The sequence below is a fragment of the Pseudarthrobacter sp. CC12 genome (assembly GCF_039907755.1).
Classification (GTDB): Bacteria; Actinomycetota; Actinomycetes; order Actinomycetales; family Micrococcaceae; genus Arthrobacter; species Arthrobacter niigatensis.
Map to the genome: position 1 here is coordinate 1 of NZ_JARDJH010000023.1, position 57,671 is coordinate 57,671.

The 57,671-nt window shown below is 67.6% G+C and carries 45 protein-coding genes and 1 tRNA gene (1 of these 46 running past the window's edge); 18 read left to right on the top strand and 28 right to left on the bottom strand.

Going from position 1 to position 57,671, the window contains the following annotated elements; genetic code table 11:
• Positions 1 to 285 precede the first annotated feature (285 nt).
• The 3 genes from PV772_RS15250 to PV772_RS15260 all read left to right on the top strand — a co-directional run bounded on the left by PV772_RS15250 (position 286) and on the right by PV772_RS15260 (position 2,308).
• Complete coding sequence (locus PV772_RS15250) at positions 286 to 1,152, top strand: FAD-dependent oxidoreductase (protein ID WP_347886680.1); 867 nt, start codon at positions 286 to 288, stop codon at positions 1,150 to 1,152.
• 120 nt (positions 1,153 to 1,272) lie between these two features.
• The gene (gene deoC, locus PV772_RS15255; RefSeq protein WP_347886681.1) at positions 1,273 to 1,992 is read left to right on the top strand and encodes a deoxyribose-phosphate aldolase; all 720 of its coding nucleotides are present in this window, start codon (positions 1,273 to 1,275) and stop codon (positions 1,990 to 1,992) included.
• 52 nt (positions 1,993 to 2,044) lie between these two features.
• Positions 2,045 to 2,308 (top strand): hypothetical protein, encoded by a 264-nt coding sequence (locus PV772_RS15260; protein ID WP_141161127.1) that lies wholly within the window; start codon positions 2,045 to 2,047, stop codon positions 2,306 to 2,308.
• 81 nt (positions 2,309 to 2,389) lie between these two features.
• Here PV772_RS15260 and PV772_RS15265 read toward each other — a convergent pair whose 3' ends face one another.
• A complete protein-coding gene (locus PV772_RS15265; RefSeq protein WP_307359761.1) occupies positions 2,390 to 3,202 on the bottom strand; it encodes a metal-dependent hydrolase in 813 nt (270 codons plus the stop codon).
• 6 nt (positions 3,203 to 3,208) lie between these two features.
• Entirely contained in the window at positions 3,209 to 6,901 is a 3,693-nt protein-coding gene (gene mfd / locus PV772_RS15270) for a transcription-repair coupling factor (protein WP_347886682.1), read from the bottom strand.
• Between the two features lie 236 nt (positions 6,902 to 7,137).
• Here mfd and PV772_RS15275 point away from each other — a divergent pair, with 236 nt between their 5' ends.
• The 3 genes from PV772_RS15275 to PV772_RS15285 are packed head-to-tail and all read left to right on the top strand — an operon-like array spanning position 7,138 to position 9,409.
• Complete coding sequence (locus PV772_RS15275) at positions 7,138 to 8,643, top strand: SDR family oxidoreductase (protein WP_347886683.1); 1,506 nt, start codon at positions 7,138 to 7,140, stop codon at positions 8,641 to 8,643.
• Positions 8,644 to 8,686: 43 nt separating this feature from the next.
• Positions 8,687 to 9,184: a DUF2505 domain-containing protein gene (locus tag PV772_RS15280; RefSeq protein ID WP_347886684.1), complete on the top strand. Its 498-nt coding sequence runs from the start codon at positions 8,687 to 8,689 to the stop codon at positions 9,182 to 9,184.
• 3 nt (positions 9,185 to 9,187) lie between these two features.
• Positions 9,188 to 9,409, top strand: coding sequence for a hypothetical protein (locus tag PV772_RS15285; RefSeq protein ID WP_141161132.1), 222 nt, complete (start codon positions 9,188 to 9,190; stop codon positions 9,407 to 9,409).
• Positions 9,410 to 9,490: 81 nt separating this feature from the next.
• Here the strand turns inward: PV772_RS15285 and sufU are convergent, their stop codons facing one another.
• The 9 genes from sufU to PV772_RS15330 form a co-directional block, all read right to left on the bottom strand.
• Positions 9,491 to 9,940, bottom strand: a complete 450-nt coding sequence (gene sufU / locus PV772_RS15290) for a Fe-S cluster assembly sulfur transfer protein SufU (protein ID WP_347886685.1) — start codon at positions 9,938 to 9,940, stop codon at positions 9,491 to 9,493.
• A 23-nt stretch (positions 9,941 to 9,963) separates the two neighbouring features.
• Positions 9,964 to 11,289: a SufS family cysteine desulfurase gene (locus PV772_RS15295; RefSeq protein ID WP_347886686.1), complete on the bottom strand. Its 1,326-nt coding sequence runs from the start codon at positions 11,287 to 11,289 to the stop codon at positions 9,964 to 9,966.
• Positions 11,290 to 11,758: 469 nt separating this feature from the next.
• The gene (locus PV772_RS15300) at positions 11,759 to 14,347 is read right to left on the bottom strand and encodes a LuxR C-terminal-related transcriptional regulator (RefSeq protein WP_347886687.1); all 2,589 of its coding nucleotides are present in this window, start codon (positions 14,345 to 14,347) and stop codon (positions 11,759 to 11,761) included.
• A 52-nt stretch (positions 14,348 to 14,399) separates the two neighbouring features.
• Positions 14,400 to 17,036, bottom strand: a complete 2,637-nt coding sequence (locus tag PV772_RS15305; RefSeq protein WP_347886688.1) for a LuxR C-terminal-related transcriptional regulator — start codon at positions 17,034 to 17,036, stop codon at positions 14,400 to 14,402.
• Positions 17,037 to 17,244: 208 nt separating this feature from the next.
• Positions 17,245 to 17,850, bottom strand: coding sequence for an aminoacyl-tRNA hydrolase (gene pth / locus PV772_RS15310; protein ID WP_141181060.1), 606 nt, complete (start codon positions 17,848 to 17,850; stop codon positions 17,245 to 17,247).
• A gap of 118 nt (positions 17,851 to 17,968) precedes the next feature.
• Positions 17,969 to 18,589, bottom strand: a complete 621-nt coding sequence (locus PV772_RS15315) for a 50S ribosomal protein L25/general stress protein Ctc (protein WP_141161137.1) — start codon at positions 18,587 to 18,589, stop codon at positions 17,969 to 17,971.
• Positions 18,590 to 18,861: 272 nt separating this feature from the next.
• Entirely contained in the window at positions 18,862 to 19,842 is a 981-nt protein-coding gene (locus PV772_RS15320; RefSeq protein ID WP_141181059.1) for a ribose-phosphate diphosphokinase, read from the bottom strand.
• A 2-nt stretch (positions 19,843 to 19,844) separates the two neighbouring features.
• A complete protein-coding gene (glmU, locus tag PV772_RS15325) occupies positions 19,845 to 21,323 on the bottom strand; it encodes a bifunctional UDP-N-acetylglucosamine diphosphorylase/glucosamine-1-phosphate N-acetyltransferase GlmU (protein ID WP_141161139.1) in 1,479 nt (492 codons plus the stop codon).
• Between the two features lie 103 nt (positions 21,324 to 21,426).
• Positions 21,427 to 21,498: transfer RNA gene (locus PV772_RS15330), tRNA-Gln, on the bottom strand.
• 133 nt (positions 21,499 to 21,631) lie between these two features.
• Between PV772_RS15330 and PV772_RS15335 the strand changes: the two genes are divergently transcribed.
• Positions 21,632 to 22,258, top strand: coding sequence for a TetR/AcrR family transcriptional regulator (locus PV772_RS15335; RefSeq protein ID WP_347886689.1), 627 nt, complete (start codon positions 21,632 to 21,634; stop codon positions 22,256 to 22,258).
• 49 nt (positions 22,259 to 22,307) lie between these two features.
• On the opposite strand, the gene PV772_RS15340 is transcribed toward PV772_RS15335, so the two are convergent.
• The 5 genes from PV772_RS15340 to PV772_RS15360 all read right to left on the bottom strand — a co-directional run bounded on the left by PV772_RS15340 (position 22,308) and on the right by PV772_RS15360 (position 28,463).
• Positions 22,308 to 24,134 (bottom strand): ABC-F family ATP-binding cassette domain-containing protein, encoded by a 1,827-nt coding sequence (locus tag PV772_RS15340; protein WP_347886690.1) that lies wholly within the window; start codon positions 24,132 to 24,134, stop codon positions 22,308 to 22,310.
• A gap of 32 nt (positions 24,135 to 24,166) precedes the next feature.
• The gene (locus PV772_RS15345; protein ID WP_347886691.1) at positions 24,167 to 25,126 is read right to left on the bottom strand and encodes a 4-(cytidine 5'-diphospho)-2-C-methyl-D-erythritol kinase; all 960 of its coding nucleotides are present in this window, start codon (positions 25,124 to 25,126) and stop codon (positions 24,167 to 24,169) included.
• On the bottom strand, positions 25,123 to 25,995 hold the full coding sequence (rsmA, locus tag PV772_RS15350; protein WP_347886692.1) for a 16S rRNA (adenine(1518)-N(6)/adenine(1519)-N(6))-dimethyltransferase RsmA: 873 nt from the start codon (positions 25,993 to 25,995) through the stop codon (positions 25,123 to 25,125). The genes PV772_RS15345 and rsmA overlap by 4 nt, the downstream gene beginning before the upstream one ends.
• 110 nt (positions 25,996 to 26,105) lie before the next feature.
• Complete coding sequence (locus PV772_RS15355) at positions 26,106 to 27,302, bottom strand: resuscitation-promoting factor (protein WP_307360482.1); 1,197 nt, start codon at positions 27,300 to 27,302, stop codon at positions 26,106 to 26,108.
• Positions 27,303 to 27,557: 255 nt separating this feature from the next.
• Complete coding sequence (locus tag PV772_RS15360; protein WP_347886693.1) at positions 27,558 to 28,463, bottom strand: TatD family hydrolase; 906 nt, start codon at positions 28,461 to 28,463, stop codon at positions 27,558 to 27,560.
• A gap of 164 nt (positions 28,464 to 28,627) precedes the next feature.
• Between PV772_RS15360 and PV772_RS15365 the strand changes: the two genes are divergently transcribed.
• Genes PV772_RS15365 through PV772_RS15375 form a run of 3 tightly spaced genes read left to right on the top strand, consistent with a single transcriptional unit; the run spans position 28,628 to position 33,666 of the window.
• The gene (locus PV772_RS15365) at positions 28,628 to 29,728 is read left to right on the top strand and encodes a MoxR family ATPase (RefSeq protein WP_307360486.1); all 1,101 of its coding nucleotides are present in this window, start codon (positions 28,628 to 28,630) and stop codon (positions 29,726 to 29,728) included.
• Positions 29,729 to 29,737: 9 nt separating this feature from the next.
• Entirely contained in the window at positions 29,738 to 31,201 is a 1,464-nt protein-coding gene (locus tag PV772_RS15370) for a DUF58 domain-containing protein (protein WP_347886694.1), read from the top strand.
• Positions 31,198 to 33,666, top strand: a complete 2,469-nt coding sequence (locus PV772_RS15375) for a DUF3488 and transglutaminase-like domain-containing protein (RefSeq protein WP_347886695.1) — start codon at positions 31,198 to 31,200, stop codon at positions 33,664 to 33,666. Before PV772_RS15370 ends, PV772_RS15375 begins: the two co-directional genes overlap by 4 nt.
• A gap of 58 nt (positions 33,667 to 33,724) precedes the next feature.
• Here PV772_RS15375 and PV772_RS15380 read toward each other — a convergent pair whose 3' ends face one another.
• Positions 33,725 to 35,224 carry an NAD-dependent succinate-semialdehyde dehydrogenase gene (locus PV772_RS15380; protein ID WP_141161149.1) on the bottom strand — a complete coding sequence of 500 codons (1,500 nt, stop codon included), beginning with the start codon at positions 35,222 to 35,224 and terminating at the stop codon, positions 33,725 to 33,727.
• Between the two features lie 204 nt (positions 35,225 to 35,428).
• Positions 35,429 to 36,304, bottom strand: a complete 876-nt coding sequence (rsmI, locus tag PV772_RS15385) for a 16S rRNA (cytidine(1402)-2'-O)-methyltransferase (RefSeq protein WP_141161150.1) — start codon at positions 36,302 to 36,304, stop codon at positions 35,429 to 35,431.
• Positions 36,305 to 36,349: 45 nt separating this feature from the next.
• On the opposite strand from rsmI, the gene PV772_RS15390 reads away from it, so the two are divergent.
• A complete protein-coding gene (locus PV772_RS15390; RefSeq protein ID WP_141161151.1) occupies positions 36,350 to 38,077 on the top strand; it encodes a phospholipid carrier-dependent glycosyltransferase in 1,728 nt (575 codons plus the stop codon).
• 67 nt (positions 38,078 to 38,144) lie between these two features.
• Positions 38,145 to 39,974, top strand: a complete 1,830-nt coding sequence (locus PV772_RS15395) for an AMP-dependent synthetase/ligase (RefSeq protein ID WP_141161152.1) — start codon at positions 38,145 to 38,147, stop codon at positions 39,972 to 39,974.
• Here PV772_RS15395 and PV772_RS15400 read toward each other — a convergent pair.
• Positions 39,965 to 41,152, bottom strand: coding sequence for a TIGR01906 family membrane protein (locus PV772_RS15400; protein ID WP_347886696.1), 1,188 nt, complete (start codon positions 41,150 to 41,152; stop codon positions 39,965 to 39,967). The two genes, PV772_RS15395 and PV772_RS15400, sit on opposite strands and share 10 nt — an antisense overlap.
• A gap of 124 nt (positions 41,153 to 41,276) precedes the next feature.
• Positions 41,277 to 42,269: a stage II sporulation protein M gene (locus tag PV772_RS15405; protein WP_210411262.1), complete on the bottom strand. Its 993-nt coding sequence runs from the start codon at positions 42,267 to 42,269 to the stop codon at positions 41,277 to 41,279.
• 87 nt (positions 42,270 to 42,356) lie between these two features.
• Between PV772_RS15405 and PV772_RS15410 the strand changes: the two genes are divergently transcribed.
• Positions 42,357 to 43,157 (top strand): RDD family protein, encoded by an 801-nt coding sequence (locus PV772_RS15410; protein WP_141161153.1) that lies wholly within the window; start codon positions 42,357 to 42,359, stop codon positions 43,155 to 43,157.
• A 1-nt stretch (position 43,158) separates the two neighbouring features.
• Here the strand turns inward: PV772_RS15410 and PV772_RS15415 are convergent, their stop codons facing one another.
• From PV772_RS15415 to PV772_RS15430, 4 genes are all read right to left on the bottom strand, one after another.
• The gene (locus tag PV772_RS15415) at positions 43,159 to 44,397 is read right to left on the bottom strand and encodes an Ig-like domain-containing protein (protein WP_141161154.1); all 1,239 of its coding nucleotides are present in this window, start codon (positions 44,395 to 44,397) and stop codon (positions 43,159 to 43,161) included.
• Positions 44,398 to 44,461: 64 nt separating this feature from the next.
• On the bottom strand, positions 44,462 to 45,928 hold the full coding sequence (gene ahcY, locus PV772_RS15420; protein ID WP_141161155.1) for an adenosylhomocysteinase: 1,467 nt from the start codon (positions 45,926 to 45,928) through the stop codon (positions 44,462 to 44,464).
• A gap of 75 nt (positions 45,929 to 46,003) precedes the next feature.
• Complete coding sequence (locus PV772_RS15425; protein ID WP_141161156.1) at positions 46,004 to 46,231, bottom strand: hypothetical protein; 228 nt, start codon at positions 46,229 to 46,231, stop codon at positions 46,004 to 46,006.
• A gap of 80 nt (positions 46,232 to 46,311) precedes the next feature.
• On the bottom strand, positions 46,312 to 46,698 hold the full coding sequence (locus PV772_RS15430; RefSeq protein WP_141161157.1) for a DUF3499 domain-containing protein: 387 nt from the start codon (positions 46,696 to 46,698) through the stop codon (positions 46,312 to 46,314).
• A gap of 117 nt (positions 46,699 to 46,815) precedes the next feature.
• Between PV772_RS15430 and PV772_RS15435 the strand changes: the two genes are divergently transcribed.
• Positions 46,816 to 47,328, top strand: a complete 513-nt coding sequence (locus PV772_RS15435) for a metallopeptidase family protein (protein WP_141161158.1) — start codon at positions 46,816 to 46,818, stop codon at positions 47,326 to 47,328.
• A 39-nt stretch (positions 47,329 to 47,367) separates the two neighbouring features.
• Here PV772_RS15435 and PV772_RS15440 read toward each other — a convergent pair whose 3' ends face one another.
• Genes PV772_RS15440 through PV772_RS15450 form a run of 3 tightly spaced genes read right to left on the bottom strand, consistent with a single transcriptional unit; the run spans position 47,368 to position 53,121 of the window.
• Entirely contained in the window at positions 47,368 to 49,197 is a 1,830-nt protein-coding gene (locus tag PV772_RS15440; protein WP_347886697.1) for a DUF5719 family protein, read from the bottom strand.
• On the bottom strand, positions 49,190 to 52,591 hold the full coding sequence (locus PV772_RS15445; RefSeq protein WP_347886706.1) for a glycosyltransferase: 3,402 nt from the start codon (positions 52,589 to 52,591) through the stop codon (positions 49,190 to 49,192). The genes PV772_RS15440 and PV772_RS15445 overlap by 8 nt, the downstream gene beginning before the upstream one ends.
• Entirely contained in the window at positions 52,591 to 53,121 is a 531-nt protein-coding gene (locus PV772_RS15450; RefSeq protein ID WP_141161160.1) for a WhiB family transcriptional regulator, read from the bottom strand. The genes PV772_RS15445 and PV772_RS15450 overlap by 1 nt, the downstream gene beginning before the upstream one ends.
• 388 nt (positions 53,122 to 53,509) lie before the next feature.
• Between PV772_RS15450 and PV772_RS15455 the strand changes: the two genes are divergently transcribed.
• Positions 53,510 to 54,211 (top strand): TIGR03089 family protein, encoded by a 702-nt coding sequence (locus PV772_RS15455; protein ID WP_347886698.1) that lies wholly within the window; start codon positions 53,510 to 53,512, stop codon positions 54,209 to 54,211.
• A 16-nt stretch (positions 54,212 to 54,227) separates the two neighbouring features.
• On the opposite strand, the gene PV772_RS15460 is transcribed toward PV772_RS15455, so the two are convergent.
• Positions 54,228 to 54,788, bottom strand: coding sequence for a GtrA family protein (locus tag PV772_RS15460; protein WP_141161162.1), 561 nt, complete (start codon positions 54,786 to 54,788; stop codon positions 54,228 to 54,230).
• Positions 54,789 to 54,962: 174 nt separating this feature from the next.
• Between PV772_RS15460 and PV772_RS15465 the strand changes: the two genes are divergently transcribed.
• The 3 genes in view from PV772_RS15465 to PV772_RS15475 are tightly spaced (at most 10 nt apart) and all read left to right on the top strand, a layout consistent with a single transcriptional unit that may run on beyond the window.
• Complete coding sequence (locus tag PV772_RS15465) at positions 54,963 to 56,159, top strand: 5-(carboxyamino)imidazole ribonucleotide synthase (RefSeq protein ID WP_141161163.1); 1,197 nt, start codon at positions 54,963 to 54,965, stop codon at positions 56,157 to 56,159.
• Complete coding sequence (gene purE, locus PV772_RS15470; protein WP_141161164.1) at positions 56,156 to 56,740, top strand: 5-(carboxyamino)imidazole ribonucleotide mutase; 585 nt, start codon at positions 56,156 to 56,158, stop codon at positions 56,738 to 56,740. The genes PV772_RS15465 and purE overlap by 4 nt, the downstream gene beginning before the upstream one ends.
• A 10-nt stretch (positions 56,741 to 56,750) precedes the next feature.
• Positions 56,751 to 57,671: the 5' portion of an LCP family protein gene (locus PV772_RS15475; protein WP_347886699.1), read on the top strand. Its footprint extends 726 nt past the window's final position; only the first 921 of its 1,647 coding nucleotides appear in the window; the start codon lies at positions 56,751 to 56,753; its stop codon lies beyond the right edge, outside the window.

Here is a 57,671-nt window from a genome sequence, read left to right on the forward strand (position 1 = left end):
AACAACCACCGGCCCCACGGCGGCCTCGGAGGCAAACCACCCATCAGCAGGTGCAACCAACCTACTGACTGAGTACATCTAGGTGACCGGGGCCAGGGCTTTTGTGTCGGCGGGCTGATGAATGAGAGATGCGTCACGGGTTCTGTTACCGGCCGGTAAATACTGGCGAACACGGGCCCGCTGAACAGCAACTGCGGGGAAACACCCCGGAAAAGACGCGGGCCTACGCTGTGTTCCATCACGAAGTTCCGGCCGCTTACCGGCCGCCAGCGAAAGGGCCAGCACATGTCCGCTCCGGCATCCTCACCGTCCACCTCCACCGCAGCCCGCATTGTCATTGCGGGTGCCGGCCCCGCGGCCCAGGCCCTTGTAGCGCAGCTGGACCGCGCCCGGTTCACCGGGACCGTCACCGTGCTGAGCAACCGCGATGACACCCCCGACGAGCTGCTGGAGCTTGCCATGCTGCCCCAGGTGTCCGTGCGGTTTGGCCAGCCTGCCAGCCACATCGACCCTGCCAACCGCACCGTAGCCACTGCCGACGGCATGGAGTTCGCCTACGACCACCTGGTCATCGCTACCGGATCGGCCCCGGTGGCCGGCCCGGTGGACGGTGCCGCGCAATGCCTGAGCTATGCCACCATCGACGACGCACCGCGGGTCGCGAAGGGTGTGCAAAAGGTGGCCCGGGAGCTGGGACGGCGTCCGGTGGGAATCCTGGTGGGCACCGGCGCGGCAGCCGGGCAGGCCGAAGCCGTGCTGCGTGCCAAAGGCGTGCGGCCCATCCGCACCACTGCCCGCCCCGCCGCCATCATCCCCGCCGTTGTGTCCGGCACATCCGCCCGGCAGGCCGCGTCCGCCGTCGTCTTCGAGGATGGCAGCAGCATGACCGGCGACCTGGTGGTGATGGCGGAGGAGCGGGTGTCCCGCGACGGCCTGGCCGCCAGCGCGGGGCTGCAGACTGCACCCGGGGGCGGCATCGTGATCAGCCGGGACTACCGCACGTCCGTCCAGGGGATCTGGGCGATTGGGGATGCGGCAGCGTTCGACGGCGTGCGGCTGGGGCTGCTGGTGGCGGCGGCTTCGGCGGCAGGTGCCTGCGCCACCCAGTTGTTGAGTGCCGCGGCGGAGGCCCCGGCCCTGCAGGCGGCCTGAGCGCCCATGCCCGCCTGCGGGCCTCCTGCGTGGGGCCTGCTGCGGCGCGGCCCGCTGTGACAAGATGGTTCCCGAAACCGAGTCAACGCCGGGCCCACAAGGCCCTCCGAGAGGACCATCATGAGCAACGAAGCCACCGTTCACGCAGGCACCGCCGATCCGGGCCGGCCCGCGGACATCGCCTCCTACATCGACCACACGCTGCTCAAGCCCGAAGCCTCCGAAGCCGATGTGCTGAAGGTTTGCGCGGAAGCCGCCGAATATGGCTTCAAGTCGGTCTGCGTCAATCCGGTCTGGGTCAAGACGGTCACCACGGCACTTCGGGGTTCAGGCGTCCTCACCTGTTCCGTGGTGGGCTTCCCCCTGGGGGCCACACCCACGGATGTGAAGTCATTCGAAGCCCGCGGCGCGGTCCTGGACGGCGCGGCGGAGGTGGACATGGTGATCAACATCGCTGCCGCGCGGGCCGGTGACAAGGGCGCCCTCGTCGAGGACATCGCCGCAGTGGCTGAGACGGTCCACGCGGGCGGCGCCATCCTGAAAGTCATTATCGAAACAGCCCTCCTGACCGACGAGCAGAAGGTACTGGCGTGCCAAGCGGCCGTGGAGGCCGGCGCCGACTTCGTGAAGACCTCAACGGGCTTCAACGGCGGGGGCGCGACGGTTGAGGATGTGGCCCTGATGCGCCGGACCGTGGGCCCGGACGTGGGAGTCAAGGCCTCCGGCGGCGTACGGTCCCTGGCAGATGCTCAGGCTATGATTGCAGCAGGTGCAACACGAATTGGTGCCAGCTCCGGAATTGCCATCGTCAAGGGTAAACAGGGTTCAGCCGCTTACTGACCTTGGCCGGAAGCCGCCACAGATCATGCCCTTTGGGGCCAAGGAGGAACACATGTCCAGCCAGATCAACGCGTCCAGCAGGGACACGGCGTCCAACAAGGAGACCGTCCGGACCCCGCAGAACGAAAACAACCTCGCCACCAGCGTGATCCTGTTCGTGGTCTGCTTCGCCCTGTTCCTCGGCGCCATCTACTCGCTGTCCTTCCTCACCCTGGACAACCCGTGGCCCATGGCCGTGTGCCTGCTCCTCTTCGCCCTGGCGTTCTGGCTTCCGCAGACCATCTTTGGCCGCTCGGACTCCGCCGGCGAGCACTAAAGACCCTGGACGCAGCACAGGGAGGGACCCCGGACACTGTCCGGGGTCCCTCCCTTATCTGCTGGGGCCTGGTTCCGGCGGCTAGAACCAAAGCTTGATCCACGCCCCCGCGGCCGCCGCTACCCGGCCCCAGTGGTGCTGGGCGATGGCCCAGCCGGCCACGGACATCCCCACCATGGCGTAGGCACTGACCGGAATCAGCACCAGCCATTCCCGCTTGGAACCCGCCCGGCCCAGCAGTGGAACGGACAGCGCGCCGTTGGCACGCCAGACACTCCTCAACAAGGGCAGCCGGCGCAGCATCTTCGGCGGCCGGACCACCAGTGGCCACAGCAGCGGCACTCCCCCGGTGGTGATGAGGTCCCCGACGATGTGCACCACCACCCCGATCAGCATGGACGTGGGCAGCCAGGTCCACTGTTCCGGTGCATAGGCCGTGACCAGGCCAGCCATGACCAGGGCGAAGATCCAGTTGGAGATGAAGCCGCTCTTGGGAAAGAGCTTCAGAGCCTTGGCCGCGATGTTGATCAGGAACATGCACAGCAGCCCGGCCCCAATGGACAGCCGTCCCCAGCCGGTGTCCAGGTGGACCTGCGATGCCAGGCCGGCGAGGAACACGAAGAACGCCGCACCCAGGATGGAATGCGTGCCCTGCCGGTGGCCGCCGCTGGCGTTCTCAATGCCCCGGGCGATCACGTTGGACAGCGGCGGCAGCGAATGGGCCACCGTGCTGGACCGGTGGTCCCAGTCGCACACCAGCGCGGTGCCGGCCGTGGCCATGCCGCCGATAAGGATGCCCGTGGGGTCCAGCGGGTACCAGCCCAGGGTGTATGGGCCGGTGGACGCAACAGCTACCCACGCCGCGGCTCCCGACGCGGCGTGGTGTCCTCCCATCAAGTGCTAACCCACCGCCAGCGGGGCGTCGGAGAAGATGTTCCGGATGACGCCGTTGGCCCATTCCAGGATCTCGGCGTCCTGGAGGTCCCTGCCGCCGATCCGTGCCGTCTTGGGCTTGGGAATGAGGATGGCGTCCATGGCCGGCTTGGACTGCGACCCCGGATACATCCGGTTCAGCCGCATGGTCCTGGACTCCGGAAGCGATGCCGGGGAGAACTTGATGAAGTTGCCCTGCAGGGCCACGTCGGAGAGGCCGGCCTCGCGGGCGGCGACACGGAACCGTGCCACTTCCACCAGGTTCTGCGCGGGCAGCGGCAACTCGCCGTAGCGGTCCACGAGCTCCGCCTGGACCTCGTCAATGGACTCGTTGGTGAGGGCGGCGGCGAGCTTCCGGTACGCCTCCAGGCGCAGCCGTTCACCGGGAACGTAGTCGTGCGGCAGGTGCGCGTTGACCGGCAGCTCGATCTTCATTTCCGCGGCCTTCTCTTCGGCTTCGCCGCGGAAGTCCGCCACGGCCTCGCCCACCAGGCGGATGTACAGGTCGAAGCCCACCCCCTGGATGTGGCCGGACTGCTCCCCGCCCAGCAGGTTGCCGGCACCGCGGATTTCCAGGTCCTTCATGGCCAGCTGCATGCCGGCGCCCAGCTCGTTGTGCGCGGCCACGGCCTTGAGCCGTTCCAGCGCCACCTCGCCCAAAGGTTTCTCTGACGGATACAGGAAGTAGGCATAGGCGCGTTCACGGCCACGGCCCACGCGGCCACGGAGCTGGTGCAGCTGGGACAGGCCGTACTTGTCCGCGCCGTCCACGATCAAAGTGTTGGCGTTGGAGATGTCCAGCCCGGTCTCGATGATGGTGGTGCAGACCAGGACATCGAACCGTTTCTCCCAGAAGTCCACGATGATCTGCTCCAGCCGGCTCTCGGACATCTTGCCGTGCGCCACCTCCACCCGCGCCTCAGGCACCAGTTCACGGATTTTCGCGGCCGTGCGCTCAATCGTGGACACCCGGTTGTGGACGAAGAACACCTGCCCTTCGCGCATCAGTTCGCGGCGGATCGCGGCGGACGTCTGCTTGTCCGTGTACGGGCCCACGTAGGTCAGGACCGGGTGGCGTTCCTCCGGCGGGGTGGCCAGCGTTGAAGTTTCCCGGATGCCGGTCAGGGACATCTCCAGGGTGCGGGGAATCGGGGTGGCGCTCATGGCCAGCACGTCCACGTTGGTCCGCATCTTCTTGAGCGCTTCCTTGTGCTCGACGCCGAACCGCTGCTCCTCGTCCACGATCACCAGGCCAAGGTCCTTGAACTCGAAATCCTTGGACAGCAGCCGGTGGGTGCCGATCACCACGTCCACGGCGCCGCTCTTGACGCCCTCGGCGGTTTCCTTGGACTCCTTCGCAGACTGGAACCGGGACAGCGGCTTGACGCGGAGGGGGAAGCCGGAGAACCGTTCGGTGAAGGTCTCGTAATGCTGCTGGGCCAGCAGCGTGGTGGGCACCAGCACGGCCACCTGCTTGCCGTCCTGCACGGCCTTGAACGCAGCGCGCACCGCGATCTCGGTCTTGCCGTAGCCCACGTCGCCGGAGACCAGGCGGTCCATGGGGATCTCCCGTTCCATGTCCGCCTTGACCTCGTTGATGGTGGTGAGCTGGTCGGGGGTCTCCACGTAGGGGAAGGCTTCCTCCAGTTCCCGCTGCCAGGGGGTGTCGGGGCCGAAGGCGTGGCCGCGGGAGGCCATGCGGGCTGAGTACAGCCGGATCAGTTCACCGGCGATCTCCTTGACGGCTTTGCGGGCCTTGGACTTGGTGCTGGCCCAGTCCGCGCCGCCCATCTTGCTCAGGACCGGGGTGTCGCCACCGACATAGCGGGTCACCTGGTCCAGCTGGTCCGTGGGGACGAACAGGCGGTCGCCGGGCGCGCCGCGTTTGGCGGGCGCGTATTCCAGCACCAGGTATTCCCGGACGCCGTCGCCGCCGCCGGCCACCTTGCGCTGGATGAGTTCCACGAACCGGCCGATGCCGTGCTGTTCGTGGACCACGTGGTCCCCCGCGACCAGCTGCAGGGGGTCTACGGCGTTGCGCCGCTTGGAGGGCATCCGGCGCATGTCCTTGGTGGACCCGGCGGAGGTCCGCCCCAGGAGGTCGGCTTCGGTGAGCAGGCCAAGTTTGAGCCCGTCCAGGACAAAGCCACGTCCGACGGCGGCGGTGGTCACCTCGATGATGCCCGCCTGGGGCTCGTGGTCAAGGCGGTCGACGCGGGCGCAGGGGATGTCGTTTTCGTGGAAGAGTTCCGCCAGGCGCTGCGCGGGCCCTGGGCCCTCAGTGGCCACCACGATCCGCCACTGGTCACGGACGTGCGATCCGATGAAGTCCATCATCTCCGCAACGTCGCCCTGGTAGCCGCGGGGTTCACGGGCGTGCAGGTTCAGGACATCGATCTCCGGCAGCAGTTCCGCATCCTGCGCCAGTGATGTGATGGACCACCAGGACACGCCGTGCGCCAGGGCCGAGCCGCGGGTTTCTGCAAGCGACCGGAAGCTCGCCGAGTGCAGCGCCGCGCTGGCCTGGGAGCTGAGGTCCAGGGGCGCCGTCCCGCCGTCCGAGGCCGTGGACCAGGCCGCCTCGAGGAATTCCTCGTTGGTGGCGGCGAGGTCGTGGGCGCGGGTGCGCACCTTCTCCGGTTCGATCACCACAGCGATGGAATCGGCCGGCAGCTGGTCCACGAACGGCACCATCGCGTCCACCAGGACCGGCGCCAGCGATTCCATGCCTTCCACCGCGATGCCGCCGGCGATCTTCTCCAGCATGTCCGCGGCGGCTGGAAGCTGGGATTTCAGCGTGGCGGCGCGGGACATCACGGAGGGGGTGATCAAAATTTCGCGGCAGGGCGGCGCGTGCAGTTCGGTGGGGTGGTGGATGCCCGGGGCGGACAGCGAGCGCTGGTCGGCCACGGCGAACCAGCGCATCTGGTCCACTTCATCGCCGAAGAACTCCACCCGGATGGGGTGGTCCTCCGTGGGCGGGAAGACGTCGATGATGCCACCGCGGACCGCGAACTCGCCGCGGTGCGTCACCATGTCCACCCGGGCGTAGGCAGCGTCCGCGAGGCTCTTCACCACGCTGGTGAACGGAACATCCTGGCCCACTTTGAGGGTGACGGGGACCAGGTCTCCCAGGCCGGCCACCACGGGCTGGACCACGGCGCGGACGGGAGCGACGACGACGCGCAGCCGGGCCGCCGTCGAACTTTCCGGATGTGCCAGGCGGCGCAGCACTGACAGCCGGCGCCCCACGGTGTCCGAACGCGGGGAAAGGCGCTCGTGCGGGAGGGTCTCCCAGCTGGGAAACTCGGCCACCGAATCCGCGGGCAGGTAGGCGCGCAGGGCTGCGGACAGGTCCTCCGCTTCACGGCCCGTGGCGGTGACAGCGAGCACGACGCCCGGCCCCGCGGCGTCGGCCTGTCCTGCCACGGCGGCGGCGAGCCCGTCCGCCATCTCCGCCAGCAGCACTGGACGCAGGCCGGCAGGGGCGCTGACCTGGTAGTCCTGGCTGCGCACGGCGAAGCCCCGCGCTGCCTCCGCCCCGACACGGGCGAACGTCTGGTCCGGTTCCAGAGCGCGGCGCAGCCCGTCCAGCGACGGGGCAGCGCCGGACGTTCCGGTGCTGGATGTGCCGGCGGCGGACTGGCCGGGAAGACTCATGGCAGAAGCTCCTGTGGTGTTCAGCGAAAGCAAGCAGGCAACGCGAAAACCCGAAATTCGCTGCGAATCCCGGGTACTTCCAGCCTACCGCGCAGGAACGGCCTGCCGGCACGGAACCATCTGCGCGGGAATGGATCTAGGCTGGCAACGTCGAGCCATTTCCGCAGCCTTTTCCCGCAGCGCAGCAGTCCGTAAGGGCAGCCGCTGCGAATTCCAAGGGACGAACAGGAGCCAGCATGACCGCAATGAGTGCCACGCCAACACCCAGGACCGTCCTCGTTACCGGGGCCACCGGCTACATCGGCGGCCGGCTTGTGCCCAAGCTGCTCGAAGCCGGCCACACGGTGAAGGTGCTGGTCCGCTCCCCCGACAAGATCGCCGGCGTCCCCTGGCGCGACAAAGTGGAGGTGGTGCAAAGCAGCCTCGACGACGGCGACGCCCTCCGCGAAGCGCTGTCCGGCGTCGACGTCTTCTACTACCTGGTCCACTCCATGGCGGCCGGGGCCGGGTTCGAAGCGAAGGAAAAGGCGATGGCCAGGACCGCCGCGGACGCTGCCGCTGCCGCGGGAGTGCAACGGATCGTCTATCTGGGCGGCCTGCACCCGCACGGGGTGGAACTCTCCACCCACATGCGCTCGCGCGAGGCCGTAGGCAAGGTGTTCCTGGACAGCCCGGTGGACGCCGTGGTGTTCCAGGCAGGCGTGGTGATCGGCTCCGGCTCCGCCTCCTTCGAGATGATCCGCCACCTCTCCGAAACGCTGCCACTGATGCCGGCTCCCAGTTGGGTGCGCAACCGGATCGAAGCCATCGCCGTCCGCGACGTCCTGTACTACCTGGTTGCTGCCGCGTCCCTGGAGGGCACCATCAACAGGACGTTCGATATCGGCTGCCGGCAGGTGCTGACCTACGCCAGGATGATGCAGGAATACTCTGCGGAAGCAGGCCTGCCCTACCGGGTGGTGCTGGCGCTGCCCATCCCTGCGCCCAAGCTGGCAGGCATCTGGGTGGCGCTGACCACGCCCATCCCGTGGTCCATGGCGGTCCCGCTGGTCCAGTCACTCCAGCACGACGCGGTGTCCAACGAGCACGACATCGACCAGTACATCCCGCTGCCCGACGGCGGCCTGACCCCGTACCGGACCGCCGTGGCCCTGGCACTGGGCAAGGAGCGGGACGGACAGGTGGAGACCACCTGGGCCAATGCCGGCGCGGATTCCGACCCCCTGCCCAGTGACCCGGAGTGGGCCGGACACAAGGTGTACATCGACGAACGGACGTTCCACGGCGACGTGGACCCGGCCCACGTGTGGACGGTCATCGAAGGCATTGGCGGGCGCAACGGCTGGTACTCGCTGCCGCTGGCGTGGCAGGTCCGGGGCTGGCTGGACAAGCTGACCGGCGGGGCCGGCCTGCTGCGCGGGCGCCGGCATCCCCACACCCTCGCCGCGGGAGAGGTGGTGGACTGGTGGCGGGTGGAACGGATCGAGCGCGGCAGGCTGCTCCGGCTGCGCGCCGAAATGCGTGCCCCCGGACGTGCCTGGCTGGAGCTCTCCGTGGAACCTGACGGGACGGGCAGCCGCTATCGGCAGCGCGCCATCTTCTTCCCCAAGGGACTGAGCGGCAGGCTGTACTGGCTCGCCGTCCTGCCGTTCCACAGCCTGATCTTCCCGGCCATGGCCCGCAACATCACCACCACCGCCCGGAAACTGGCCGATGCGGAGCCCGCGGCCACCACCCCGTAGGATGTTGGAGGCTTAATCCGTTCCCCACGTCCCAGGAGGACCCATGGCGCTGAGCGCAACCACCACCCTTCCGCACCCCGTTGACAGCGTTGCCGCTGTGCTGGTGAACGAGGATTTCCAGCGCCACGTCAGCCAGCTGGTGGGTGGCAGCCTCGAGTCCTTCACCGTGGACGGCGACATTCCCGGGGCTTTCAACACCACCTCCGTGCGCACCCTGCCCACCACCCGGCTGCCCGAAATCGCCCGGAAGTTCGTTGGCGAGAACCTCAAGGTGACCCAGGTGGAGAACTGGGAAGCACCCGCGGCGGACGGGTCACGCCAGAGCAACATCTCGCTGAAGATCGCCGGCGCTCCCGTGGACGTCACCGCCGTCCAGCGGCTGGTGGCCGACGCCGGCGGAACCCGCGTGGAACTTGAGGGCGCCGTGAAGTCCTCCGTGCCGTTCCTCGGCGGCAAGATCGCCGACGCTGCCGAGCCCATGGTGGCCAAGGCCCTGAACCTGCAGGCCGCCCAGGCGCAGGCCTGGCTGGAAAGCCACTAGCCCGTGCAGCTTCCCGTCTTCGCCGCGCTGGTCCTCATTGTTGCCGGCGTTTGGTCGCTGGTGGTGTGGCCGCAGTTCCTGCGCCGCGTCATGAAGGATCCGCGCGCCCGTGATGCCGCCGGCAAGGCAACGAAGTTCCTGACCGTGCACGTGGTGCTGGTGGGCATCTCCATGGTGCTCGGGCTGGCCACCGCCGTGATCGGGGTCCTCAGCCTGCTTGGCTGACCCCGCCGCAACCCGTGTTGGCACGAAACAGCCCGGGCTTCCCTCCTGAGCGGGAAAAGCCCGGGCTGTTTGCTGTCCGGCTCACGCTGCCTGGTTGAGCGCGTCCTCGGCTGCCACCCAGGAAATCATGGCGCATTTGACCCGGGCCGCGTAGCGGGCCACTCCCTCGAAGGCGGCGGCGTCCCCCAACAGTTCGGGATCGGCGTGGACCTTGCCCCGGGAGCGCAGGACTTCCCGGAAGCTGTCGATAACTTCATGGAGTTCGGCCACCGTCATGCCTTCGGCGAGGTCGGACAGGACAGATGCGGACGCCATGGAAATGGAGCAGCCGGCCCCGTCCCAGGCAATCTGGGCCACTTTGCCCTCCTGGAGCGCAAGCCGGAGCGTGACCTCGTCCCCGCACACCGGGTTAAGCTGGTGGGATTGCCCGGTGGACGTGCCCTCCGGCGCTTCCGTGGCGGCCAGGCCGCTGCCGTGGCGGACCTTTGAGTGGTCAAGGATGATCTGCTGGTACAGCTGGTCAAGGCTCATGATGTCAACTTTCGTGTTCTCCGCTAGGCGCGGAAGTAGGCCCGGACGCCGGCCACGGCTTCAAGGAAGCGGTCCACGTCGTCGGTGGTGTTGTAGAGGTAGGCGCTGGCGCGGGTGGTGGCGGTCAGGCCAAGGCGCCGGTGCAGCGGCTGGGCGCAATGGTGCCCCACTCGGACGGCAATGCCGCGGGAGTCCAGGAACTGCCCCACGTCGTGCGCATGGACACCTTCGACGTCGAACGCGGCAAGGCCAATCCGTTCCTTCCCAGCGGCCGGCCCCAGGACCCGGATGCCGGGGATGCCTTCCAGGCCCGCCACCATGCGCTGGCCAAGGTCTGCCTCCCACCGGTGGATGCGGTCCAGCCCCGTTTCGGTCAGGTAGTTGGCGGCGGCCGCGAGGGCAATTGCCTGGGAAATGCGCTGGGTCCCGGCCTCGAAACGCTGGGGCGCCGGAAGGTACTCCGCCCGTTCCATGGTGACCGTGGTGATCATCGATCCGCCAGTGAGGAACGGCGGCAGGATGTCCAGGAGCTCCTGCCGGCCGTACAGCACCCCGATTCCGGTGGGGGCAAGCATCTTATGGCCGGAGAAGACCGCGAAGTCCACGTCCAGCTCCTTGACGTCCAGGGGCAAGTGCGGCGCGGACTGGCAGGCGTCCAGGACCACCAGGGCGCCGGCGTCGTGCCCCAGGGCCGTCAGTTCCTGCACCGGGTTGATAACTCCCAGGACGTTGGAGGCGTGGGTGAAGGCAAGGACCTTGGTGCGTGGGCCAATTATGGCCGCGGCCTGGTCCATGCGGAGGCTGCCATCATCCGCGATGGGTATGAAGCGGAGGGTGGCCCCGGTGCGGAATGCCAGTTCCTGCCATGGAATCAGGTTGGCGTGGTGCTCCATTTCCGTCACCACGATCTCATCGCCGGGCTTCAGCGCCAATCCCTTCAGCGCCTGGTCCCCTCGCCCCTGGGCCGCCCACAGCCCGGCATTGGACAGTGCGTAGGACAGGAGGTTCAAGCCCTCGGTGGCGTTCGACGTCCAGATGGTTTCCACGTAGTCGGCGCCGATGAAGTCGGCCATGGTCTGCCGGGCATCCTCGAAGGCTTCCGTTGCCTCCACCGCCAGGTGGTGGGCACCCCGGTGAACGGCGGCATTCCTCTGTTCGTAGAACTCCTGCTCGGCTTCGATGACGCTCGACGGGTTCTGCGAGGTGGCCCCCGAGTCCAGGTACACCAGCGGCTGCCCGTTGACCAGTTGGTCAAGGACCGGGAAGTCGTTGCGGATGCGCAGCACCTCGGCGTTATCCATGGCCGGGACGGCACGTTCCAGCGTGGCTGGCGTTGATACTACGGCCAAAACGAACTCCTTGGGCTGCCAATGGCTGACACCCAATTGTCCCACACACGGCTGTGGCGGCCGCCCGGGAGGGGCAGCCGCCACCGCTGCCCCGGGCTTCAGCCGAGGGAGCAGAGGGCCGGCGACGGCTGGGGGGAGAGTCTCGGTCTCAGAAGACTCTGACGTCGCCGGCCCCGTCTAAGCCCGGCCCCTGCGGGCCGGAAGTTGAGTGGGCCTCAATGTCCTGTCGGCTGCTCCGCGGCGTCCAGCCGGCCGCGTTGCTTTGCCTCCTTAAGTAAATCCCGCCGCGCCCTTCCGTACACGAGTAGGCAGTACTCGAATCCATCAGGCAGTACTACGGGGGCGCCCTGCGGCTACCCGCCGGTTCTCGATGGCGCGGCGAAACGCCTGGGGCAGCACTGATAACGGTCCCTGGAATGACTGAAGAGGCGCGGAACAGCGGCAGGGCGGACAGGACCTGGCCGGGACTCTACTTGGGCAGGGCCGACTCGAGCTCGTCGCGGCTCCGGACGCCAAGCTTGACGTAGGTCCGGTAGAGGTGGCCTTCCACCGTCCGGACGGAGACCATGAGCCGCTGGGCGATCTCCCGGTCCGTCAGGCCCTGTACTGCCAGCTCCACGATGTCCTGCTCACGCCGGGTGAGGCGGACGGCCGGCGCCGCTGCAATGAAGCGGCCTTCCCGGAACCGTTCACCCAGTTCGTGGTCGCACTTCTCCCGCTGGGCAACGGCCTGCCGGGACCTGCGCCGTTCTCCGGCCTGCTCCAGCACGGTACTGGCACGGGCATAGGCTTCCCGGGCCAGGTTCACAAAGCCTGCCTCCTCCAGCGAGGCAGCCGTTGCCATCAGGGTATCGCCGTCTGCACCCTCCCAGGCGGTGGCCAGGGTCAGCAGGGCTTCCGCCCACCGGCCTTCCACGCCACGGGCGGCGGCCTGCACCATGGGCACCACCGAGGGATCCCCCAGGTCCCAGCACATGGCCAGGACTTCGAGGAGGTTGCCGGTGCGCGCGGAAGCCTCCGTGGTGGTCATCAGGGTCTGCAGTGCGGCCAGGCCCTTGCCGTCACGGGCCAGGTACTCGGCGGCGGCGGCCACGTAGGCCTCGGCGAGGAGATCGTGGGCGGGCCAGCCGGCTGCGGCGTCTTTGTGGTCCTGTTCCAGGCGCCGCGCCTGTTCGGCATCCCCAAGCCGGGCTGCTGCATAGAAGCCCAGGGCACTGCCAAACCGGTACAGCTGCAGGGGGTCGTTGAGCCTCAGCGCCTCCACGGCCGGCAGCAGGACCTGGTAGGCGCGCTCCATCCTCCCCTGGCGGAGCAGCGAGTAGCCCTGGAGCAGCTGCAGGCTCCCGTTGAAGGTTGCTGCCCCCGGGCTGTTGGCCGCGGCGTAATGGTTAATCTCCCGCTCCGCCGACTCCCATTCGCCCATGGCCAGGTAGTCGGAGACGAGCCTCCCCAGCACGAATTCAGGGAAGAAGAACAGGCTGCCTTCCAGCGGTGGCAGCTCCGAGGCGGCCAGCAGGGCCGCCTCGAGACCCTCCACCGGACGCCCGGCGGAGGCCAAGGCATGGGCAAGGAGCCCCTCAGCCAGGGCCCGCAGCGGTTCCCCCGCTGTTCCGGTGCGGCGCGTCCGCATCCCGTTGACGGCGTCCTCCAAGGCCGGGACATTCACGTCGGCGCCGAGCTGCAGAAGGTGCAGGAGCTCTTCCTGCCAGCTGTCCTCACCGCCGGACAGTGCTGAGTGTCTTTCGACGTCATCTGCCACAACACCCACGGAACGGCCAATGGCTTGGTGCGCCGAGACCCTGAGCATCAGGACGGCCGGCCCCTCGGTGTCATCTGCCAGCGGAAGCCAGCATCCGTCCAGGAGTGCCGCTGCGTCAGCATACGCCCCTTCGTTGTACAGCGCCCGGGCCTGGATGGCCTGGGCCAGCGGAACCAGCGGGGGGTGGTGGATGCGGGCGGCAATGGAACGCGCACTGTGGTTGCGGAACCTCAGCAGGGCCTCTTTCGCTGCCGCAAGCATTTCCTCGTCGCTGACCCGGATGCCACACTCCAGGGCCCATTCCACCGACCGCAGCCGGCCCTCCCCCTGCAGCAGGGTGGGATTCTGGTGGGCTTTGACCTTTTCGAGTAACTGGAGGCTGCGGGAGACGGAAACGGTGTTCCGGATGGCGCCGGCGAAAAGCCCGTTCCACATGGAAAGTTCAGCGGGGATGCCAGGAGCTTCCACGATCATCTGCTGGTCCAACAGGGAACGGACCACTGCTGCCCCGCTGATATCTTCGATGACCTTTCGGCCCACCGGCCCGGCCAGGGCAATGAGCTTCAGGGCTTCCTGTTCCTCGGGCCCCCGCCGGAGATGGTCTTTGGCCACCACTGCTGCGAGCCGGGCACCGTCCGCGGGCAGCTCACCCAACAGCATCCAGATTCCGTTGCGCTTGGCCAGCACGCCCGCTTCAGCGGCGTCATGGAGCAGGGCATCAAGCAACCGGGGGTTTCCCCCGGAAGCATTCCAGATGGCATCCACGGTGGCACCCGGCACTGTCCCATCAAGGATGTGGGCCAGGACTTCCTCGATCTGTTCATGGTTGAGGGGACGGAGGTCCACGCGCTCGGCCAGGCCGTCATACCAAAGCTGGTCCAGGGGCTGCGGCAGGCCCGGCCGCGGGCGGGCGGCGGCCACCACCGTTGCCCATCCGGCCGAAATCACCTCGGCGAGAACGCCCGCGGAGGCGTCATCCAGGTGGTGGGCATCGTCCACCGCCAGCAGCACCGGCGAGCTGCCGGTGCCCTTGAGTTTCTCGAAATAGGACCACATGGAGCGGAGCACTGCCACAGGTGAGACGGACTCTTCAGCGGTGAGGTCCCCCGTGTAGGGGGTCAGCACCCCGAACGGCACGCCAGCCAGGGCAGAACTGGCATGGATGCGCAGGATGCTCATCGTTCCTGCGAGCCGATCCGTCACGGCATCCGTCACGGCCGACTTTCCGATGCCGGGGCCGGCCATGATGAACACCGCCTGGTGCGTGCCGTTCCGGACCAGGTTGCAGATCCGTTCCACCGGCTCCCGGCGGCCGGTAAGGAGCCGGTGCGCAGCCGCCGGCTTGTGCCCGTTAGACGAGTCCAGTCAGATCACCCCTTGAAGTCACGCCCAGCTTAGTGAAGACCTGGTACAGGTGGCCTTCCACGGTGCGGACCGACACGCCCATTTCCATGGCGATGTCACGGTTTGAGGCGCCGCGGCCGGCCATCCGGGCAATTTGCCGTTCCCGGCTGGTCAACAGCGGGCTCCCGCTGCTGGGCACGATGGGCAGGTTGGACACGGTGGCGGCCAGGATGTCCAGCCGCGCCTGCGCAGTCCTTGCCGAGAGGGCGTCCCCGTCCTGCCGGGCGAAATCAACCGCCAACGCCATGCACCGGGCTTCAACGGCATCCAGCTCCAGGGTCGCTGCGAGTTCGCCGCCGGCAAGCAGCGCCTTGGCATCCTTCGTCCTGCTCCCGAGGGCAATCAGCCGTGAAACTTCGGCCAGCGGACCCTGGCGGTGGCCTGCGATGTCCTCCAGGAGGCGGAAGTCGGTATCGCTGCCATTCACGGTTGCAGCCAACAGGTACATGCCGCCCAGGGTGTGCCTGCCTGCTTCCAGGTTGCGGCGGGCACCCTGTTTCAGTCCGGCCACGGCCTCGGAGTCGCCCAGCCAGCGCCCGGCGACGAGGGCACAGAACTCGATGATGCTTTCTGTCGCGAACCCTGCCTTGCCGGATGTCCTTTGCAGCTTGGCCAGGTACTTGCGGGCAAAAGCGGCGTTCCCGGTCTGCGCATAGGCCAAGGCCGTTGCAGCGTACGCCGTTCGCAGGGCCGCCTGGACCGGCTGCAGCTCCAGCTGCGCAGCGGCGGATATCAGGGGTTCAAGGGCCGCCTCGCCCCGACCCGAGAAAGCGAAAGCCACCCCGGCCGCGAGTTCGGTGGCGGCGCTCCGGTACGGCAGCCGGTGGGGCTGCCCGGTGCTGAAGGGGCTGAGGAGGTCGATGCAGCGCCGCCACTGGCCCGCCACCAGCAGGACGAAGTAGGCCTCCCTTGTGTAGCGCTCACGGAGCCCAACGACGTGCGAGGCGTCAGTGAGCTGGCCGCCGAGTTGGCGCATGAGGCTCAATGCGTCCATCTCCCGCCCGGTCAGCGCCAGGGCGCTCATCAGGGTGATGGCTGACTGGAACCGGAACGCGGTGTCCGGGTTGGCCGCGGGATCGGCCGCCCGTTCCAGCGCGGGAATCATGGCAGCGTAATCGCCGGTATGGGCCTGGTATTCGAATTCGCTCAAGGAGATGCGGTTGGTTGCCACGGCTGCCGGTGCAGGCCAGACCGGATGCTGCGCCGTCCTGTCAAGCCATTCCCTGGCGGTGGCCAGCAGTTCGGGGACCTTGCCCTCATGCTCAGGGATGTAGCGCATCACCCGCGCCTTGGCGGCGACCACCTGGGCATACTCTTCGGGATCGAGGGCCTCGAGCTCGGGCCGGGAAATACTTTCCAGGGCTGCCAAGGCCTGGTCCGGCATGTCCAGCTGCAGGTATGCCGCAGCCTTTTGCCGCTGCGCGGACGCCCATCCGGCATCGGTCCGCTGCACCATCTCGGCATAAGTCAGGGCGAACCGGGGGTCGAAGAGGTGGACTGCGGCCTCGGCGGCCGCCAGCGCCAGCGCAGGAGCCAGTTCGGCTTCGCACTCGTGGGTCCAGGCGGCGAACGACATCAGTTCATCCACCGTCATGGTTGCCGGGTCCGGCTCCCTGCCGCCCAGGAGTACGTTGCGAAGCTCGCGCCGCCGGGAGATGCTCAGCCAGGTCCTGACAACGTCCCCGATGTATTTCTCCCGCAGCGACACCCAGCGGTTCTCGGAGTCGTCGATCTCGAGCAGCGCACCGTCCTCCATGTCCGCAACCACATCCGCGCCATAGATCGCGGTGAGGCTCGACAATTCCACCCGCCGGGCGCAGGAGAGCATCTCGATGACCTCCCGGGCTTCGGGAGTTTCCCGTGACCAGCGGGAGCGGACGATGTCATCAAGGCTGGCGGCGCCGTCGAGCACCACCTTGTCCCGCAGCGTCCAGACCGAATCGGAGAGGACCAGGTTTCCGGAGAGCTGCTGTTCGGTGACAAGGGCTTTGAGCAGCAGCGGATTTCCGCCCACCATCTGGTGGTAGGTGCTGACCAGGGAGGAAGCGACCCGGTGTCCCAGCAGCGACAGCAGCACCTGCCTGGTTTGGAGCTCGTTGAGGTTGCTGAGCCGTACTTCGGTCAGCTTCCGGTCCGTCAGCAGCCAGTGGAAGTCAGCGGGGAGGTCGCTGGAGTTGGGGGCGACGGCAACGATTTTCGCAGTGCCGGTCAGCAGGACGTTCAGCAGTACGCCCGCGCTCATGTCGTCGATGCAGGCTGAGGTGTCCAGCGTAATGACGCACGGCCTGCCGGCGGCGTCGCTGCGGATCAGTGAGGTGATGCCCCTGAGGATGGCGGTGGGCGACCCCATGTAGGCCTGCGGCAGCCGTGCCAGCAGGAATGACAGGCAACCGTAGGGGGTGGCGGATCCCGAAGGCCCGCTCCGAAGCTGCAGGGACCAGATATCGGGGCCAAGGTCCGCCACGGCAGCGCGGGCAAGGGAGGACTTGCCCACTCCCCTGGGGCCGGTGATCACCACGCCCAAGGAGTTTTCGCTGGTCAGGGCGGTGCGGACGGCGTCGAGGTGGGCGCTTCGTGCAGGCATGGACCATTGCTGGCCCTCCGGGGCCCCGGAGGTTGGCGTGGGCAGCCCGTCACCTTGCGGCGTTGACCCACGTCCCCAGCTGAGTGGCTCGATTGACATGAACTTTTCCCCTACATCCTGCAATAGCGGGATGTAGCCCCATTGCTCCCCCGCATAGGAAGAAGAGTACCCCGTGCCACAGACAGGGAAATAGGGCCGGAGGGAACTTTTACGATTCCGGTGGGCGTATTTCCGTTTTGGCAGGGTGGAACTTCTGCTGCGCGGCGGTGAGCCCCTCACGGAGCAGGGTCTCCACGGCGTCGGCGGCGTCGTCCAGCAGGAAGGGTAATTCCTTGTGCTCCGCGGTGCCGAAGTCGCGTAGAACAAAGTCGGCAGTGTCCATCCGTCCGGGCGGCCGTCCCACCCCTACGCGCACCCGGAGGTAGTCCTTGGTGCCGAGCGCCTTGGAGATGTCCCGCAACCCGTTATGGCCGCCTTCGCCGCCACCGAGTTTGAGTTTGACCGTGTTGAAGGGAATATCGATTTCGTCATGCACCGCGACAACATGGTCTGCGGGGATGCCATAGAAGTTGGCCAGGGCGGACACGGGGCCACCGGATACGTTCATGTAGGTCATTGGCTTCGCCAGGACCACCCTGGGGCCGCCGATGCCCAGCCGGCCTTCGAGGACCTGGGCGCGGGCTTTGTGGGTCTTGAAGCCGGCACCGATGCGGCCGGCGAGTTCATCGAGCACCATCTGGCCGACGTTGTGCCTGTTGCCGTGGTACTGCGTGCCGGGGTTGCCGAGGCCAACGATCAGCCAGGTGTCAGTCATGGATTCAATCCTAGGGGGACGGCGTGGACAGGATGGCAGACCGAGGGGACGCCGGGCTGCGGACATGGCAGTGGCCGGGCCCCCGGAGGGGTCCGGCCACTGCGGGAGTGCGGAGTGGTTACTCTGCTGCGGCTTCTTCTGCTGCGGGAGCTTCCGCTGCTGCGCCCTCGGCGGCAGCTTCGGTTTCAGTTTCCTCGGCGATTTCAACGGCCTCGGAGATGTTGATGACCAGTGCCTCGGCGTCGGTCAGCAGGACGGTGCCCTTGGGCAGGACCAGGTCGGAGCCGTGGATGTGCTCGCCGGCGCCGCGGCCTTCGATGCTGACGACGACGGACTCGGGCAGGTGGGTGGCCTCGGCTTCGAGGGACACGACGGTCAGTTCCAGGTTGTGGACGGTGCCGGGGGCGGTTTCGCCTTCAACGTGGACCGGAACGTCAACCGTGACCTTTTCGCCCTGGCGGACGGTCAGGAGGTCGATGTGCTCGATGATCTGCTTTACGGGATCGCGCTGGATGTCCTTGACCAGGGCCAGGTGGCCTTCGCCGTTGATGTCCAGGGACAGCAGGGCGTTGGCGGTGCGGACCGCGAGGGTGGTGGCCTTGGCCGGGAGGGTGACGTGGATGGGCTCTGCGCCGTGGCCGTAGATGACGGCGGGGATCAGGTTGGCCATCCGTGCGCGGCGGGCGTAGCCCTTGCCAAATTCGGTGCGCAGTTCTGCTGCGAGCTTCTGCTCAGACATGGAAAACTCCTTGAAGACTAAACGGTGTTCAGCAAGGGCGGAGGTCTGGTGTGACCTTCAACGCCGGGCGGCCCGGAGGCGGCCCTTCAAGAAGGCGGTCCCTGCGAAAGGACCTGCAGACCCAGTCGATAACGGAGGCTATGCCCTCCCTCGCCAAGGTATCGCCTAAGAGACTACCAGCACGGCGACCTTTTCCTTAAATCCCCACCGGCCCCCTGAGCCCGCAAGCTCGCCCAGGGAACGCTGCCGGCGGGGTTTCGTCAAGTACTGTCCTAGGCCTTGCCGTCGAAGAGGCTGGTGACCGAACCGTCGTCGAACACTTCATGGATGGCCCTTGCAATCAAAGGCGCGATGGAAAGCACCGTGAGCTGCGGGAAGCGCTGGGACGAATTCAGCGGCAGCGTGTTGGTGACCACCACTTCGCGGGCACCTGACTCGGAGAGGCGCCGGGCTGCGGGGTCGGAGAACACGGCATGGGTGGCCGCGATGATGACATCCTTGGCGCCGGCGTTCTTCAGGACGGTGACGGCCCCGGAGATGGTTCCGCCGGTGTCGATCATGTCGTCGATCAGGACGCAGGTGCGGCCCTCGATCTGGCCCACGACGGTCTTGGAGACGGCCTGGTTGGGGACGGTGAGGTCGCGGCTCTTGTGGACGAAGGCCAGGGGCGCGCCGCCCAGCCGTTCGGCCCACTGTTCGGCGACACGGACGCGGCCGGTGTCCGGCGACACCACGGTGATGTTGTCCGAACCCACCCGGGTGCGGATGTAGTCGGCCAGCAGCGGGATGGCCATCAGGTGGTCAACCGGGCCGTCGAAGAAGCCCTGGATCTGGGAGGTGTGCAGGTCCACGCTCATGATGCGGTCCGCACCGGCGGTCTTGTAGAGGTCCGCCACCAGCCGGGCGGAGATCGGCTCGCGGCCGCGGCCCTTCTTGTCCTGGCGGGCATAGGGGTAGAACGGCGAAACCACGGTGATCCGTTTGGCGGAGGCCCGCTTCAGCGAATCGATCATGATCAGCTGTTCCATGAGGTGGTTGTTCAGCGGGGCGGGGTGGGCCTGGATCACGAAGGCGTCGGTACCGCGGACGCTTTCACCGGCCCGGACGTAGATCTCACCGTTGGCGAAGTCGTAGGCATCCAGCGGGAGGAGTTCGGTGCCGAGCTCCTTGGCGATTTCCCTTGCCAGCTCAGGATGTGCCCGCCCGGAGGCGAGCACCAGCTTCTTCTCGCCGTGCGCCGTAATTTCGCTCATTGTTACTTGCCCTCTTCTGTAGATGCCGGGGTACTTGAGGAGTCGTGGGTGGCCGCCTGGGCCAGCTCGGCGGAGCGGGTCCCCGGGCGGTGCGCCGGGACCCAGCCTTCGGTGTTGCGCTGGGCGGCGATGCTCAGGGCAAGGGCGCCGGCCGGTACGTCCTTGCGGATCACCGCGCCGGCGCCGCTGTAGGCACCGTCCCCCACGGTGACCGGGGCAACAAAGACCGTGTTGGAGCCGGTGCGGACACCTGAGCCGATCACCGTGCGGTGCTTCTTCTCGCCGTCGTAATTGGCCGTGATGTTGCCGCAGCCGATGTTGGTGTCCTCGCCGATTTCCGCGTCCCCGGCGTATCCCAGGTGGGACAGCTTGGAGCCGCGGCCAATGGTGACGTTCTTGGTTTCGTAAAAGGCGCCGATCTTTCCCTTTTCACCAAGCACGGTGCCGGGGCGAAGGTACGTGAAGGGGCCGACGGCGGCGCGCGGGCCGATCACCGAGCCGGAGCCGTGGGTGCGGACCACCGTGGCGCCCTCGCCGACTTCGACGTCGGTCAGGGTGGTGTCGGGGCCCACGACGGCGTCCCTGGCCACCGTGGTGGTGCCGTGAAGCTGGGTGTTGGGCAGGAGCCGGACGTCCTGGTCCAGGGTGACGGACGAATCGATCCACGTGGTGGCAGGGTCCACCACGGTCACGCCGGCACGCATCCACGCTTCCACGGTGCGGCGGTTCAGCTCTGCACCGAGGGCGGCCAGCTGGACGCGGTCATTGGCGCCCTCCACCTGCCAGCGGTCGGCGGTGACGACGGCGGCCACGCGGCCGCCTGCCTCGCGTGCCAGTCCCAGCACGTCGGTGAGGTACTTCTCGCCCTGGGCGTTGTCCGTGGTCACCTTGGCCAGCGCGTCACGGAGCACGGCGGCGTCGAAGGCGTAGATCCCGGAATTGACCTCACGGATCAGCCGTTCGGCCTCGGAGGCATCCTTGTGTTCGCGGATGCCGGTGACGGAGCCGTCCTCTCCGCGGAGGATGCGGCCATAGCCGGCGGCGTCATCCAGGACCGCGGTGAGGACCGTAACGGCGTTGCCGTCGCGCTCATGGGTGGCAACGAGTTCCGTCAGCAGCCCGCCGGACAACAGCGGCACGTCGCCATAGGTCACCACGACGGTGCCGGTGAGGTCCTGGTCAGCGTGCAGCGCCTCAAGCGCGGCTTCAACGGCCCGGCCCGTGCCCGGGACATCATCCTGGTCCACGATCACTGCCTGCGGATCCAGCGCCGCCACGTGCGCTTCCACCAGGTCGCGTTCATGGCGCACCACGATGGCAAGGCGCTGGGGGGCGATGCTGCGGGCGGCGCGGAGGGCGTGGCCCACCATGGACAGGCCGCCGATTTCATGCAGGATTTTGGGGGTACGCGATTTCATCCGGGTACCGGCGCCTGCTGCCAGAACAATTACAGCGGCCGGGCCGGCATTCTCGGGGATCACGTACGGGCTCTCCTTGCTTCGTTGTGCTGGCGCTTGGCGGAACCCGGCGGGCCAAGCCGCCGGGCACCGGGTGCCATCCTCATGATCGCGCCCCGCGCAGCAGTTCCGCCCATAGGATTCGAACCTATACTCCACGGCTCCAAAGGCCGGGGTGCTGCCGTTACACCAGAGCGGACCGTGCCGGAAGTCTCAAGCCCCGGGCACAAGTCCCTATTTTGCCACGGGTTCAGGGCCCTGCGCGACACGGGGCATTTGGCCGCCGCCCGTCCCGCCGAATCCCACCGCCGGCGGTGGGGCATGATGGGAAGGTGAGCAACAACCTTCCGCGGATGCGGATGACTGGCCTGCAGCGCCGAAGCCAGCTGATCGACGTCGGCCGCGGCCTTTTCGCCGCCCGGGGGCTGGATGGAACCACCATTGAGGAAATCGCCGCCAGCGCGGGAGTGTCCAAACCGGTCATCTACGAACACTTCGGTTCCAAGGAGGGGCTGTACACCGAAGTGGTGGACTGCGAATTCCACATCCTGCTGGACGCCGTCAACGCCGCCCTGACCGAGCAGGCCAAACCCCGCGTCCTCGTCGAACGGGCCGCCTTAGCCCTGCTCACCTATATCGAGGAGCGCACGGAGGGTTTCCGTATCCTTATGCGCGACGCTCCCCCGTCGCAGCCCGAGGGCGCGTTCTCCACCCTGCTCTCCCACGTCACTGCCCGCGTGGAGCACATCCTCTCCGACGAGTTTTCCCGCCGCGGCCTCAGCGGCGAGGACGGCGCCATGTACGCCCAGATGCTCGTGGGCATGGTGGCCATGACCGGCCAGTGGTGGCAGGACAGCCGCCAGCCGGACAAGCACACCGTGGCCGCCCACCTGGTCAACCTCGCCTGGAACGGCCTCACCGGCCTGAAAAAGGACCCGGAGCTGCAGTCAGAGTTCTAGGCGCTGGTCACCTTCGCGGCGCAGGGCCGTCTCCGGCACCCAAGGTGATCTAGTCCCCCAGGAGCTCGGAGGACTCCAGCCACTCGAGTTCCAGGGCGTCTTTTTCGTCCGTGAGGTCCTTGAGCTGCTTGTTCTGGTCGGCGAGCTTGTCGAAGTCGCCGGCTTCGGTGGTCTTCAGCATCAGGTCGTGAAGCTTCTTTTCGTCTTGGTCGAGCTTCTTGAGCTGCCGTTCGATCCGGTTGAGGGCTTTGCGGGCCTCCCGCTTTTCCGCCTCGGAGGGGCCCGTGCCAGTCGCTGCTGCCGCGGCCTGGGCTGCACTGGTGACGGGGTTTCCGCCGCCCGTGACGGTTGAACCGGCCAATGCCGCTTCACGCAGTTCGAGGTACTGGTCCACGCCGCCGGGAAGGCCGCGGAGCCTTCCGTCGCCGAGCAGGGCCATCTGGTGGTCGGTGACGCGCTCCAGCAGGTAGCGGTCGTGGCTGACCACCACCAAGGTGCCCGGCCAGCCGTCCAGGACGTCCTCCACGGCAGCCAGGGTATCGGTGTCGAGGTCGTTGGTGGGCTCATCGAGCATCAGCACGTTGGGTTCGCCCACCAACAGCCGGAGGAGCTGCAGGCGTCGCCGCTCACCGCCGGAGAGGTCGCGCACGGGTGTCCACTGCTTCTGGTTGGTGAATCCGAGCTGCTCCACCAGCTGGCCGGCCGTGAATTCCTTGCCGCCCACGTTGAACGAACGCTTTTCCCGCTCGATGACCTCGATGACGCGCAGGTCAGCGACGTCGTCGAGCTCCTTGACTTCCTGGGTGAGGACCGCGGTGACCACGGTCTTTCCCCGCTTCAGCCGGCCGGCGTCGGGCGTGATCTCGCCGTTGAGCAGCTTCAGGAGGGTGGTCTTGCCGGCGCCGTTGACGCCCACCAGGCCGAGCCGCTCCCCCGGTGCGAGGCGGAGGGTGATGTTGTCGAAGAGCTTCCTGCCCTCATCGCCCTGGAAGTTCAGGGACACGTTCTCAAGGTCCAGGACGTCCTTGCCCTGGCGCGCGGTGGCCATCTTGCTCAGGGCCATCGAGTCGCGCGGAGCCGGAACGTCCGCGATGAGCGCGTTGGCAGCCTCGATCCGGAACTTCGGCTTGGCGGTGCGGGCCGGGGCGCCGCGGCGAAGCCAGGCCAGTTCCTTCTTGACCAGCTGCTGGCGCTTGCCTTCGACCACGGAGGCCATCCGGTCCCGTTCGGCCCTGGCCAGCATATAGGCGGCGTAACCGCCTTCGAAGGGGTCCACGATGCCGTCGTGCACCTCCCACGTCTTGGTGCAGACTTCGTCGAGGAACCAGCGGTCGTGGGTGACCACCAGGAAGGCGCCCTGGTTGGGCCGCCAGCGCGTCTTCAGGTGCCGGGCCAGCCAGGCCACACCTTCGACGTCGAGGTGGTTGGTGGGTTCGTCGAGCATGATGACGTCGTGGTCCTCGATGAGGAGCTTTGCCAGGGCCACGCGCCGCTTCTGGCCGCCGGAGAGGGCGTGCACGTTGGCATGCCAGTCGACGTCGGACACCAGCCCGCCCATGATCTCGCGGATTTGCGGGTTCCGCGCCCACTCATAATCCGCCTGGTCGCCCACGATCGCGGCGCCGACGGTCAGGTCGCCGTCGAGCACGTCGCTTTGGTCCAGGTACCCGACATTGACGTCACCGCGCTTGGTGACCCGGCCGGAGTCGGGCGTGGAGCGCAGGGCCAGCAGCCGCATCAGGGTGGACTTGCCGTCACCGTTGCGGCCCACCATGCCGATCCGGTCCCCTTCCTCCAATCCCAGGGTGATGCCGTCCAGGACGGTGCGGGTCGCGTAGGAAACCGTGAGGTTCTCGCCGCCAAGAAGGTGTGCCAAGGGAACTGCTTTCTGCTGCCGGACTGGAAGTATTAAAGGAGGGTGTCGGAGATGATGCGCGCGCCCGGGACCGGGCCGTGGACAGGGAGCGCCGTCAGGCCGTAGCGCTGCAGGTCCTCTGCCAGGGCAGCGGCCGCAACGGAGTCCTCGGCCAGCAACGCCACGGTGGGACCGGATCCGGAGACCATGCCTGCGATGGCGCCATGGGATTCACCGATTCCCAGCGTATCGCGCAGCGCAGGCGCGAGTTCAACGGAGGCACGCTGCAGGTCGTTCACCAGTACGCGGCCCAGGGACTCGGCGTCGCCACCCCGCAGGGCCGCGAGGATTTGCGGATCAACCCCGGTGGGTTCTTCGGCGTCGATTCCCCCGGCCCCGCGCAGGCGGTCCAGGGTCCGGTACACCTCGGGCGTGGAGAGGCCGTAATCCGCCACTACCAGCACCCAGTGGGTTTGCGCCTTGGCCAGGGCCGGAGACAGTTCGTCCCCCAAGCCGAGGCCGACGGCGGTTCCGCCCAGGAGCGAGAACGGGACGTCAGCGCCCAGTTCCGCTGCGAGGTGGGCCAGCTCCTCACGGGACAGCCCGCTGTTCCAGAGGGCGTCGCAGGCCAGGAGGGTGGCAGCGGCGTCGGCGGAACCACCGCCCATGCCGCCGGCCACCGGTACCCGCTTGGTGATCTCCAAATGCACGCCGGTGGCGTGTTCGGAGACGTCGGCCATGATGGCGGCCGCCTTGTAGGCCAGGTTGCTGCTGTCCAGGGGGATGTCGACGTCGTCGAGGTCCAGGGTGCTTTCCGGACTGAGGCTGATGGTGATCCCGGGGGCAGCGGTACTGGTGGCGGCCACTTCCTCGTACAGGGACACCGCGAGATAGACGCTGGCCACCGAGTGGTAGCCGTCCGCCCGCAGCGGCCCCACTGCCAGGGACACGTTGACCTTGCCGGGCGCCTTGACCCGGACGGTCCTGGCAGCGAACCGCCCTGCCGCGCTCACGGGCGGTTTTCCCTGGCTTCGGCGATCCGGGCGAATGCGGCGATGTCGATGACTTCGCCGCGGGCGGTGGGGTCCACGCCCGCCGCGAGCAGGCAGCGTTCGGCTTCCGGTGCTCCGCCGGCCCAGCCGGCCAATGCCGCACGGAGCGTCTTGCGCCGCTGCGCAAACGCAGCATCCACCACGGCAAACACCTGCTCGCGCGTGGCAGTGGTGGCCGGTGGTTCGCGGCGGGTGAAGGCCACCAGGCCCGAGTGGATTTTCGGGGCCGGCCAAAAGACGTTCATGCCGATCACACCGGCCTTGCGCATCTGGCTGTACCAGGCGGCCTTGACGGACGGCACACCGTAGGTCTTGGATCCCGGCCCGGCGGCCAGGCGGTCCGCTACCTCGTCCTGAACCATCACCAGTCCGTGCTTCAGGCTGGGGAAATGCTGCAGCAGGTGCAGCACCACGGGAACGGCCACGTTGTACGGCAGGTTGGCCACCAGGGCGGTGGGTTCCACCGGCAGTTCGGTGACCTTCATGGCGTCGGCGTGCACCAGGTGGAAGGCGTTGGCGGCGGCGGGCCGCCATTCCTTCACGGTCTCGGGGAGCCTTGCGGCGAGGACAGGATCGATCTCGACGGCGACGACCGCCGCTGCGGCATCGAGCAGGCCCAGCGTCAGGGAGCCGAGGCCAGGACCGACCTCAAGCACCGTTTCGTCCGGCCGCACGCCCGCGGCCGCAACAATGCGGCGGATCGTGTTGCCGTCGATGACAAAGTTCTGGCCCAGGGTCTTGGTGGGCCTGACCCCGATTTCCGCTGCCATCCGCCGAATGTCGGAGGCACCGAACAGCGGTGCGGGCACGGCGGGGATCGGTTCAGTCACCTAGGTATCCTATCCCGCGCGGCACGCCGGACCCTCCGGTTAACGGCAATGGCCGGCCCCGGAGTACCCGGGGCCGGCCATTGCCGTTAGCTGCGCTTGTGCCGTGCGGATCAGCGGCTGGCTGCCCAGCCGCAGCCCCACGGCGACAGGCCGCGCTGCGCGTAGACGCGGTTGGCGATGTCGATCTGCTGGGCTTTGGTGGCGAGGCTCGCGTTCGGGGCGTAAGCGCCGCCGCCGGCACCGATCCAGGTCTGGATGTCGAACTGCAGGCCACCGTAATAACCGTTGCCGCTGTTGATGCTCCAGTTGCCGGTGGACTCGCACTGGGCGATCTTGTCCCACATGGCCTCGTTCATCATGGCCGGTGCTGCCGCGCCGGTGTTGGCACCTGCAGCGGCGGGGGCCGCCGCGGCCTGGACGGCCGGCTTGGCTTTGGTGCCCACGGTGACCTTCTCGGTGACGGGCTGGACTGCGACATTCTCCGACACCAGGGTGCGGGAGGCCTCCCGGCCATCCACGAGCACCAGCTTGAAGGTGCGCTCGATCTTCCCGGCGGTCCCGGCCTGGGTCACCTGCTTCTCACCCTTAAGCATGTCAGCGCTTTCGGCGGTGACCGTATCGAAGGGGACGTCCTCGCTGGTGACCGCGGTCTGGCCGGTGTCCACCCGGGAGACCTTGATGACCATGTTGTTCACCACGTTGGCGTTGGCCGGCTGCGAGGTGCGGTCGTTGGCGCCGAGGGTCACTCCGGAGTCTTCAAGGACCTTGCCCACTGTGGGGGCGGTGGTGGTGGCCGTGTTGACCTTGCCGTCCGCGACGATGCTGACGGTCTTGGGCGTGGAAATGGCGACGTAGGAACCAGCCAGCGCAAGGGTGGCATCCTTCGGCGCCGACACGGAGGAGGCGCTGGCCACACCGAGTTCGGTCACCAGGTCCTCGACGTCCTGCGCCGTGGTGTTGACCGTCTTCTCGGCCCCGTCAAGGCTGACCTTGACTTCCTTGGCCTGGTTGATGTTGATGATGGTGCCGTCCTGGACGGTGGCGTCCAGGGAGGGCGAGACGCGGTCGCCGGGCTTCAGGTCCAGGTTGGCGCTCTTGACCACCTGTGCCACTGTTCCACCAAAGGACTGCACGGACGACGCTTGGCCGTCCACGTTGAGCGTGACTGTTTTGTTATTGCCCACGAAGGCTACGAGGCCTGCGACCAGGCCGCAAAGCACCAGCAGCTGGGCGCCAACCTTTATAAAGCTGAACTTGCCGTCCGATGTGAAGAACTTGATCACGATTGCCCGTAACTCTCGGTCCATCCGGGCACGGGGAATGCGCAATAAAATGCCCGGAGCAACCTCGAAAGGAGGGTCCGGGCACCGGTGCGCCGCCACACTCCGCACAGCTGAATGGCCGGATATTGGTCAAGCCGGGCCGGCTGCAAGTGGAGTGAAATTACCCGTTGGCCTTCCCCGACCCCGGCTAATAGTTGTCCACTGTAACCGTAGCGTTATAAAGCAGCCAACATTTTTGCATACCAGGTATACGGCCGGCGGTGGTGCGGCAGGCAGCGATCAGGACCAGGATCCGTATGCCCGTACGGTATTTTCGCTGATTGCGGTGCACAGGGCGGCAAGGTCGGAGCCTGTCAATTCTGCCATGGCCCGCACGGTGTAAGGGACCATGTAGCTCGCGTTCGGACGCCCCCTGTGCGGGTGCGGCGTGAGGAACGGGGCGTCCGTTTCCACCATGACAAGCTCCCGGTCAGCGACCGCGAGCGCGGCCCGTAGGTTTGCAGCGTTCTTGAACGTCAGGGTGCCGGCGAAGGACATCCACCAGCCCTGCTCATTGCACGTCCTGGCAAGGTCTTCATCCCCGGAGAAGCAATGGAACACCACCCGTTCCGGCGCCCCTTCCTCCCGGAGTACCCGGACCACGTCACCGTGCGCGTCCCGGTCATGGATCTGCAGGGTCAGGTCCAGCCGCTTTGCGATATCGATGTGGCGCCGGAACGAGTACTCCTGGTGCCGCAGCCCCGCCCCTTCCGTGCGGTAGAAGTCCAGCCCGGTTTCGCCGATGGCCCTGATGCGGGGATGCGCGGCGAGCTGTTCGATCTCGGCAAGGGCCGCTTCCAGTTCACCCCGGGCCGCGTACTGCGGGGCATCGTTGGGATGCAGTGCCACCGCTCCCAGGAGCCGTTCGTCCAGGTCCACCGCTTCCACTGTGAACCGCGAGGACTCCAGGTCGCAGCCAACCTGCACAGCACCCAGCACCCCGACGGCCTCTGCTGCGTCGAGGGCAGCCTTGACCCCTACCGGGCCCTTTCCTTCCGGGAAGTCCAGGTGGGTGTGGTTGTCCATGACCGGGACCGGCAACGGTTCCGGCGCCGGCGGGAAATCCCTGCGGCGTCCTGCGTCGGGATCCGTGGTTGCATCTGCGGCAGGCGCCCGGTAGGCGGGGGGAATGGACGAGTCGCACATCCAATCAGCCTAGCGGCCACATGACTCCCCCATATTTGCCGGAACTCTCTGTCAGGCAGGGCAGTTGTGTTAGTAGTCTGGAACGAACACACGCGCACGCCCACCGAGGGGCGAAGGCAGGCTTGCTGTCACGTCCAGGTGAAACCCGGGCTGAAAGGTTGCCGATGGAACCCCACCGACGCACTGCCAACAATGGAAGCGCACCGAACCTCAACCTGGCCGGCGTCGCCGATCCCGTCAGCCACCTGAACGGCCACAGGCCGGCACCCATGGAGTCCGGGGCCTTCCACGCAGCCGCGCAACGCATCCTGACCACCGTCAACACGGTCATCGACGGCAAATCCGATGCCGCCAAGCTGGCGCTCACTGTCCTCCTCGCCCAGGGCCACCTGCTGGTGGAGGACGTGCCCGGCGTCGGAAAGACCCTGCTGGCAAAAACCCTTGCCCGCACCATTGACTGCACCGTCAACCGCATCCAGTTCACCCCCGACCTCCTGCCCTCCGACGTCACGGGGGTGTCCATCTACAACCAGGCCTCCAGGCTCTTCGAATTCCGGCCCGGTGCAGTGTTCGCCAACATTGTTATCGGCGACGAAATCAACCGGGCATCCGCCAAGACCCAGTCCGCACTCCTGGAATGCATGGAGGAGCACCAGGTGACGGTGGACGGCACCTCCTACAAACTCGATGAGCCGTTCATGGTGGTGGCCACCCAGAACCCCATCGAAATGGAAGGGACGTATCCGCTGCCCGAGGCACAGCGGGACCGCTTCATGGCCAGGATTTCCATGGGCTACCCGGACAAGGACGCCGAGATCGAGATGCTCGAGACCCATCAGGCGGTCTCGCCGCTGGCGAACGTCTCCCCCGTGGTCACAGCCGGCGATGTCGCCGCCATGATTGCCAGCGTCCAGCAGGTGTTCGTGTCCGGGCCGGTGAAGGAATACACGGTGTCAGTGGGCAGGGCCACGAGGGAAAGCCCGCTGCTGCGGCTCGGCGCGAGTCCCCGGTCCATGCTGCAGCTGCTGCGCGCCGCCAAGGCCACGGCAGCCCTGGACGGACGCGATTTTGTCCTTCCGGACGATGTAGGCGACGTGGCAGAGGCAGTCCTGGCGCACAGGATCATCCTTGACCGGAAGGCTGCCGGCGCCGGCGAAACACCGCACAGCGTCCTGCGGGGCATCCTGTCCAGGCTGCCCGTGCCGCAAGCTGCCGCCGGGCAGCCCGACCGGGCCGGGGCCGCCGCCGGCAGCAGAAACCGCTAGGCGGATGCCATGGCCCTCCTGGACAAGCTCCCGCGGCACCTGTTCACCAGGCGCGGGTGGGGCATGCTGGCAGCAGGCGCCTTCGCGCTCGCTGCGGCCCAGGTCATGGGACGCCGTGACCTCCTGACCCTGGCACTGCTGCTGCTTCTGCTGCCCCTTGTCTCCCTTGCCGGCGTCCGCCTCGTCAAACCGCGTTTCCGGGTCTACCGGGAATTCAACCCCTCTCCGGTGGAAACCTCGGCGCCGGCGGTGGTCTCCCTCGCGGTGGCCAGGACCGGCCCGGGCAGCGGGCGGGTGGTCATGGAGGAGCGGCTCCCGGCGCAGTTCGGCCACCCGCCCGCCTTCCGGTTCCCGTCCCGCGCCGCCACCGGCGGCACCAGCCGCTACGAATACCACCTCACGTCCAGGTATCGCGGGCAGTTCAGGATTGGACCGGTCACGGCCGAGTTCACCGACCCCTTCGGTCTGTCGCTGCACCGGCGGTCCATTGACGACGGCGACGTCCTCACCGTGACGCCTGCCGCCGTCGTCCTGCCTGCCACTGGATTGGCAGGAGCCCGGGGCAACGACGGCGTCACCGCCACGCGGGTCCGGGCGAACCCGAGCGATGACGACGTAATGACCCGCGAATACCGCCACGGCGACCCGATGCGGAGGGTCCACTGGGCTGCCACGGCCAGGCACGGGGCACTGATGGTCCGGCAGGAGGAATCCGTGACCACGCCCGAGGCGACCATCATCCTGGACCACCGTTCCGGTGCGTTCGCAGGTGGGCCGGGCACTTCGTCCCCGGGGCTGCGGGGCCACGACGGGCATGCGCCGGCCACCAGCGACACGTTTGAATGGTCGGTTGTTGCTGCCATGTCCGTCAGCGCGCACCTGGCCGAACGCAATTACGGCCTTCGCCTGCTGGATGCCGGAGGCGAACCAGCGTTCCTGCACTCGCCCTCTTCCCCCGAGCCGGCGGCCGAGGAGTACAGCGGCCCGTCCGGCCTGCAGTCGATCGCCGAAAGCCTGGCTGCGATCCACCTCTCCGGCCCGCTCCACCCACGGCGGGACGGCGTGCTCCCGGACAAAGGCGGGCGTGCCGCGGAGCACCGGGCCGCGGGAACGCGGACGCATCCGGGCATCGACCAGGGGCCGCCGGCGTTTGACGACCACTTGATGGACAAGCTCTCCGCCCACCGGATGCGGGGGCCGCTGATTGCAGTGCTGGGCCGGATTACCGGCGAGGAAGCGGCGGCCCTGGCTCCGGCTGCCGCATATGGCACGGACGCATTCGCCCTCCTGGCGGTGGAACGTCCCGCGGAGTTCCAGCATGTCCTGGAGGTACTCCGGCAGGGCGGCTGGCGGGCAGTGGCCGCGGGGCCCAACACCCGGCTTTCTGCGGTGTGGGGCCAGTTCGGGCAGGATCCGGCCCTCCCGGTGGCGCCGGCGTCGGAGGTCCGCCGGGGAGCGGGGGTGGCCAAATGACCATGGCACCGGCCCGGCAAACGGGTGAGGGGCAGCAAGCGCACGACAATCCCTGGGTGCCTGCCCGGCGAACGGGCCCGGGGGCCTATCCCTGGGCCATGGCGGCAGCCATTGCAGCGGCGGCCTGCGGCGCTGCCCTGTCCCTGAACGGCGTCCTTCGCGGCTGGAACTGGTACTGGGCCGCCATGACCACGGTAGTGGCGGTGGCCTTCACCATGGCAGCACTCCGTTCCGTCCGCGCCCAGCCCCTGCTGGTGACGGCCGTCGGGTTCGTGGCCCTGGGCGGGGTGCTGACCCTGACGTTTTTCCGCAGTTCCAGTTTCCTTTGGGTCTTCCCCACCGGAGCCACACTGCCTGAGCTGGACAAGTTGATCCAGCGCGCCAGCGAAACAGTCCTGGCCGAGACAGCGCCCGTGGCGCCGAACGCCGGAATTGTCATGGTGGTCTGCGCCATTCTCGGCCTGGCCGTCATCCTGGTCGATGCCCTCGCGGTGCCGTTGGGCATGCCCGCGGCTTCCGGCGTCGGGCTGCTGGCCCTGCTGGTGGTCCCGGCCATGATCAAACCCCAGAGCGTGGGCGCCTGGAGTTTCGTTGCCACGGCGGCGGGGTACCTGCTGATCCTTGCCTGCAGCCAGTGGTTCGCACCGGACGGCAGGGTGCAGGGCGGGTCGGCACGCAGCCCGGGGCTGATGCGGCGGGCTGCCGTCACCGGCGCCGTAGCCCTGGCCGCCACCCTGGTGTTGCCCCTGGCCATTCCCGGCTTCGACCGTGGCACCTTCCCGCAGGGATCACGGCTGAACCCGTGGGGCAGCTCCACCGGCCTCAACCCGATGATCACGCTGGGCAGCAGCCTGCGCACCCCTGACGGAAGCGGCAGGATCACGTACGCCACCAATTCGCCCGTACCTCTCTACCTTCGCTCGGTGACGGTGGAGAATTTCGACGGCGACTCCTGGGGCCCGGATGACCGTACCGGCTCCAGGGTTCCGCTGGACGGCCGGATCGACCCCGGCTATCCGGTCCTCACCGACGAGCAGGTGCGCCTTGTCACCGCCATCGACGCCGGGTCCTTCACGAGCCCGTACCTCCCGGTCCCCTATGCGCCGGAAACCGTCAGCGGCCTGGGCGGCCAGTGGACCTGGGATCCCGCCACGCTGAGCATCAAGGGCACTGACACCACCACCCGGCGGCAGGAATACCTGGTGACCTCCGCGGTGCCCAAGCTCACTTCAGCCCTGCTGGCCCAATCCTCGGGTCAGGCCCGGGGCATCGCCGACGTGTTTACCAGGGTCCCGGGCAATGTGCCGGACATTGTGAAAACCACGGCGCAGAGCGTGGCTGGAGGCGCGGGGACTCCATACCAGAAGGCCATGGCCATCCAGAAGTACCTCCGGTCCTCCGAGTTCACTTACTCGCTCCAATCACCGGTGCAGGGCGGCTACGACGGCAACGGGCTCTCGGTCCTGGCCGACTTCCTGCAGCAAAAGAGTGGGTACTGCATCCACTACGCCTCCGCGATGGCGGTAATGGCAAGGCTGGAAGGCATTCCGAGCAGGATTGCCGTGGGTTACGCGCCGGGCAGGCTGACCGGGGCCAGCATCACGGTGGCCGGGCAGGGCTCGCTCCCGGAGTACGAGGCGGATGCGCGCGACGCCCATGCCTGGCCCGAACTGTACTTCCAGGGGCTTGGCTGGGTGGCGTTCGAACCAACGCCCTCCCGTGGAGTTGTTCCCGATTACGCCACCGAGGCTTCGGCATCATCCGGTGCCGAGTCCCTGGGCAACAACGACGGACTCATTCCTGATATTGCCCCGGTGCCCTCACCGGCCGGCACGGCAACTGCACAGCCCGTACCCGGCGCAGGCGGCAGCGGCACCGGCGACGGCCCGCAGTTGCTGCCTTGGCTCCTCGGCACGGCCGGAGCCGGCGCCCTGCTGCTCCTGGCCGGCGCCCCGCATATGGTCCGCGCCGGCACCCGGTCGCGACGGCTGCACCCCAAACGTCCGGACCTGGCAGTCCCCCTGGCGTGGAGCGAACTGAGGGACCTCGGCACCGACTATGGGCTGCCGCCCGGAGAGAGCGAGACGCCGAGGACCTATGCGGCCCGGTTCCGCAGCGCGCTGCTGGGCGAGCCGGACGGTATGGACCGGGACGCCCACGTGGCGGTGGCATCCCTTACCGCGGCCTTCGAACAGCACAGGTACGGCCGTCCCGGCAGTGAAGGGCCGGCGGGCGAGGACTTTGCTGCCGGGGTTGCCGCCGTGGAGGAGTCCCTCCAGGCGAACGCTACCCGGTCCAGGCGGTGGGCGGCCTCCTGGCTCCCCCGGTCCGTCATGCGCCGCCTGGGGCTGCTGCTGGGAATGCCGTTCAGCGCAGCGGGCCGTACCATCCGGAACCTGCCGCGTCCCGGGGGGCGGGCGGAGCCAGTAACGGACGACGCCGGCAGCAGGTCCCGCGGCGGCTGAACACACAGTGCCGGCCGGGAAATTTCCCGGCCGGCACTGCGCTGGTCTCCAGCCGGAATCAGCCGGCGTATGGGTCGGCGATACCGATGTACTGCGTGTAGAGGTACTCCTCGATGCCTTCCAGCCCGCCTTCACGGCCCAGGCCTGACTGCTTCACGCCGCCGAACGGCGCCGCAGCGTTGGAGATGACGCCGGCGTTCAGCCCGAGCATGCCGGTCTCCAGCTTTTCGCCCATCCGGATACCCCGGTTGATGTCCTTGGTGAAGACATAGGCCACCAGTCCGTATTCGGTGTTGTTGGCCAGGCGGACAGCTTCGTCTTCGCTGCCGAAGGTGATGATCGGGGCCACCGGGCCGAAGATTTCCTCGGACAGGATGCGCGTTCCCTCGGCGACTCCGGACAGGATGGTGGGCTGGTAAAAGTAGCCCGGCCCCTCCACCGGTCCGCCGCCCAGGACGGCCTTGGCGCCGGAAGCGACGGCGTCGGAGACCAGTTCGTGGACCTTGTCCCGGCTCTTCGCATCGATCAGCGGCCCCACCTTGGATTCCGGCTCAGTGCCGCGGGCCGTGGTCATCTCCTTCATTTTCGCGGCGAACTTCTCCGCGAATTCGGCCGCGACGGACTCGTGGACGATGAACCTGTTGGCAGCGGTGCAGGCCTCGCCCATGTTGCGGAGCTTCGCCGCCATGGCGCCGGTAACGGCGGCGTCCAGGTCGGCGTCCTCGAAGACCAGGAACGGGGCATTGCCGCCGAGCTCCATGGAGGTGCGCAGCACGTTCTCGGAGGCATCGGCCAGCAGGCGGCGGCCAACTTCGGTGGACCCGGTGAAGGACAGCTTGCGGAGGCGGGAGTCCTTGATCAGGGGTCCGGTGGTAGCCCCGGCCGTGGAGGTGGGAATGACGTTGAGGACACCAGCGGGCAGGCCGGCCTCCTGCATGACTGCGGCGAACAGCTGGGAGGTCAGCGGGGTAAGGTTCGCCGACTTCAGCACCATGGTGCAGCCGGCCGCGACGGCGGGGGCAATCTTGCGGGTGGCCATGGCCAGCGGGAAGTTCCACGGGGTGATCAGCAGGCACGGACCCACCGGCTTCTTGGTGACCAGGAGGCGGGACTTGCCGTCGGGGGAAACGGAGTAGCGGCCAAAGGCACGCACTGCTTCCTCGGAGAACCAGCGCAGGAATTCAGCGCCGTAGGTCACTTCGCCGCGTGCTTCGGCCAGCGGCTTGCCCATTTCCATGGTCATCAGGAGGGCGAAGTCTTCGGCCCTCTCCGTCACCAGGTCGAAGGCCCGGCGGAGGATTTCGCCGCGTTCGCGGGGCGGGACCTTGGCCCAGGACTCCTGGGCTGCTGCGGCAGCGTCCAGGGCCGCCGCACCGTCCTCGGGGCCGGCGTCGGCGATGCTCAGCAGCACCTTCCCGGTGGCGGGATCCTCGACGTCGAACGTCTTGCCTGAAGCGGCGTCGCGCCACTCACCGTTGATGAGCAGCCCGGTGGGAACGGAGGCCAAAAGCCGGGTTTCGCGCTCGGCGGTAACGGCCGGCTGTGCAGTGACAGTCACGATGACTCCCTCGTCGGTAGGGTTGTGGCAGCCCGTCGCCGCGGCCGGAGTGACCGGGATCATGGGGCTGATTAACAGCCAGACTACTGCGGGGCCCTGCCATGGTCTACGCCGTTGCGCACTGCGGATTCGCTGCCGTGCTGTGCAGCTGCACAGCACGGCACCATGCTTCCAGAGTTGGCTGCCGGGCGTCCTGTTAGGGCCTTAGCGGGCGGCGAGGACCGCTGAGTAGAGCTCCCGCTTGCTGACGCGGACGTCTTCGGCGACGGCGGCGACCGCCTCCTTCAGCCGGATGCCCTGGGCCACCAGTTCGTTGACCGCCGCCACATGGTCTTCCGGGGTGCCTGCCGCCTGTTCGGGGGCGCCGCCCAGGACCACGGCAATCTCGCCGCGGACCTCGTTGTCCTCGGCCCACTGGAGGAGTTCGCCCACCGTGCCGCGGATGACTTCCTCATAGGTTTTCGTCAGTTCGCGGCACACTGCGATCCGGCGGTCCGGGCCGAACCTTTCCCGCAGGGCCCGCAGCATTGCCTCGAGCCGGTGCGGGGCCTCGAAGAACACCATGGTGCGCCGCTCCCCCGCCAGGTCAGCCAGGCGGGAGGCCCGCTCGCCTGCCTTGCGGGGCAGGAATCCTTCGAAGCAGAACCGGTCCGTGGGCAGGCCGGAGAGCGCCAAGGCGGTGAGCACGGCGGATGGCCCAGGAACAGCGGTGACGGGGAGTCCGGCTGCGATGGCCCCCTCCACCAACCGGAACCCGGGGTCCGAGACCGCAGGCATCCCTGCGTCGGTCACCATCACCAGCGTGCTGCCTGCACGTACCTGGTCCAGCAGCTCGGCGGTCCGGGTGGCCTCGTTGTGCTCGTGGTAGCTGATGATGCGGCCGGCAACCGCGACACCCAGGCTTTGGACCAGGCGGTGGAGGCGCCGGGTATCCTCGGCCGCCACGATGTCCGCCGTTCCCAGCAGTTCCACCAGCCGGGCGGAGGCATCGCCCGTGTTCCCGATGGGAGTGGCGGCAAGGACAATCCGCCCCGCCGTCGCAGGGCCGGGCTCGGGAAGGGTGCTGGGGTTCGGGTCCACCCACCAAGCCTACTGCTGCCGGGTCTTCCAGCCGCAAAAGGTAGCATGGGGCTCGTGACGCAGACCTCGACGCGGCCCGCCGGGGCCGGGAAACCCAGCCCGGCGGCATCCTCCACCGGAACCGGCGCCACTGCGGAAGAGACGGCCGGGACGACTTCCCGGGCCTGGATCAGCCGGCCGGACGAAGCGTTCACCGTCGAAGCGCTCAAGGCGAGGCTCATCGGCACCGCCACCTCGTGGCGCGACTATCCGGCATCACTCCGGCTCTGGTTCATCCTGGTTCCGGGCCTCACGGCGGTAGTCGCCGGCCTCCTCCGCTTCGTCCGCCTGGAAGTGCCGCACAAGCTGGTCTTCGACGAGACGTACTACGTCAAGGATGCCTACTCCTACCTCATCAGCGGTTACGAACGCAGCTGGCCGGACAAGGCCAACGATTCCTTTAACGCCGGAAATCCGGACGTCCTGCTGAACACCCCCGAATACGTGGTCCACCCGCCGGTGGGCAAATGGATGATCGCGGCCGGCATGTGGCTCTTTGGGCCGGAGAACCCCTTTGGCTGGCGCTTCGCGGCGGCCCTCACGGGCACCCTGACCGTGCTGCTGGTCTCACTGATCGCCCTGAAACTGTTCCGCTCGCTTCCACTGGCCGGCGCCGCAGGGCTGCTCCTCGCCGTCGACGGCCACCACCTGGTCATGTCCCGCACCTCCCTGCTGGATGTCTTCCTCACGTTCTGGATCCTCGCCGCCTTTGGGGCACTGCTGATGGACCGCGATGACGGGCGCCGCCGCCTGGCCCACCGGCTGGCCCGCGCCGCTGCCGCGAACGGCGGCCAGCCCCCGGCCGCGGCGCTGCTGGCCGGACCATGGCTGGGCGTGCGCTGGTGGCGGGTTGCCGCCGGGGTCTGCATGGGACTGGCCGTGGGAACAAAATGGTCGGGCCTGTTCTTCCTGGCCGGGTTCGGCATCCTCACGGTGCTGTGGGACCTCAATGCCAGGCGTGTGGCGGGCATCCGCGGCTGGATCAGCGGCGGAGCTATCCGGGACGGGATCCCGGCCTTCCTGGGGATGGTCCCCGTGGCAGGGATCGTCTACTCGGCCACCTGGACAGGCTGGTTCCTGTCGGACAACGCCTACTTCCGCCATTGGGCGGAAAGCAACCCGGCGGCGGAATGGAGCTGGCTCCCGGACTCCGTACGGTCCCTGATCCACTACCACCTGGAAGCGTACAAATTCCATCAGGGCCTGAGCTCCGAGCACCCCTACCAGGCCAGCGCCTGGAGTTGGCTGGTGATGGGGCGGCCCACGTCTTTCTTCTATGAGTCCCCGCCCCAGGGCACCCCCGGCTGCAATGTGGAGAAATGCACCTCTGCCATCCTGTCCGTGGGAAACCCGCTGGTCTGGTGGCCAGCCGCCATTGCCTTGCTGGTCCTGCTGTTCTGGTGGGCCGGACGCCGGGACTGGCGTGCCGGGGCGGTGCTCGCCGGAGTCGCCGCGGGCTACCTGCCGTGGTTCATGTATCCCGAGCGGACCATGTTCTACTTCTACGCGGTGTCCTTCGAACCCTTCCTGGTCCTTGCCCTGGTATATTGCCTCGGCCTGGTCCTGGGCCGGTCCTCGGATCCCCCGTGGCGCCGGCGCTCGGGACTGTACCTGGTGGTGCTGTTCCTGGCGGCGGCAGTCCTGCTGTCGGCATTTTTCTACCCGATCTGGACCGCCGAAGTGATCCCGTACGTCGACTGGAAGGTGCGGATGTGGATGCCATCCTGGATCTAGGGCAGGATGGCAAGGGAGACCTGAAGGAGCCGCTGCCGCGGCGTGGCAGCGGAAACGGAGACCTGCTGTGAGAGAAGCGAGCACGGAACTGCTGGTTGAGCTTGACGCCAACAGCAACGTGACTGACCTGCTGCTGGAGCAGCACGCCGCCAACCCGGCCCACGCCCTGTACCGGCGGAAGGGGCCCAACGGCTGGGTGGACATTTCCGCGCAGAAATTCCTGCAGGACGTCAGCGCCCTGGCCAAAGGCCTGATCGCCGGCGGCCTGGAGCCCGGCGACACCGTGGCGGTCATGTCCCGAACTTCCTATGAGTGGACTCTGGTGGACTTTGCCATCTGGTTTGCCGGCGGCGTCACCGTACCTATCTACGAAACGTCCTCCGCAAGCCAGGTGCAGTGGATCATCCAGGACGCAGGAGTCCGCCGCGTGTTCGCCGGCGACCGCGCCATTGTACAGCTCGTCAGCGGCGTGGTGGCAGGTTCCGCCGAGCTCAGCGACCGCCTGGTCAACGTGGTGCGGATGGATTACGACGGCGAGGCCCCGGACCTTGCCAGCCTCGCCGCTGCGGGCACGGGCGTCAGCGACGCCGAGCTGGAGCGCCAGCGGAGCCGCGCAGGGCTGGCCGATCTCGCCTCGCTCGTCTACACCTCCGGCACCACGGGCAAACCCAAGGGGTGCGAGATCACGCACGGTAACTTCGCCCTGGTGGCCAGGAACATCGTTGCGTTCCTGCCGGAAATCCTGCAGAAGGACCAGGCCCGCACCCTGATGTTCCTGCCGCTGGCCCACGTGCTGGCCCGGGCCGTCCAGGTGGTGTGCCTCGCAGCGGGGGCAACCCTGGGGCACACCCCTGGCGCGGCGCAGCTCCTGGAAGACCTTGGGTCGTTCCGGCCCACTTTCCTGCTGGTGGTGCCCCGCATCTTCGAAAAGGTCCGGGCGACGGCCGCGCACAAGGCCGCCGTCGCAGGCAGGGGAAAGTTGTTCGATGCCGCGGCGGCCGCCGCCATCGGGTACTCCCGGGAACAGGACCGGCAGAGCCGGGGCGACGGTCCGGGCCCCGGCCTGCTCAGCAGGGCCCGGCACGCCGTGTATGACCGCCTGGTGTATCCCCGCCTGCGCCAGGCTTTGGGCGGAGAGGTTGGATACACCGTCTCCGGCGCCAGCCCCCTGGCCTCCGATGACGCACACTTCTTCCGCGGCGCAGGCATTCCCGTCCTCGAAGGTTACGGGCTGACCGAAACCACAGCGCCCTGCACAGCCAACACCCCGTCCCGGACCAAAGTGGGAACAGTGGGGATCCCCGTGCCCGGGACCACCATCCGGGTGGCCGAGGACGGCGAAATCCTGGTCAAGGGAATTGGCGTGTTCAAGGGCTACCACAACAACCCGGCAGCCAATGCTGAATCGTTCGTGGACGGGTTCTTCCGCACCGGTGACCTGGGCGCACTGGACAAGGACGGCTTTTTGACCATCACGGGCAGGAAGAAAGACCTGCTGGTGACCGCCGGCGGCAAGAACGTAGCGCCTGGACCCCTGGAGGAGAAGATCCGCACCCACCAGCTGGTAGGCCACGCGGTGGTGGTGGGCGACGGCAAGCCCTTCATCTCAGCCCTGCTGACCCTGGACCCGGAAGGGGTTGCCAACTGGCGGTTAGAGCGGGGCCTGCCCCCGCTCCCCCTCACGGAAGCTGCCGGTGACCCCCTGATACTGGCCGCCCTCCAGGAGGCGGTGGACCTTGCGAACCGGACGGTGTCAAAGGCCGAGTCGGTGCGGACCTTCAGGCTGCTCGACGCCGAGTTCACTGTGGAGTCCGGGCACCTGACGCCGTCGCTCAAATTGAAGCGGTCCGCCGTGGTGACGGAGTACCAGGCGGAAATCGCCAAAATTTACGGCTGATCCACCAATTCCTGCTCCGCCAACGCCTCCCGGGCCTCCGGCGCAACGCCGCGGCGGCGCCGGGTGGGCCACGTGAGCACCAGCGTCACGAGGGACGCCAGGAGAACCAGGCCCGCAATGGCGATGCCGGCGTCGATCCAGAACTGGCTCGGGAACAGCCTGATCAGCGTGTCGTCCAGGCTGAAGGTCCAGGACCCGTCGGCAAAGAAGACGCGGTGGAATTCGGTGAAGAACTGCTGCCAGCCCAGGGCCGCCAGTGTGCCCAGGCCCAGGATCAGGACCAGCGTGATGATGGAGCCTGCGAAGAGCCCTCGCCGGACCCCGCCGGTGCTGCGCCTGCGCAGGTACAGGATGGCGATCAACGCCAGGAGCAGCAGCAGCGCACCCGCGCCGACGGTGGAGAGGATGACGGCCTTGACGTCAGCCATGTGGCTGACTTCGCCGTCCTTGAAGAGCTTTTCCCCGCTCCGCTGCACCAGGTCGCCCAGGTACCTGGGGCCGGCCCAGTTGAGGAGGTAATCCACGGCGTAGGAGCCGTAGGTCATCCTGTCGTCGGTGCTGAATCCGTAGCCGTCGCCCGGGAACCCTGGACGGTTGTACTCCACCCAAAGGAAGAGCGGGGTGGTGACCGCACGGACGGCCACGATCAGGAGGATGAACGGGTAGATGATCGCGAGCAGGACCTGCATGAAGCGCGGCGCCACAGGCTTGGCGTTCGCTGCGCTTTCACGCTGGGCGTTGCGGCGCTCCACTTCCTCTTCGGGGGGACGGACGTGGAGCGCAGAAGTAGGAAGGGGTTCCTTGAACACCGGCGAACCGGGGCTGCCGGCCGGCTCATCCGCTGAAGAGGCGGCAGCCGACGATGCGGCGCCCGGACGTCCGGCTGTGTTGCTTCCGGGAGCGGAGGATTCGACGGCGGCTTCGGCGGCCTTGCGGTGGGCCCGGGTTTCCGGCTGCGGGGTTTTGCCCTTTGCCGCAGGTTCCTGGCGGGCCGCCTTGTCCATGCCGGCTTCTTCCCCACCAAGCTTGTCCCCGCGGGGCTCTTCCCCACTGTTCGTGTCCGCGTCAGCAGGCGTCAGCCAGGAGAACGCGGGCTCGTCGGAATCCCCGGACGTATCCAGCAAAGGCTCCGGCTGCGGCGCAGCGCTTTTGGCGCGGACCGGTGTTTCGTCATTCACAGCAGCGTCACTTCCGTTGGGTTCCGCGCCGGTTCCATTCCGCCGACGCGATTCATTCTGCTGACGAGCCTACCGTCCGGAACTTCCGCTGGGCGAGGAACCACCCCGGCTGGATTACAACGATTCAGGCAGCGATTTCCGTGTACCCGGCATCTTCCCGGCGGAGGTCTCCGCGTTCCCCCGCGAGGAAAGCGCGCCTGCCCCACACCAGGACGTATGTCCAGTACGCCCCGAGGACCGCCGCGCCAATGCCTATCCGGGCCCAGGCAGGGAGCGGGCTGGGGGTGACAAACCCTTCCACCAGCCCCGAGACGAACAGGACCAGGACCAGTCCAAGGGCCACCGTTACCAGCGACCTGCCTTCTTCGGCCACCGCCCGTCCCCTGGTCTGCGGACCAGGCGAGACCATGGCCCAAAAGATCCGCAGTCCCGCCGCAGAGGCGACAAACACGGCGGTCAGCTCCATCAGCCCATGAGGCAGGATGTAGCTGAAAAAAATGTCGGACTTACCAGCGGCGGCGAAGATTCCGGCAGCAACGCCCACTCCCTGGGCATTCCCGAACAGGATCATCGGTACCCAGACCCCGGTGATCCCCAGGGCCACGGCCTGTGCGCTGATCCACGCGTTGTTGGTCCACACTGCGCCGGCAAAGGACGCTGCCGGGTTTTCCGAGTAGTAGTTGATGAAGTCCTGGTCCACGTACTGGGCGGCCGCGGTCTCGGACGCCACGGCCCTGAGGGCGTCCGGCGACGTCCCGATCCAGGCCGCGTACGCGGCGGCGATGAGCACGAAAGCCGTTCCGCACGCCAGGGTGAGCCACGTGAGCCGGTACAGCGCGGCGGGCAGCGCCACCACAAAGAACCTGGCGAGGTCGGCCATCGCGTTGGACCGCGCCCCGGTAAAGCGTGTCCTCGCCTGCGCCAAGGTGGCAGAGAGGGAAGCGGACAGGCCACCCTCCGGGGCCATGGAGCGGACCAGCGACAGGTGGCCGGACGCTGATTGGTACAAGGTCAACAGCTCGTCCGACTCGGCGCCGGTGAGCCTCCGCTTGCCCGCAAGCTCCTGCAGCCGCGCCCACTTGTCCGCATTAACGGCGGCGAAGGCATCCATGTCCACGGCTACAGCCTAGCGGCCGCACTAGACTTTGACCGTCCGCACCGTCGGATGGTCCACATCATCAGCCGCGGAGGGAAAGGACGCAGTATGAGCCAGATCATCACCGGCGAGGCCGTGGTCCTCGAGCTTCGGCCCGCGGGCTTTGCGGCCCGGGCACTGGGCCTGGCCATCGACGCCGTTTTCCACGTGGTCCTGCTCGTGCTGATCATGCTTGGCCTGGCCGCCGCCGGCAGGGACCTGGACGGCGCGGCCGCGCGCGCCCTTGGCCTGGCCGCCGTCGTCTTCTGCCTGGTGGTGGTGCCCGTGGGAATCGAAACCCTGACCCGGGGCCGGTCGCTGGGGAAACTGGCCACGGGTCTGCGGGTGGTGCGTGAGGACGGCGGTGCCATCCGGTTCCGGCATGCCGTGATCCGGGGCCTCACCGGATTCCTTGAAATCTACCTGACGTTCGGGGGGCTTGCCCTCGCCGTCGCACTCTTCAACGACAAATCCAAGCGGCTCGGCGACCTGCTCGCCGGCACGTACGCCGTGCGAAGCAGGGTTCATGCAGAAGCGGCCCTCCGGGTTTTCGTGCCGCCCTACCTTCAGGCGTGGGCGGCCGCGGCGGACATCGGGCGGATCCCTGACGCCACGGCGCGCAGGGCTGCCCAGTTCATCCGCCAGGCGGGCCGGATGGCTCCGCTTTCGAGGGCCGGCATGGCGCAGGCGATCGCCGGGGAACTGTCAGCCCATGTGGCCCCGCCGCCACCGCCGGGGACGGGCCCGGATGACTATCTGGCCGCCGTCGTCGCTGAACGACGGAACAGGGAGTTCACCAGGTTGTCCCAGTCACGCCGGCGGAACACGGAGATGGGACAGCGGCTGCAACGGTTGCCGTTCGCCGAGTGACTCAGTTGTCGTACTCACTCCACGGAATGTTCCAGTCGCCATATCCGTCGGTGTTCGCCGCGTAGTCACCCTCCGTGTTGATGATCTGGACGACGTCGCCGGTTCCCATATTGTCGAACACCCAGGCTGCCCCGTCCGGAAGGAACCCGATGCAGCCGTGGGACACATTCGCGTTGCCGATATACGGATAAGCGGACTCCAGTGCCTGGTGGATGTAGGCCCCGCTGAGGGTCAGGCGGATGGTGTATTCGACGTCGGCCTCACCGTAGTACGCGGGATCGTCCGGCTTCAGGCCGATACTTGCCGCCCTGAAGTGGTCAAAGCGGTTTTTCTCCATGAGCACGGCATATCCCTTGGCGGAGGGGAAGCGTTTGTCCCCCATGCTCACGGGCAGCGTCTTGACGGGCTGGTCGTTGACGCTCAGCGTGAACGTGTGGGCCGTGGCGTCCGCGATGGCCACCTTCTTGTCCCCAATATTGACGTTGACTTTCTTATTGAAGTTGGCGATCTGGCCGTTTCCAAGGTCGACGCCGAAGAGCTGCATGTCCATGGTGACGGTGGAGTTCGCCGCCCAGAAGTTCTCGGGACGGTACCGGACCATGGTGTCGCTGTACCAGTGGAACGCCCCGGTCTGTCCCGCCGTGGTGGTGATCTTGATGGCCTTTTCCACGGCGGCGCGGTTGGTCACCGGCTCGCTGAAGATGATCTGGAGGGGCTGGCCGACGCCCACCTTCATGCCATTCAGGGGGTAGATGGCGGCATCCGCCTCATGTGAGCTGGAGACGGTGTTGAAGGACTGGGTGGTGCTGGTCTCCCGCCCTGCACTGTCCTTGACAACATAGGTGTAGCTGTACCCGGTGTTGAATTCCAGAGGCGCGGTAGCGGACCATGAGGTCCCGCCGGCGTCGATGCTTCCGTCGATGCTCTTCCCCGCGATGCTGGCCAGGGTGACGCGCTGAATGGTCCCGTTGCCCACCTTCAGGGAAACCGGCGCGGCGGGGTTGACCTGCTTGGCGCCGTCGGCGGGTGCGGCGTCGACCTTTACCGGCGGGACAACGGGCGATGCGATGCCCGGGGATGTGCGCAGCGCGGAGCCTGCTTCCGATTCAAGGGGCCCGCCTGCGAGTCCGGGAGCGACGGCGGCAAAAACCCCGCCCACGGCAGCCAGGATACAAACGGCAGCCACGGCAATGATTTTCTTGGCAGTCCCCCGGCGGCGGGGCTTTACATCAGGCTCCATGTTTTCGATCCTACGTGCAGAAAATAACGGGCCCGGGCACGTTGCGCGCCCGGGCCCTTACGTCTCAGTAACGATAGTGCTCGGGCTTGTAGGGGCCTGCGACGTCAATGTCCATGTATTCCGCCTGGTCCTTGCTCAGCTCAGTGAGTTCAACTCCCAGTGCGTCAAGGTGCAGCCGGGCCACCTTCTCGTCAAGGACCTTGGGCAGGACATAGACCTTGTTGTCGTACTCGTGATGGTCCCGCTTGGTCCACAGTTCGATCTGGGCAATGGTCTGGTTGGCGAACGAGTTGCTCATGACGAACGACGGGTGGCCGGTGGCGTTGCCGAGGTTGAGCAGCCTGCCTTCGGAGAGGACGATGATGGAGCGCTCGGCATCCTGTCCCTCATCGAAGACCCACTCGTGGACCTGCGGCTTGATCTCAACCTTCTTCACGCCGGGGATCCGGGCAAGGCCCGCGATGTCGATTTCGTTGTCGAAGTGGCCGATGTTGCCCACGATGGCCTTGTTCTTCATGCCGGCCATGTGCTCGGCGAGGATGACGTCCTTGTTGCCGGTGGTGGTGATGAAGATATCGCCCTGCGCCAGGACCGACTCCAGCCTGGCCACCTGGTAGCCGTCCATGGCTGCCTGCAGTGCGCAGATGGGGTCGATCTCGGTGACGATCACGCGCGAGCCCTGGCCGCGAAGAGCCTCGGCGGCGCCCTTTCCGACGTCGCCATAGCCGCAGACGACGGCGACCTTGCCGCCCATGAGCACGTCCGTGGCCCGGTTGATGCCGTCGGGCAGGGAGTGGCGGATGCCGTACTTGTTGTCGAACTTGCTCTTGGTCACCGAGTCGTTGACGTTGATGGCGGGGAAGAGCAGTTTGCCCTGGTCTGCGAGCTGGTAGAGGCGGTGGACGCCGGTGGTGGTTTCTTCGCTGACGCCCCTGATCGTGGCGGCGGTGCGGGTCCACTTCTGCGGGTCTGCAGCCAGGGAGCGGCGCAGAACGTCAAGGAAGATACCGTATTCCTCCGAGTCCTCGGGGTCTGTGGAGGGAACAGTGCCCACGGCTTCAAACTCCACGCCCTTGTGCACCAGCATGGTGGCGTCGCCGCCGTCGTCCAGGATCATGTTGGGGCCAAGCTCGGGGTTGGCCTCGGCGCCCGGCCAGGTGAGGATCTGTTCGGCGGTCCACCAGTATTCCTCAAGGGTCTCGCCCTTCCAGGCGAACACGGGCACGCCCTGGGGATCCTCGACGGTGCCCTTGCCCACCACCACGGCTGCGGCGGCTTCGTCCTGGGTGGAGAAGATGTTGCACGACGCCCACCGGACCTCGGCGCCCAGCGCAGTGAGGGTCTCGATCAGGACAGCGGTCTGGACCGTCATGTGCAGGGAGCCGGCAATCCGTGCGCCCTTGAGCGGCTGGGAGGCCCCGAACTCCTCGCGGAGGGACATCAGGCCCGGCATCTCGTGCTCGGCAAGGCGGATCTGGTGCCGGCCGGCTTCGGCCAGGGAGATGTCGGCAACTTTGTAGTCAAAAGTCATGGGTGGTCCTTTGCTTGGTCCGGGTCCTGGTCCAGTCCCCGTGCTGCTGTGTTTGTGCGTGCGGAGGCAGGTGAACTAGAGCCCTGCCGCAGCGGGATCATGCTGGTCCGAACCTGCGGAGGCGGCTGCCGCCAGCAGCTCCGGAGGCAGCAGCAAAGGGATCCCGTCCTCGATGGCGTACCGGTTCCTGATGCCCGTGTCCCCGGCGGCGGTGCCCACCAGTTCGTCCCCCTCCTGCACCAGGGGCGAGCCGGTCACGGGGCAACGCAGGACGGACAACAGCTCGGGACTGATCTTTGGCATTTGTTCATGCTCCCCTGGCGGGCGCGCTCGCGCCGGTGGCGGAAAAGATGTGCAGGTTCCAGCCTACCGCCAGATGGGGTTCAGGACGGTTCCCGAAGGACCCGCAGGTGTCCACGGCGTGCGCCTTCGGTGCCGGCTGGCGCTTCCAGGGCGGAGTGGTGTGCCCGCTGGGCGGGCGCCTGCGGCTCCGCGGGGAGGGCGGCGGCGTCGCGGACGGCGTTGGCAAGGGCCAGCAGGTCGTCGGGACCAGGTTGTTGCGGGGTGGACGGCATGGCCAGCCGCAGTACTTCCCAGCCGCGGGGAACTGTCAACGAATCAGCGTGCTGCTCGCAGAGGTCGTAGCAGTGCGGTTCGGCGTAGGTGGCCAGCGGACCCAGGACGGCGGTGGAGTCGGCATACACGTACGTCAGGGTGGCTACCGCCGACTGGCGGCAGGCAGACCTTGAACATTGACGGATAGCTCCCACGACATCACAGACTACCCCTTCGCCGGCGAAAAGCCGCGCATTGCCGCTCCGGCCGACGCGCCCGCGGGGCACAGCGGATGTATCGCGTAAATCCTCCCCCGGGTTTACAGTCGATGTATGCAGTCATCGAACCATGAATCAGGTTTTTCGGTCCGGTTGGCTGACCCGGATGCCACCGCGGCGATGGGTGCGGAAACCAGTGGCAGGAGCTTCTCCCGGCGGCGCCGGAACCGCCACGGGCGCGGCCTCCGCGGCGAGGTGATGCTGCCAACCCATCCCGGCTACCGGACCCGCGCCGACCGCTTTGACGACATGGTGCTGGACTCGGCCCAGCGGCTGCACGACATCTGGGGCAAGACGCTGGACGGCGTGCGGTTCGGCGTGGACGAAATCCCGCCGGAGCTGGAACAGTTGGCGGCGACTGCGTCCACCCCGCCCATGGGCTCCTACACGCCGGCCGCGGACGGGGACGGCCCCACGATTACGGTGTACCGGCGGGTGGTGGAGCAGGCGTGCTCCAGCGTCGAAGAACTCCAGGACCTGGTCCACGACGTGGTGGTGGAACACACGGCGGAGATGCTTGGCGTGGCGCCGGAAACTTTGGACCCGGTTTACCGCCGCCGCTACTGAGGAGCCGGCCCGCACGGCGGGCTGCCTGAGTCGCCTTTACTAGTAGCCCAGGCTGACCGGGACGGTTTCCTGCCCGGCTGCAGCGGCCAGGAAGGCCAGGGAGGAAACGTCGTTGCGGCCTTCCTGCCCCACGAGCACCGAACCGTAGGCGGCATCCCCGGACGCCGACACCACGTAGCCAACGACGTCGGCCCCGCCGGCCTGGTCGGGAATGCTGATGGAGGCTGTGGTTCCCCCGGCGATGTCCGCAGTGGCCGCGGCGCGTACCTTTCCATCGGCTGTGATGGGCGAATACGTGATAGTGGCCCTGGAGTCCAGGACGCCGAACACCAGCTGGCGTTGGCCGCCCTTGGGAACCGGGACCACGTGCTGGCTGCCCAGCCGAACGGCTGATGCTGCCCAGGCCACATCCGAGGGCTGACCGGCCTGGAGGCCGCGGGTCATCCGGGCGGCGGCAAGGAAGGAGACGTCGGAAGAGGCAGCAACCGTGTACTGGCCGGCGGGTACCCCTGCCAGGGAAACCTCAGTTGTTGAACCGGCCTTTGCGGTGATGACGCCGCCGGACGGAAGCGCGTGCTGGCCGTCGCGTCCGTACAGCTTGATCTCCACCACGGCGTCAGAAGCGCCGGGCACCGTCAGTTCCAGGGCGGGGCCTGCATCCCGGTAGCCGGGCTGTGCCGTCAGGGAAGCCAGCCCGGCAGGGTCCTGGATATCCACTCCCGTCATCACCTGGCGTACCCCTGGGGCAGTCCCCGGGCTGATGTAGTCCACGCCGCCGGGAGTGAGTCCGCGCAGGAAGCTCTGTTGGATGGAGGCTGCGACCGGTCCACCGGCGCTGCGGACGTGGACGCTGAGCTGGGACTCGTTGGGGGCGAGCCCGGCGAGGACCACGCTGCGGGTGGTGCCGGGGGCAACCAGCAGGCCACGGCTGCCGGGCGCCTGGATCTGGCCGCGGCCCCCGAACAATTCGAGGCTCACGGTAGCTGGTGTGCTGGAGGCGTTGGTCAGGGCGAGCACGGAGGTGCGGCCCACCGTGGTACTGGCACCAGCAAGCCACTGGTCATTCGAAGGTTGCCCGCAGGTTGCGGCAGCACTGCCCTGCAGGTCACCGTCTGTGGCTGTATATTTCATGGCCCCGGCGGCCGACGCGTTCTGGTTCGCGACGGCGTTGGCACTCACGACGTTCACCTGGTCCACAGTCCGGTCTGCCACCACTCCGGCGAGGAGTTCCTGCGGGGCTGCGGCAGTCGGGGCTGGCCCCGGATCCTTGGCAATTTCGACGGCGGCCGTTCCGTCCAGGTGCGCCAGCCGGCTGCCAGGCAGCACGCCGCCGGCGCTGAGCACTGCGGCGCTGACCCTGGTTGCGGCCGTGGCCGACTCCGGCCGGAACTGGGCGTCCGTCCCCGCGTCCGTGCCTTCCAGCAACCGCGCAGGGCCGGGGCATACGCCGAGGCTGGCCCCCGCAGGGACGGCTGCTTTGGCTGCTGGCACTGTGCGGCTGGATGCAGGTTCCGCCACCAGCGATCCAGCCGTGACCACGGCCCCGGCGCCGGCGAGGATCAGCACGCCTGCGGCCACCCCGGCGATCGAGGCCGCCCGGCCTTTCCCGCCCGGCAGCCGCGTAGCGCCGCGGCCGGGGCCTCTCGGCCCCTTCCCGGTTCTGTGCACGCCCGCGCTGGGTTTGCCGCCAAGACCGGGCTCTTCTGTTGCCGCCGCCTGCCCGCCGGCCAGGGGCTGCCCAGCAGCGTCCGGCGTCCCGGTCTCCGGTGTCCCGGTCCCTGGCGTGCCGGTGTGCGGGATTCCGGTGTCCCGGATTCCGGCGTCGGCGTTGGCATTGGCCTTGCCGGCAGGTGGGGTGTGCTCATGCATGTTGGTGTTCCTTACGCAGGGAGCCCTCGTCCCGTGAGAGGCCGGTCCGTGGCCGCCGGGCCGGCATGGGGATTGCCAGGATGACGGTCAGCCCGATCACCGTGATTTGACCGGCTGCAGCCCAAAGGGACCAAGGGTTCTCGTAGCGGACCGTCAGTTGGCCGGCGGACGCAGGCAGGGTGAAGGCCTGTGACCAGCCTGAGGTGGTGGAGGTCAGTTTCCGGCCGTCGAGCCAGGCTGTCCAACCGGGATCGGCACGCTCGGCGAGGACCACCAGCCGGCCCTCCGGCCCGGCGGACACGGCGGTATCGACGCCTTCAGCATTTGATGCCACCAATGCCGTGGCCGTACCGCCTGCGTCGACAATACGGACCCGGTGGGCCACATCAGCGGCCTGGGTGCCGCGCTGGTTCAGGGGGCTGATGCGCCACAGCCAACCGACGTCAGTCTGTCCCACGGCCACCAGGCCCGGGACTGCGTCCATGCGGCTTGCGGTCAGCTGGGCTGCGGTGTCGGCGGAGCGCAGGACCACGAAGCCGACGCCGAGTTGTTCGAGGTCGGAACGGGGGTCCACGCCCTGCCCGGCCACCATGGTGGCCACAACGCGGCGGACGGCTGCGGTGACGTCGTCGTCGTCGCGTATTTCTTCGGAACCGGGTCCGCCAATGATGTTCCTGGCGGAGGCGATGGCCGAGAGGCTGTCCAGCGTGGTGCCTGCCCCGCGCATGAGCGAGGCGTTGAAGGTCCCGTCGTCACCGGTGCCGAGGAGGAGGGTCCGCGTTTGCTCGGGTCCGGTACCGCGGTCAACAGCGGTGGCGGGAAGGGAGCGGCCGGTGGCAGCCTCCACGAGCCGCGGAATGCCCAGCGCTCCCCCGTCCGCCGAAGCGGTAGGGGTTGTGCCGGCTGCAGGGCCCTGCGCTGCCGGTGCGGCAGCTGCCGGGGTGGCCGGACGCAGCAGGTTCTGCGCGGACCAGGCGGCCATCCCTGCCAGCGGGCCAGCCAGCACCAGCACCAGGGCAACGGCCAGGCCGGCGCGGGCCGCAGTCCTGGTTCCCGCCCCGGCACCGGAGGTCCGGTCCGCAGCGGCCAGGAGCTGCTCCCAACCGAGCAGTGCCGCTGCAAGGAGGGCAAAGGAAGCAGCGGACACGGCAGGTCCGGGGAACGGCGCCACGATGACATCCGAGTTCAGTCCCGTGGCAACGTGGCCCGCGAACCAGCCGCTGGCCAGGGCGATGATCGCCGCGGTCCAGAACCACCTGGCAGTCCGCGCCCGGCGTCCTGCGCTGAAGATTCCCACGACGGCAAGGACCAGCACCGGCCCGGCAATGAGCACGGCGAGCAGCAGGGCCCATGGCACCGGGCCGCCCGCGAAGGCCGACAGTCCATGGAGGCCACCGGCGGGGTTGAACGACAGGGGTTGGCCCATGAACTGCTGCCACAGAGGCGCTGCCTCGAATCCCAGCGGGAGGCCCGGGTCTGCCAGGAGCGCGCGTGGCCTGTCGAGGGTGGACAGCGCGAACGGGACGAACAGGGCCGCGCTGGGCAGCAGGGCCCACCACACGGTCCGTCCGCGCCGTCCCAGCAGGACGCCGCACAGCACGATGACCAGGGTCGCGGGAAGAAGAAGGGAGGGCGCCGAGGCGGTGGTGACCGCCAGCGCCAGGCCCGCAGCAGCAGCGGCCGTCCACGACGGCACACCGTTGATGCCCGCCTTCGCCGGGAGTTGCTCACCGGCCGGGTAGCCGGGCGCCGTAGTGGCGCCGAACCGTCCGTGGCCAATGGCCGAACCCGTGGCCCGCAGCAGGCCCAGGACCACCAGCGGCAGCATGATGTGGGCAATCAGGGCACCTGCCCGGCCCTGGTTCAGCGCGGCCTGGAGTGCCGGCGCCGCAGCCCAGAAGAGGGCGGCTGCGAAACGGAGCCGCCGGCGTTCGGTGACTCCGCCAGCGGCGAACCACGCGGTGAGTCCGGACAGCGGGGCACCGAGCAGGAGCAGCCAGGCCATGGCAGCGTTGGCATCGCCTCCGCCCGCGAGGCCGATAATCCAGAGGACGTAGTCAAAGGGATCGCCGCGGCCGGGAAGGCCCGCTCCGAGGCTGATCCACCAGCTGGAGGCGTTGTGCCAGATATCCCCGAGGCCTGCGGAGACCGGGATCAGGGCACCGCCGGAGACGGCGGCGGCACGGAACAGTCCTGCCAGCGCCAGCAGCGAGGCCACTGACGCGATGATGACGGCGGCCAGGGCGCCATTGCCCACCCAGCCGCGCTTGCTGGTGGCCAGGGCCGCGAAGTCGTCCGCGGCGTCGCCGGTGGGCTGGTGTGCGAGCGGGTCCTGGACAAGGTGGTCCGCGCCTGACCCGTCCGATCCCAGCGCCTCCATCAATGACCGGCGGTGGCTCCGCACCTCCCGGCGGGGCGTCTGGAGCTTGCGGATGACCGACCGGCGGATGCGCCGCGTGCGTTTGGCCGCCCTGCGGGCCTTGGCCACGGCCCGGGGCCTGCCCAGCGCCGCGCAGGTGGCGAGGAGCTGGGAAATGCCATGTCCGGGATCTTTGACGACGATGCTCAGGAGCAGCTTGAAGAGGCTGCCGAGCAACGCGCCGATGCCGTGGACGGGCACCATCCAGAGCGGGCTGTGCTTCAGGCGGAGGTGGACCTGCGCTTTTCGGGCGGCTGACGGGTTCCCCAGGGCATGGGGCCGGTGCGCCACGTGGAACATCCGGGCCGCAGGAACCACTACTACGCGGTGGCCGGCAAGTCGGTTCCGCCAGCAGAAGTCGACGTCGTCTCCGCTGCCCGGCAGTGCGGGGTCGAAGCCGCCCAACTCTTCCCAGACATCCCGCCGCACCAGCATGCCGGCGGAATTCACCGCGAACGTGTCCGTGCGGCCGTCGTACTGGCCCTGGTCCATCTCGTCCGCGTCGATGAGGGTAAGCCGCTCGGCCCAGCGGCTGGTGGAAAGACCCACATCCATCAATTTCCGCGGCGAATGCCAGTCCAGCTGCTTGCAGCCCGCGACCGTAACAGATGGGGCCCGCTCCACGGCGCCCAGGAGTTCCGCGAGGGCTTCCGGCGCCGGCGCCGCGTCGTCGTGCAGGAGCCAGATCCACTCCGTCCGGCCGGAACCGGCATCTCCATCGAAGGGCACGAGCGCTGCCAGCGCTGCGGAGACAGCGGAACCCATGCCGCCCTTGCCCCGCGAATGGCTGACAACGGCGGCCTCCCCCAAGGCCCGGCTGAGGAGGCTGTAGGAATCGTCGCCGGAGCCAGCGTCAACGCCGACAGCGCGGTCAACCAGGCGCGTTTGGGCGGCCAGTGCCGAAAGGGTTCTGGGCAGATAGGCACTGCCGTTGTGGGCAACCACAACGGCAGTGACATGGACATCCTGAAGAATTAGATTGCTCGCTTCCTAAGCCGCCGGCGCTCGCGCTCGGAAAGGCCTCCCCAAATGCCAAACCGTTCGTCATTGGCCAGCGCGTATTCGAGGCACTGGGACCTTACGTTGCAGGCGCCGCAAACCTTCTTGGCGTCGCGCGTTGAGCCGCCCTTTTCGGGAAAGAATGCTTCCGGGTCGGTCTGGGCGCACAAGGCGTCAGTCTGCCAGCCGAGCTCGCCTTCGTCATCGAAGTCCTGCTGCAGCGGCAGTCCAATCCATACCGGCTGGACAGTCCCGGCGGCCAACTCCATGGGCGGATCCAGATCCTCCTCCGGCTCGGCGCCCCCGTCCAACAGGGCTTCATGCGCCGCGAGGAACGCGGTGGCCTGGTCCTCGAGGACACTGGTGGAATTCCTGGTGTACCTCTCCGCAGCATCAGGATCTGCGGGATCCACGTACCAGTCGCTGGGCACCCCCCGCGCACGGTACTTTGCCGTTGCCTGGCCGGCCACGACGGCATCTTCCTGGATACGCTCTGCTTGCCCCACGGCGACCCTCCTGATGTTTCAGCCATTGCCTGGATACGTGGACACTCGGTTGTGTGCCGGTATTTACGCAATTGCTTTAGTTACCTAATTACACGTGTGTAACTAGGGCTAGTCAAGCCGTTGCCGGGATAATAGACAGTCCTTGTTCAGAAGTTTGCGCACGCCACGCCCGGGATTCTTGCCGGCCCGGGCGTGGCGCGGGCCGCAACCGGCCGAAGGTGTACAAAAACCCGTCAAAACGCAGTGCTGGCGGGGAAAATACCCGGTCTCCGGCAAAATAGCAAGCAAACTTAGCACCTGTAGTGATTAACATCACTCACGCTTCCGCGGCATGCAACCGAAGCCATCGCCGGATGATCCTGTCATTGCGGAGTGGCAGGATGAACCCATGACGACAACCCCCGCAATTGACCTAATGGGCACCCTGCGCTCAGGCAACTCAACGTCACCACGGCTCACCTGGTACGGACCCGATGCAGAGCGGGTGGAGCTCTCGGGACGGGTCCTGGACAACTGGGTGGCAAAGACCAGCAACCTTCTGCAGGATGAGCTGGACGCCGAACCCGGCATGCGGCTGCGCCTCGCCCTTCCGGCGCACTGGAAAGCGATCGTGTGGGCGCTGGCGTCCTGGCAGCTTGGCCTGGAAACAGTCCTCGACGGCGGTCCGGCGGACTTCCTCGCCACGGACGACCCTTCCGGGGCCACGGGAGAGGACGCCGCCGTCATTGCCGTTGCACTCCCGGCACTGGCCATGCGGTGGCCCGGGGAGCTTCCCGCCGGCTGCCTTGACTATGCTGCCGAGGTGCGTTCCCACGGGGACGTGTTCATGGCGCACACCGACCCGGATCCGGAAGGATGCGCCGTCCGCACCAGCGAAGGGCGTACTGTCCCCCACCGGGAGCTGTTGACCGGCTTTGCCGTTGCACACGAGGAGGGTGCCAGGGTGCATGTCCCCGCGGACCGCGGGCTCGAATCAGCTTTGTCCAGTGCGCTGGGGGCCTGGCAGCGGGACGGCTCCGTGGTGCTGACCCATCCCGGAGTGGCCCTTACCGACAAACTGCGGGCGGACGAACGCATCCACGGCAGCTGACCTCCACGTACGCCTGCTAGGCCTGCGGGCCGCCGTCCACGGTGGTGGAAGCTGGACGCTCCGCGGCGCGGGCGGACTCGCGGTGCGGATGGGCTTCGATGATCTCGTGGTCGTGGGAGAACTCCGGCTCCTGGTCCAGCTCCTGGTTGAAGACCAGGAAGCGGTAGGCAAAGAAACGGACAACCGTGGCTACCAGGATGCCAGCCACGCCCGCCAGGAACAGCAGGTTCTTGTTGTCGATTCCCATTCCGTACTTGGCCAACGCCGTAAAACCGGTGGAGATGCCGATGCCTATGCCGTTGATGATGACGAACATGACAAACTCGCGGAGCACGTTGGCCTGGCGGCGGTGGCGGAAGGTCCAGAAACGGTTGGCCACCCACGAGAAGATGGTGGCAACGGTGGCGCCGACAAAACGTGCCTTCGCCTCGCTGTCCGACATGGGGCCGTGCATGAGGTAGTAGGTCAAGCCGTTGTCGATGACGAACGCCACACCGCCCACCGCCCCGAACTTGGCCACCTCGCGCCAAAAAAGTGAGGCGAGCCCCCGGATACGATCTGCAAGTGAGCTAAACATGACCCTCCATGGCCTGACGAACTGTGGGCCACGTGGCCAAAGCTCCATTTTAGCCCCCAAACCTTTGAGCTGCCCGGGAGAACTTGGTCACCCTGGGCTCTGCGGGGCGGAAACCGCGGTGGCATGCCGGGTTGCAAAAGCGGGATTGGGCCCGTCTTCGGTAGGCTGGCACATGTGACTTTTCCAGTGATAGGCGTGGTTGGCGGCGGCCAGCTCGCGCGAATGATGGCCCCTGCCGCTACAGCACTCGGCTTTGAACTCCGTGTCCTCGCCGAGGGCGAGGACGTGTCGGCGGTGTCGGCCGTACCCGCCACTCCAGTGGGCGACTACAAGGACCTGCAGACGCTCCTGGACTTCGCCCAAGGCCTGGACGTCATGACCTTCGACCACGAGCACGTACCGACCGGCCACCTCCGCGCCCTGCAGGACGCGGGGGTCAACGTCCAGCCCGGGCCGGACGCCCTGGTCCACGCCCAGGACAAGCTGGTGATGCGTGCCGCCATCGACCGGCTGGAACTGCCCAACCCGGCATGGGCGTCGGTGGCTGACGTTGATGATTTGGTCCGCTTCGGCGACGGGACAGGCTGGCCCGTGGTGCTCAAGACCCCCAGGGGCGGCTACGACGGCAAGGGAGTGCGAATCGTCGCATCTGCGGAAGAGGCCGCGGAGGCCGCGGACTGGTTTGCCTCCATGAGCCCGCTGCTGGCCGAAGCGAAGGTCGAATTTACCCGCGAACTCTCCGCGCTCGTGGCGCGGACTCCGGATGGCGAGGCACGGGCGTGGCCCGTGGTGCACACCATCCAGGTCGATGGCGTCTGCGATGAGGTGATTGCGCCCGCGCTCGAGATCCCCCTGGAGGTCGCCGCCGCCGCGGAGGATGCGGCACTGCGCATCGCCGCCGAGCTGGACGTTACCGGCGTGCTCGCCGTGGAACTGTTCGAAACCCCTGGTTCAGGTGCCGGCTTCCTGATCAATGAACTGGCCATGCGGCCGCACAACACCGGCCACTGGACCCAGGACGGTTCCATCACCAGCCAGTTCGAGCAGCACCTTCGCGCGGTCCTGAACCTGCCGCTGGGCGCCACCGATGCCCTGGCTCCCGTTACCGTCATGAAGAATTTCCTGGGCGGCGACAACCAGGACCTGTACGCCGCCTACCCCATGGCACTGGCCGCCGAACCCGCGGCCAAGGTCCACTGCTACGGCAAGTCGGTGCGGCCGGGACGCAAGATTGGCCACGTCAACCTGACAGGCGGTTCCACGGCAGAGGTTGATTCGGTCCGCCGCCGCGCCACGGCCGTGGCCGGCATCATCCGCGACGGGCGGGTCACAACAGACGAACCGTCCGCGATTTTCGAGGAGAACGCATGAGCGCCGAAGCCACCCCAGCAGTTGGTACCGCCGCGGGCCCCCTGGTGGGCCTGGTCATGGGCTCCGATTCAGACTGGCCGGTCATGGAGGCCGCGGCGGACGCCCTGGCCGAATTCGGCATTCCCTTCGAGGCGGACGTCGTCTCCGCCCACCGGATGCCCACCGAGATGATCCGGTACGGCCAGACGGCGCACGAGCGTGGCCTTCGGGTCATCATCGCAGGGGCGGGCGGCGCAGCCCACCTGCCCGGAATGCTCGCCAGCGTCACGCCACTGCCCGTGATTGGCGTCCCCGTTCCGCTGAAGACCCTCGACGGGATGGACTCCCTGCTCTCCATCGTCCAGATGCCGGCAGGCGTCCCGGTAGCCACAGTCTCCATCGCCGGAGCCCGGAACGCCGGGCTCCTGGCTGTGCGGATGCTGGCCTCCGGCACCGATGAACTCGCCGACTCGCTGCGGGCGGACCTGATCGACTTCGCCGCCGACCTGAACGCAGTGGCGACCCGAAAGGGTGCGAACCTTCGCCAAAAGGTCAGCGAAGTCTTCCCCGGCGGGTCCAGCCCCCTTCGGGGCAGCCGTTAGGGCGCCCGGCATGGCCAGCAGCAGCGTCCTCCACACCGGCTCCGGCCCGTCGCTGTCGGACCCGGTGCGCTACCCGGTCAGTGCGTCTCCCGAAGTCCGCACCAAGCGGGCTTTCGTCCTGGTCCTGCTGACGCTGCTGGTGCCCGGGAGCGCCCAGCTCGTGGCAGGCGACCGCAAGCTTGGCCGGACGGCGCTCCGCGTCACGCTCGCCGTATGGGCGGTCCTGCTCCTGGCCCTGGTCCTGTTGCTGCTGAACCGGAGCCTGGTCATCAACATCGTGACCAACCCCATCACGTCGCTGCTGCTGGTAGTGGTGCTCGCCGCGCTGGCCCTCGGCTGGGCCTTCCTGTTCCTGAATACCCTGCGGCTCATCCGCCCTGTCCTGCTGGCACCGCGGGCCCGGCCCGCCGTCGGCATTGCCCTGGTCCTGGCCCTGGTCCTGGGCAGTGGCTCGATGGGGTACGCCGCCTACCTGCTGAACGTGGGCCGCAATGCGATCGGCGACATCTTTTCATCCGGGCCGGCCATCGAGCCGGTGGAAGGGCGCTACAACTTCCTCATGATGGGGGGCGATGCCGGCGATGACCGCACCGGCCGCCGGCCAGACAGCCTCTCCATCCTCAGCGTGGATGCCCAAACGGGCCAGACCGCCATCATCTCCGTGCCCAGGAACTTCCAGAACGCCCAGTTCAGCGAAGGCTCCCCCATGCGTGCCCTCTACCCGGACGGCTACAACTGCGGTGACGAGTGCCTGATCAACGCCATCAACACCGAGGTCACCAACGAACACGCGGACCTGTATCCGGGCGTGGCAGACCCCGGCGCGCAGGCCACCATGGAAGCCGTCTCCGGCACCCTGGGCATGCAGATCCAGGCTTATGTCCTGGTCGACATGGAGGGATTCTCCACCCTGATCGATGCCATGGGCGGC

Coding starts and splice junctions, on each gene's coding strand:
- PV772_RS15250 (WP_347886680.1), top strand. CDS start 286: ATGTCCGCTCCGGCATCCTCACCGTCCACCTCCACCGCAGCCCGCATT.
- deoC (WP_347886681.1), top strand. CDS start 1,273: ATGAGCAACGAAGCCACCGTTCACGCAGGCACCGCCGATCCGGGCCGG.
- PV772_RS15260 (WP_141161127.1), top strand. CDS start 2,045: ATGTCCAGCCAGATCAACGCGTCCAGCAGGGACACGGCGTCCAACAAG.
- PV772_RS15265 (WP_307359761.1), bottom strand. CDS start 3,202: ATGGGAGGACACCACGCCGCGTCGGGAGCCGCGGCGTGGGTAGCTGTT.
- mfd (WP_347886682.1), bottom strand. CDS start 6,901: ATGAGTCTTCCCGGCCAGTCCGCCGCCGGCACATCCAGCACCGGAACG.
- PV772_RS15275 (WP_347886683.1), top strand. CDS start 7,138: ATGACCGCAATGAGTGCCACGCCAACACCCAGGACCGTCCTCGTTACC.
- PV772_RS15280 (WP_347886684.1), top strand. CDS start 8,687: ATGGCGCTGAGCGCAACCACCACCCTTCCGCACCCCGTTGACAGCGTT.
- sufU (WP_347886685.1), bottom strand. CDS start 9,940: ATGAGCCTTGACCAGCTGTACCAGCAGATCATCCTTGACCACTCAAAG.
- PV772_RS15305 (WP_347886688.1), bottom strand. CDS start 17,036: ATGCCTGCACGAAGCGCCCACCTCGACGCCGTCCGCACCGCCCTGACC.
- pth (WP_141181060.1), bottom strand. CDS start 17,850: ATGACTGACACCTGGCTGATCGTTGGCCTCGGCAACCCCGGCACGCAG.
- PV772_RS15315 (WP_141161137.1), bottom strand. CDS start 18,589: ATGTCTGAGCAGAAGCTCGCAGCAGAACTGCGCACCGAATTTGGCAAG.
- PV772_RS15320 (WP_141181059.1), bottom strand. CDS start 19,842: ATGAGCGAAATTACGGCGCACGGCGAGAAGAAGCTGGTGCTCGCCTCC.
- PV772_RS15355 (WP_307360482.1), bottom strand. CDS start 27,302: ATGGACCGAGAGTTACGGGCAATCGTGATCAAGTTCTTCACATCGGAC.
- PV772_RS15360 (WP_347886693.1), bottom strand. CDS start 28,463: ATGTGCGACTCGTCCATTCCCCCCGCCTACCGGGCGCCTGCCGCAGAT.
- PV772_RS15365 (WP_307360486.1), top strand. CDS start 28,628: ATGGAACCCCACCGACGCACTGCCAACAATGGAAGCGCACCGAACCTC.
- PV772_RS15370 (WP_347886694.1), top strand. CDS start 29,738: ATGGCCCTCCTGGACAAGCTCCCGCGGCACCTGTTCACCAGGCGCGGG.
- PV772_RS15375 (WP_347886695.1), top strand. CDS start 31,198: ATGACCATGGCACCGGCCCGGCAAACGGGTGAGGGGCAGCAAGCGCAC.
- PV772_RS15390 (WP_141161151.1), top strand. CDS start 36,350: ATGGGGCTCGTGACGCAGACCTCGACGCGGCCCGCCGGGGCCGGGAAA.
- PV772_RS15410 (WP_141161153.1), top strand. CDS start 42,357: ATGAGCCAGATCATCACCGGCGAGGCCGTGGTCCTCGAGCTTCGGCCC.
- PV772_RS15415 (WP_141161154.1), bottom strand. CDS start 44,397: ATGGAGCCTGATGTAAAGCCCCGCCGCCGGGGGACTGCCAAGAAAATC.
- ahcY (WP_141161155.1), bottom strand. CDS start 45,928: ATGACTTTTGACTACAAAGTTGCCGACATCTCCCTGGCCGAAGCCGGC.
- PV772_RS15425 (WP_141161156.1), bottom strand. CDS start 46,231: ATGCCAAAGATCAGTCCCGAGCTGTTGTCCGTCCTGCGTTGCCCCGTG.
- PV772_RS15435 (WP_141161158.1), top strand. CDS start 46,816: ATGCAGTCATCGAACCATGAATCAGGTTTTTCGGTCCGGTTGGCTGAC.
- PV772_RS15440 (WP_347886697.1), bottom strand. CDS start 49,197: ATGCATGAGCACACCCCACCTGCCGGCAAGGCCAATGCCAACGCCGAC.
- PV772_RS15455 (WP_347886698.1), top strand. CDS start 53,510: ATGACGACAACCCCCGCAATTGACCTAATGGGCACCCTGCGCTCAGGC.
- PV772_RS15460 (WP_141161162.1), bottom strand. CDS start 54,788: ATGTTTAGCTCACTTGCAGATCGTATCCGGGGGCTCGCCTCACTTTTT.
- purE (WP_141161164.1), top strand. CDS start 56,156: ATGAGCGCCGAAGCCACCCCAGCAGTTGGTACCGCCGCGGGCCCCCTG.